A 57,671-nucleotide genomic window follows, 5' to 3' on the forward strand; every position below is an offset into this window, starting at 1 on the left:
AGGAGGGATGATGGATGTTAAGTGAACAAAATTTCACAGAAGATGAATTGTCTTTATTGGTCGACACAGTGATGAAACAAAATTATGCAATTGAACTCATTTCATCACAGATAACTGATATAGAAAATGGTTTAATGGCTGCAGGCGAGGATCAATACGAAAGATTAATACATTTATATCAAAAATTAAGGGATTTAGGGCTATGAAGACAAATATAGATGAACGTTTAGATAATAAATTATTTATCTAAACGTTTTTTTGTTTTTTTGAATAGTTATAGTTAAATGAGTAAATTTTTAAGAAAAGTTAAATTGGAAAGGGGTTACAAATCTGATAATATAGGGATGGGGACCTAGTCCTTAATCTAATAAAATAATGTATAGAATTTTTCTATACAGATGATGAGCAAAGTTGTATGTGTATTTATTTGATGTTTATTTATGAATTGATAATTTCTACCATTTTTAAATACTTTTGCTTTTCTATTGGGGGACGATGTTTTTGATTAGTATTGATGGTTCACAATTTTTTGAACATAAAGTAGAAGAATTCATTATTTCAAGTGAAAAAGTAGCTCATGTACAAATTGGCAATAGTTTGGAGCATGCCTTATTAGTACTTACAAAATCTGGATATTCTTCAATTCCAGTGTTAAATCCAAAGTTTCAGTTGCTAGGTTTGATTAGTACATCTATGATATTAGATGGAATACTTGGATTAGAAAGAATTGAATTTGAACGTTTAAGCAATATGAAAGTTGAAGAGGTAATGGGAACTGAAATACCATTATTAAAAACGACTGATACACTCGCTAAAGGGCTTGAATCTGTAGTTGATCATCCTTTTGTATGTGTGGTTGATGCTAATAATACGTTTGAAGGTATATTAACTCGTAGAGCGATTTTAAAACAATTGAATAAAAATGTTAGAAGATATAATAAGCATTAACGATAAAAAAGTAAGTCATCATCAAATTGACTTGCTTTTTTAGTGTTGAAGAGTCAATCAAAATAGGTTTAAGGCAAGGGGGGGCTTATGTGCAAATTGATGATATACGTTTAATAATTACTTTGTCTGAAGAGAAGAATATGAGGAAGGCAGCTGAGAGGTTGTTTGTTTCTCAACCAGCTTTAAGTCAAAGACTACAAAATTTAGAGAAGCAGATTGGTAGTGAATTGTTTATTCGCTCTCAAAAAGGTTTGATTATTACGGCCTCTGGTGAAATCATATTAAACTACGCGAAAAAGATGGAAGAAACGTATCAAACAATGTTAGAGCAGTTACAAATTTTAAAATCCGATATTTCAGGGACTTTAAAGATTGCCGTTTCATCTGTTGTTGCGCAATACTGGTTACCGCCAGTTTTAAAAAAATATGTGTCAAGCTATCTAGAAGTACAAGTTTCACTTTTTACCGGTTGGAGTAGTGAAATCACAAATCGCTTATATGAAAATGAAGTTCATCTAGCAATTGTTCGAGGAAACCAAAATTGGTTTGGAGAAAAGGAATTACTGTTTTCTGATGAATTATTATTAGTTGATACAAAAAAACATAGTCTTGAGGAATATAAAACGATACAAAGACCATTTATTCAGTTTAAAAGTAATTCAAATTATTATCAGTTGATCCAGTCATGGTGGTATGAGCATTTTAATTCATTACCAAAACATGAAATTGTAGTCGATCAAATTGAAACATGTAAGCAATTTGTATTGAATGGACTAGGCTTTGCGATCTTACCTTCCTCGGTATTACATGATATTATTGATGAAAATATTATAAAAACACCTTTAATTACAAAAGAACAATCAGGCTTATATCGCGATACATACTTACTTTATAATCGAGATGCGTTGAAATTAAAACAAGTAGAAGGATTTATAGAATCAATTCGAAAAAAAAATTAAGATTACTCGACAAAATGTTGCTAGTTACTTACTAGATTTGATAGAGTATTCTTATTGATAATAATAAAGGGGGCAATTCATTATGAAATTAATGGACGCAAATGAAATTATTGCATTTATTGCAAATAGCACGAAAAAGACACCTGTAAAGGTTTATGTAAAAGGTCAATTAGACAAGCTTACTATTTCTGAATCAGTTCAATCATTTATTTCTCAAAATTCTGGAGTTTTATTTGGTGAGTGGGATGATGTTAAAGTAATCCTTGAAGAGCAAAAAGAATACATAGAAGATTATGTAGTAGAATCAGATCGTCGTAATTCAGCGATTCCACTTTTAGATGCTAAAGGTATTAAAGCTCGCATCGAGCCAGGTGCGTTTATTCGTGATCAAGTTACAATTGGAGACAATGCAGTTATTATGATGGGTGCTGTAATTAACATCGGTGCTGTAATTGGAGAAGGAACAATGATCGATATGAACGCAGTACTTGGTGGACGTGCTACAACAGGTAAAAACTGTCACGTTGGTGCTGGAGCTGTTTTAGCTGGCGTAATTGAGCCACCATCAGCAAATCCAGTTATTCTTGAAGACAATGTATTAATTGGTGCTAATGCAGTAGTTTTAGAAGGTATTAAAGTAGGGGAAGGCGCAGTAGTAGCTGCAGGTGCAATTGTTACTGAAGACGTTGCTCCTTATACTGTAGTTGCAGGTGTTCCAGCTAGAAAAATCAAAGATATCGATGATAAAACAATTTCAAAAACTGAAATCATTCAGGCTTTAAGACAACTAAATCAATAATAACAAGAAGTAAGCGTAGAATTTATTTTTCTACGCTTACTTTATAGACATTATATTAAAATATAAGTTCAGAACTGATTACAACATTTGACTTACGAGGCGTGAAGTCTGATAAGGAGTGAAGTTACCTTAGACGGTAATGAGCATCGCTCAGCAGGCGAAGCAACGAGGAAAGCGAGTGTTTGGTGGGCAGTCTGAAGCGTAGAATTATATTTCTACGCTTTTTTTGGAGGAATTAAAATGGATTCATTTATTAAAATTAGAAGGGATTTACATTTGATCCCCGAACTTGGATTTCAAGAATTCAAAACACAAGCGTATTTACTAGATTATTTATCTAGTTTAGATCAAGAAAGAATGGTAATTGATACTTGGAGAACAGGTATTTTCGTTCGAGTAAAAGGGTTAAAACCTACTAGAACAATTGGTTACCGTACAGACATTGATGGATTACCAATGAAAGAAAACACAGGTTTAGAATTTTCATCGATTCATGTAGGTAATATGCATGCCTGTGGTCATGATGTACATATGAGTATTGCTCTTGGTGTTCTTACTAACCTTGTTAATGAGCCAATAAATGATGATGTCGTTTTTATTTTTCAACCTGCAGAGGAAGGTCCTGGTGGAGCGGAACCTTTACTTAAAAGTGAAGAATTTAAACCATTTAAACCAGATGTAATCTATGGTTTACATATCGCTCCAGAATATCCTGTTGGTACAATTGCGACGAAACCTGGTATGTTATTTGCTCATACATCAGAGCTTTTTATTGATTTTCATGGCTTAAGCGGTCATGCAGCTTTCCCTCATTTAACGAACGATATGATCGTTGCATCAAGTCATTTTATCACTCAAGTACAATCAGTTGTATCAAGAAATGTTAATCCATTAGACAGTGCTGTCATTACGATTGGGAAAATAACTGGTGGTACAGTTCAAAACGTTATTGCAGATCATGTTCGAATTGAAGGTACGATGCGAGCATTAAGTGAAGAAGCAATGCTAAAATTAAAAAATAGAATTGAAAGTCTTGTGAATGGATTTCAAGAGAGTTTTCAGTGTAAAATAGAAGTAGATTTTGGAAGTAATTACTATGGAGTAATCAACGATGAATCGTTGACGAATGAATTCTTTAATTTTGCGAAACAATATGACGGTATTGAGGCCGTCCGTAGCAATGTTGCAATGACAGGTGAAGATTTTGGTTATATGACAAAAGAAATTCCAGGCCTAATGTTTTGGATTGGCGTAAATTCAGAATTCGGACTCCATAACCAAAAATTAAATCCAGATGAAAATGTGATTCCTTTAATGATTCGATTTATTTCGGACTTTATGAAACAATAACAATGAAAATGATTTTCAGTTAATAATAATTATAAATTAATATTGACTTTAAATAAGTAGTTTACTATAATATCACTTGTATGATAAATAGTTACATAAATATTGGAGGTAATAACAATGGCAGAACGTTTAGTAGGAAAACAAGCACCACGCTTTGAAATGGAAGCAGTTTTAGCAAATAAAGAATTTGGTAAAGTAAGCTTAGAAGAAAACATGAAAAACGATAAATGGACAGTATTATACTTCTATCCAATGGACTTCACATTTGTATGTCCAACTGAAATCATAGCAATCTCTGATCGTTACGACGAATTTGAAGATCTTGATGCAGAAGTTGTAGGAGTTTCTACAGATACAATTCACACTCACTTAGCATGGATCAACACTGATCGTAAAGATAATGGCTTAGGTCAATTAAAATATGCATTAGGTGCAGATACAAACCACGCTATTTCTCGTGACTATGGCGTATTAATTGAAGAAGAAGGTATTGCATTACGTGGATTATTCATCATCAGCCCAGAGGGTGAATTAATGTACCAAGTAGTACACCACAACAACATCGGTCGTGAAGTTGATGAAGTTTTACGTGTACTTCAAGCTTTACAAACTGGTGGACTTTGCCCAGCTAACTGGAAACCAGGTCAAGCAACTCTATAATTCTAAACAATTAAGAATTAATGTCAAAGGTCTAACTTATAGTTAGGCCTTTTTAAACACAATAACGAAAAGTGGAAGGCGTTTGTTAAAGACCCGACAAGCATAAGGCAAGGACCTAGAGGGCCAAACGCCTATAACTAGACAAAAACTAAAAGTAGAACAAGCTTACTTAGAGCTAATGAAAACAAGTAGGAGGACTATAAAATGAGACTTCGCTCACCAATGCCTGAATTAGATGGTGCAACAACAGTATTAAATGGAGAAATTCAAAAAGAAAACTTAATCGGTGACAAACCAACATTAATTCATTTTTGGTCTGTTAGTTGCCATTTATGTAAAGTAGCAATGCCAAACATTAATGCTTTTAGAGATGAATATAAAGATCGATTAAATGTAGTAAGTGTTCATATGCCAAGATCTGAAGATGATTTAGATATTGATAAAATTAAAGAAGTTGCAAACGAACACGGCATTACACAAACAATACTAGTTGATAACCAACATAGTATTACAGATGCTTTTGAAAATAAATATGTACCATCATATTACGTATTTGATAAAACAGGTGTATTACGCCACTTCCAAGCTGGAGAAGGCGGAATGCCAATGTTAGAAAAGCGTGTTAATCGAGTGCTAGATGAAGCAGCAAAAGTAGAATAATATAGATTCAATCATCACTTAAGAGACTTTTTTTAAAGTCTCTTTTTGTATGTAGAGAAAATACAAAAAATTTGAGTTTCAGACGGATTGAAAGCGCTTGTCTTTCGAGGCGCGAAGCCAGGTGAGGAGCGGAGTTACCCTTGATGGGAATGAGCACCGCTCAAAAGGCGAAGCAAAGAAGAAAGCGAGCGTTTGTCAACAGTCTGAAGAGACTTTTTTTGAAGTCACTTTTTTGTATTATCCTAATCTTCGTCTTGAAACTAGTAGAAAGCGTATTTTATAGGTATAATTAAAGTAAACTAATCTTTAGTTTAAGGAATTATTCTGTAGGAGGAAAAAAGTTTGGAGATTCAAACAATCGCAATCTTTATCTTATGGTTGTTTTTATATGCCTACATGATTATTGCTTCAATTGATTTTGGTGCAGGATTTTATGCGTTTTATGCGATTTCAACTAAAGAAGAACCAAAATTAATTGGCTTAATAAATCGACATCTTTCATCTATTTGGGAACTTGCTACATTATTTTTCATTTTTTTCTTTGTAGGTGTAGTTGGTATATTCCCAAGGGTAGCATATTATTATGGTGTTCCTTTATTAGTTCCGGGTAGTGTAGCAATGATCTTTTTAGCAATTAGGGGATCGTTTTATACTTTTCAGCAATATGGAGAAAATAGGAGTAAGTTCTTTTTAATTTTGTATGGCGCGACAAGTCTATTAATACCTGTTACATTATCTACTGTTTTAACAATTTCTGAAGGTGGATTTATTATCGAGAATGGAACAGATATACGATTTTATCCATTTAAATTGATTACGAATTCTTATTCTCTATCCGTTATGCTATTGGCTGTATGTTCAGTATTATTTATTAGTGCAATGTTTTTAATTTATTCTGCAAAACTAATCAATGATTCGGAGTCGGAAACTAAATTAAGAAAGTATGTACTTGTCTGGTCATTGCCAACTATTGTTTCGAGTATCATCGTATTTTTATCAATGAAATTACATAATAAAGTTCATTTTGATCGAATGCATAATGTATGGGAATTCTTTCTGATCTCTTTGATTTGCTTTTGTATAGCAATTTATTTTGTTATAAAAAGAAAAAGATATGGTTTAGCGTTTATATTAGTATTATTACAATATTTCTTCGCATTTTTTGGGTATGGTATAAGTCATCTACCATTTATCTTATATCCATATTTAAGAATCGAAACAAGTTTTGCTAAGAGTAGTTTAGCAATCGTACTAATTATTCTGTTTGTTGTATTTTTTATCTTATTTACTGTGTATTTTATATTTTTAGTTCTTAATAAACCTTTTTTTATGAAAGTGTTTTTAAAAAGTAATGAAAAAAATGACTTTCAAGATTAATAAAAAAGGGCGATTTCAAAAGTATTTTTACTTTTGAAATCGCCCTTTTATCATGTACTAATGATTAAACTTCCATAATAATTGGGAGAATCATTGGTTTACGTTTTGTTTTTTCGTATAAGAAAGGTGATAAAGTATCAGTAATTTCATTTTTGATCTCAGACCATTGAGAAGTTTTACGTTCCATGATTTTGTTTAAATGAGTAGAAATCATTGCTTGTGCTTCATTTATTAAATCGCCACTTTCTCTCATATAAACGAAACCGCGTGAAATAATATCTGGTCCTGCCGAGATTTTAAATTCCTTCATATCGATGCTTACGACAACGATTACAAGACCTTCTTCAGATAAAATTCTACGGTCTCTTAAAACGATATTACCGATATCACCGATACCGCTTCCATCAATATAAACATTACCAGAAGGTACTTTACCTGCAACCATAGCCTCATCTGCACGAAGAGCTAAAACCTCACCATTATCCATGATAAAGCAGTTTTCTTCAGGTACTCCACAGTCCATAGCAAGCTTAGCATGCATGCGCTGCATTCTATATTCACCGTGAATCGGCATAAAATACTTAGGCTTCATTAGTCTAAGCATTAATTTTTGCTCTTCTTGACCGCCATGACCACTAGTATGAATATCATTTAATGAGCCGTGAATTACTTCAGCACCAGCACGGTATAGTAAGTTGATTGTACGATTTACACTCATAGTATTACCTGGAATTGGTGAAGAAGAAAATACTACAGTATCTCCAGGAATAATTTGAATTTGACGATGTGTACCATTTGCTATACGTGATAATGCAGCCATAGGTTCACCTTGACTACCAGTACATAAAATGACTAATTGATTAGCCGGTATACGATTAATTTGAGATGCATCAATAAATGTATCCTTAGGGCATTTAATATAACCTAAGTCATGACCGATCTCGATATTCGCTTCCATACTTCTACCAAAAACAGCAATTTTACGTCCAGTAGCAATAGCAGATTCAACTACTTGCTGAAGACGATGAATGTTTGAAGCGAATGTTGCAAAAATAATTCGACCGTCTACTTTGCGGAAGATCTCATTAATTGTGTCTCCAACTTTTCTCTCAGACATTGTAAAATGTGATACTTCACTATTTGTACTGTCAGAAAGTAGACATAAAACGCCTTCCTTACCAATCTCAGCCATTTTTGTTAAATTAGCTGTTTCTCCAACTGGTGTAAAATCGAACTTAAAATCACCTGTATGTACGACTTGTCCTTGAGGAGTTTTTACAACAATTCCGTAACAATCTGGAATACTGTGAGTAGTACGGTAAAAAGTTACGCTAGTTTTTCTAAATTTAATGATGTCGTCTTCTTTAATTTCAATTAATTTAGCTTTTCTTAAAAGACCGTGCTCTTCTAGTTTATTTTTAATTAAGCCAAGAGCAAGTTTTCCACCATAAATTGGAATGTTTAATTCTCTTAATAAATATGGAATACCACCAATGTGGTCTTCATGTCCGTGAGTGATAAATAACCCTTTAATTTTTTCCTCATTTCGAACTAAGTAGGAATAATCAGGTATAACATAATCTATCCCTAGTAGCTCATCTTCAGGGAACTTGATTCCGGCATCTATTAATATAATTTCATCTTGATATTGTACTGCGTATGTATTTTTACCAATTTCCCCTAAGCCACCTAGTGCGAATACGGCAGCTTGATCATTTTTAAGAAATTTCATAAATTACGCTAGCTCCAAAATTTTAAAGCTTTCACTTTGTTTTTCGAATTCAAGATGAGCACCGGTTAAAGCTTGAACAAGCTCAATATTATAATTGAAAGGTAATAATTTCGCACGAACTTCTCTTTCACTATCTGCTTCTACATAAACTGTTTTAGTTTTTTCTCTTACAGGTACCTCTAATGGTAATTCCTGATAGTATACTTTAAAAATCATTTAAATCTCTCCTTGTCAAATCACTATCTTCTCAATATTATAAGTGATTTTTTATATATTTTCATTCTTTTTATTGAAGATTACCTAAAATACGGTCATTTTAAAAAAAAATTTGAAATTATAGAGATATATTTCTTCTTTTTCAAAAAGTGTTTTAGCCGTTTTTTTAATTTTTTTCTAAGTTTACGTAACATTAGTTTTACCTCCTAGACATGAAATTAAACTTATATGTAGAGAACACGGACATAGTATATTTATGTGTAGTATTGAACGAAAAAACATTTTCATACAATATAATCCAAAAAACAGTTAAAATAGAGGGTATCTTAAAGTTAAGGGGAGAAGAATGTGAAGAAGTTATATGGAGCTTTGTTTTTATTAAGTATTATTTGGAGTACATCTTTTTTATTTATTAAGCTCCTTTTAAACGATATAGGGCCAGAAGCAATTGTTTTTTATCGCTGTTTCTTTGGTGCTATGACATTATTAATTATTATGTTAATAAAAAAGGTAAAGATTGATTATAAAAATTTACCGAAAATGAGTTTAATTATTGTCATCTCATTATTTAATCATGCTATACCTTGGCTTTTTCTTTCTTTTAGTGAGACCCATCTGCAAAGTAATGAAGCGGCAGTATTAAATGCTTTTACGCCAATTGCAACACTCATTATTGGCTATTTTTTCTTTTCTCAAAAAATTCATAAGAAACAATGGATTGGACTTATGATTGGGATCATTGGACTTATGATTATGATGAATCTTAATCCATCAACAATTTTCTCGGATAATATAATTTATTCAATATTAATGTTATTTGTTACTTTTTGTTATGGGCTTGGTTCACACTTAACTAAAAAGTATTTACAACAAATTGATGTAATGATTATTTCATTTTTAACCTTAGGTATTTCTGGTGTATTCGGCTTTTTTTATATGGTCGTTGTAGGGAAGGGCACTTTAAAACCATTTGTTAATTTTGAAGTTTTTAGTGGTGTGTTTGGACTAGGCGTTGTATGTTCGGGGTTGGCATATTTATTATTTTATTATATGGTTAAAGAGGGAAGTGCAGAATTTGCAACAATGGTTACTTATATAGTACCTGTATTTGCTTCTATTTGGGGATTTTTCTTTTTAAACGAGCCTTTATCTTTCAAAATGATTTTAGGATTGTTAATCGTACTTCTAGGTGTATTTATTACGAATAGTAAACAGAAGTCAAAAATGAAAAACTCAAAAGCAAATGCAGCGTCTTAGTGAGGAGAAAATAATATGAATAAACCAATCGTTTTTTTTGATATTGATGGAACGATTTTAAATCATGATAAAGTAATTCCGGAAAGTACTAAGAAAGCAATTTCGGAACTTCAAAATAAAGATATCCACGTAGCGATTGCAACTGGTCGTGCGCCATTCATGTTTAAAGAAATTCGTGAAGAGTTAAATATAAATAGTTTTGTAAGTTTAAATGGACAATATGCTGAATTTGAAGGTGAAGCTATTCACAAACATGCCCTGCATCCAGAACAACTTCACCAATTTACTCAAAAAGCAAAAGAACTAGGTATTCCGCTAATCTATTTAAATAACGAGACAATGAGGGCGTCAATTGATTCACATCCCCATATAAGAGAAGCAATGACATCGATTAGAATGCAACACCCTGAAGTTCAGCATGATTTTTATCATAATCGTGAAATTTACCAAGTCTTACTGTTCTGTGAAGAGCATCAAGAGCCATCTTTAACCGATGGGTTTAATGATTTTAATTTTATTCGTTGGCATGAGTATTCGTCAGATGTCTTACCAATAGGTGGATCTAAAGCGAATGGAATACTTCAAATGGTAAACCATCTTGGGTTTGATATGCAAAATGTAATCGCATTTGGTGACGGATTAAATGATTTAGAAATGATTGAAAAAGTTGGTACGGGGATTGCCATGGGTAATGCAGTGGATCCACTAAAAAAATTAGCTAATCATATCACAACGAATGTTGATGAAGATGGAATTTTAAACGGTTTAAAATGGGTCGGACTTCTTTAAGTATGTAGAGAAAGTACAAAAAATATTAGAAAAAAAGAGCGATTGGTTTTCCAATCGCTCTTTTTTATTTTCTCTCTAAAGGTGAAGCACCTTCTGGCGGAGAAAAAGGATTTGTTTTATTAATATGATCATAAAACATTACGCCATTTAGATGGTCAATTTCATGTTGGAAGCAAATTGCTGGTAAACCTTTTAAACGGATTTTTACATTTCCCAATTCTGTATCGAAGCCAGTGACTGTAATTCTTGCGTAACGAGGAACATATCCAGGAACATCACGATCAACAGATAAGCAACCTTCACCACCTGACAAATAAACTTGTTCAACAGAATGACTAACAATTTTAGGATTTAATAGTGCATAACTATATAAATTATCTTGTGAATCAGTTACATGAACACCTATTGCTCTTTTATTAATTCCGATTTGTGGTGCAGCTAATCCGATACCTGATCGTAGACCGTATTCGGCAGATATTTCCGGATTCTGACTATTTATAACATACTCTAATAATGAATTAGCTAAATTAATATCCTCTACCGATGGAGGTAAGTTTACTTCACTCGAGACTGCCCTTAATCTAGGATCGCCTTCTCGAATTATATCTTTCATTGTAATCAAATGAATTTCACTCCTGTCTAATATTTCATAAATATAAGTATGTACTATTCACTAGTATTATTAATTTAGTCTAACAAATCTTTTTTAAATTGTCAGTCTCAAGGCAATAGAATGGAAAAAGGAGCGATAAAATATCGCTCCTTAAAGTTTGTGGTTATACATTAATAATAGAGGCTTACTAGTGTGAATTATAAAACGAAAGCTGCACCAACGATAATTAATAAAATGAATAGAACAACGATTAATGCGAAACCGCCGTAACCGCAACCGCATCCGCCGCCGTAACCATAACCAGGGTATCCACCTTTTCCACCGTATCCGTAACCGTACATATAATAACCTCCCTTTAAACTGTTTCCGCATATAGCGGATACTACAAATTATGAAAAACTACATAAAGTGTGTGGGTATGTGACCATTTTATTTTTTAGGACGTATAAAAAGTGTGAAAAGATGCAACATGGAAATAATAATGAAAAAAAATTGGGTGAAATTATGTATAAAAAATTCAATTCCTTATTTCTTGTAATAGTCATACTCTTTATCCTTTGTTCGGGTTGTACTTCTCAAGCAAAACAAAAGAATTTAGTCATAAATCAACTAGCTGAAATTGCTAAAATGGAACAGAAATTTCAAAAAGCTGGAGAACGTATTCAAAAACTGGAAGTAAAAGAATTGGAGTATTATGAAAAAATTTATTTATATAAAATAAGCGAAGTAAACAAAAGACAAGATTCAGCAAAACAAGCAATTAATTTATTAAATGAACGAAAAGAACGAGTCAATGAGGAGTCAAAATTAATTCACGATATAGACATAAAAATTAAAGAACTTCAAACAATAAATATTGAAACGAAGGATGAACAGTTTCGAAATGAAGTTAATAACTTTATAAAAACATGGAGAGAAAGAACTGAGTTATACGATAAATTGAATTCAAAATATAAAGATGCAATGGAAACGGATCTTTCAATTTATAACTTATTATCCCAGAAAAAAGTTGATTTAAAAAATGTAAAGAGTGAGACAAAGGATACAAATCATATTTATAAAGATGTCATTAAATATAATGATCAATTAAATCTTTATACTCAAAAATTAAATAATTTACAAAAAGACATATATGAAAAATATGGTAAATAACAGATTGGGACTAGAATTACTAAATAAAAATCGTTGTAGTACAGTTTGGAATTTATGATAAAAAAAATCCGTTTTTAGCTATTTGAGTATAATTTAACGGAGTTTCTGTTATTGTATAACAGATTGCTGTTTCAAAGGTAGTACAGGGTTGAAATTTTATGGTAAATTTTCCGAAAAATCATGAATAAAATAATACAACAAAATATTTGACGAGTTTATGAACGTGTTATAAACTGTACTAGTGTTCAATGTTGTACTAGTGTAATACACGAATAGTATAAGTACAGATTTTAATTATAAGTTAAGGTTACTTGTAATTACTCTTAAGAAAATACACATGATGGATAAAGAAAATAAATCCTCCATAATTAAAGAAGGGTGTGGGTTTTAGTGGCAACTACTACGAAGAAAGTAGCTGGAAAGGAAACAACAGAAATGAAGAATACACAAACTGTTTCTGAATTAATGGATCAAATGCTTCAATTTGGTGATTCAGTTGGAACTCTTCAAATTTTAAATGAAGAGGGCGAAATCGTTAATGAATCAGCGATGCCTGATTTATCAGATGAGCAATTAAAAGAATTAATGAAACGTATGGTATGGACTCGTGTTCTTGATCAACGTTCAATTTCATTAAACAGACAAGGTCGTTTAGGTTTCTATGCTCCTACTGCAGGACAAGAAGCTTCTCAATTAGCAAGTCAATTTGCTCTTGAAAAAGAAGACTTTATCTTACCTGGTTACCGTGATGTACCTCAAATGATCTGGCACGGTCTACCATTATATAAAGCATTTTTATGGTCTCGTGGACATTTAGTAGGAAGCCAAATTCCTGAAGATGTAAATGCAATCTTCCCACAAATTATTATTGGTGCTCAAATTGTTCAAGCTGCAGGTGTTGCACTTGGTATGAAATTGAAAGGCCAAAAATCTGTTGCCATTACATATACAGGTGACGGTGGATCTTCTCAAGGTGATTTCTATGAAGGTATGAACTTTGCTGGTGCTTATAATGCTCCTGCGATTTTCGTTGTTCAAAATAACAGATACGCAATCTCAACTCCAGTTTCTAAGCAATCAAAAGCTAGAACAATTGCTCAAAAAGCAATTGCAGTAGGTATTGCTGGTATTCAAGTTGATGGAATGGATCCATTAGCAGTATATGCTGCTACATCAGAAGCTCGTAAACGTGCAGTAAACGGTGAAGGTCCTACATTAATTGAAACATTAACATTCCGTTATGGACCACATACAATGGCTGGTGATGACCCAACTCGTTACCGTACAAAAGATACTGAAAATGAGTGGGAAGCAAAAGATCCAATCGTTCGTTTCCGTAAGTTTTTAGAGAAAAAAGGTCTTTGGACTGAAGAAGAAGAAAATGCAATTATCGAAGAAGCAAAAGAAGCAATTAAAGATGCGATCAAACTTGCTGACCAAGAGCCAAAACAAAAAGTTACTCATTTAATGGAAAATATGTTCGAAACAATGACAAGTAATATAGAAGAGCAATATGCAATTTACAAAGAGAAGGAGTCGAAGTAAGTCATGGCGCAAATGACAATGATTCAAGCTATCACAGATGCATTACGCGTTGAAATGAAAAACGATCCAACTGTAGTAGTATTCGGGGAAGACGTTGGAGTAAACGGTGGTGTATTCCGTGCAACTGAAGGTTTACAAGCAGAATTCGGTGAAGCGCGTGTATTCGATACACCTCTTGCTGAATCAGGAATCGGTGGATTAGCAATCGGTCTTGGAATTGAAGGCTTCCGTCCAGTACCAGAAATCCAATTCTTCGGATTCTTATTCGAAATTTTTGACTCAATCGCTGGTCAAGCAGCACGTATGCGTTACCGTACAAGCGGTCGTTTTACTTCACCAATTACTTTCCGTTCACCATTTGGTGGTGGGGTTCATACACCAGAAATGCACGCGGATAGTTTAGAAGGATTAATGGCTCAAACTCCAGGTTTAAAAGTAGTTATTCCATCAACTCCTAAAGATGCTAAAGGTCTTTTAATTTCATCTATCCGTGATAATGACCCTGTTATCTATTTAGAGCACATGAAATTATACCGTTCATTCCGTGAAGATGTACCTGAAGGTGAGTACACAATCGAATTAGGTAAAGCGGATGTTAAACGTGAAGGTAAAGATGTATCAGTATTTGCTTACGGTGCAATGGTTCACGCTGCATTAAAAGCTGCTGAAGAGTTAGAAAAAGATGGCGTATCAGTAGAAGTTGTTGACTTACGTACTGTTCACCCATTAGATATCGAAGCAATCGTTGCGTCTGTTGAGAAAACTGGACGTGCAGTAGTTGTACAAGAAGCACAAAAACAAGCTGGTATTGCTGCAAATGTAGTTGCTGAAATAAATGATCGTTGTATCCTTTCATTAGAAGCACCAGTTGTTCGTATTACTGCAGCTGATACTGTTTACCCATTCTCTGAAGCGGAAACAGTTTGGTTACCGAACCATAAAGATGTAGTTGAAGGTATTCAAAAAGTTTTAAACTTCTAATCAGTTTATAACAAAAATAGAGAAAGGTATTTGATGAATTCATCAATACCTTTCTTACATTATTAGATAAAATATATTAAAAAATTAATTAACTTTGTTCGGAGGTAGAAATCTGTGTCAAACTCAGTGGCAAGTCTATTTGAATTTAGATTACCAGATATCGGTGAAGGTATTCACGAAGGTGAAATTGTAAAATGGTTTATTAAAGCAGGCGACGAAGTAAATGAAGATGATATCATTTGTGAAGTTCAAAACGATAAATCAGTAGTAGAAATTCCATCACCTGTAAAAGGGAAAGTATTAGAAGTATTAGTTGCAGAAGGTACAGTTGCAGTTGTTGGTGACGTATTAGTACGTTTAGATGCACCTGGTTATGAAAACATTAGCTTCAAAGGACAACATGCTGAAGAAGCTCCAACTACTACTCCAGTACCAGAAGCTGCTGAAGCAGTTCAAGCAAAAGTACAAGAATCTTATGAGCAAAGTGAACCAAAAACAGATGCTGCACCACTATCACCTGTTGCTGCGATTGAACCAAAAGCTCATGTAATTGCAATGCCATCTGTACGTAAATACGCTCGTGAGAAAAACGTAGATTTACGTATTGTACCAGGTTCAGCTAAAAATGGCCGTGTAACTAAAAAAGACGTAGATGCATTCTTATTAGGTGGAGTAGCACCAGCTGCTGCAGCTCAAACAGAAGTTGCAGTTGAAGTTGTAACAGAAGCGAAAGCGTCGACACAAGAAGCTCCAAAAGCAATGCCAATTCCAGAGGGTGCATATCCTGAAACTCGTGAAAAAATGAGTGGAATTCGTAAAGCAATCGCTAAAGCAATGGTTAACTCTAAACATACTGCTCCTCACGTAACATTAATGGATGAGATAGATGTAACGAAACTAGTTGCTAGCCGTAAAAAATATAAAGAAGTTGCAGCTGCACAAGGTATCAAATTAACATTCTTACCTTATGTTGTTAAAGCTTTAACTTCTGCATTACGTAAATTCCCAGCTTTAAATACATCAATCGATGATGCTACTAGCGAAATCGTACACAAACATTACTATAACATTGGTATTGCTGCAGATACTGATAAAGGTTTATTAGTACCAGTTGTTAAAGATGCTGATCGTAAAGCTATCTTCTCGATTTCTGCTGAAATTAATGAATTAGCTACTAAAGCTCGTGATGGAAAATTAGCTCCTGCAGAAATGAAAGGTGCTACATGCACAATCACAAATATCGGTTCAGCTGGTGGACAATGGTTTACTCCAGTAATTAACCACCCTGAAGTAGCGATCTTAGGTATTGGTCGTATTGCTGAAAAACCAGTAGTATTAAATGGAGAAATCGTTGTTGCTCCAGTATTAGCGTTATCATTAAGCTTTGACCACCGTATTATCGATGGTGCAACTGCTCAAAACGCATTAAACCATATTAAACGATTATTAAATGATCCAGAATTATTATTAATGGAGGCGTAAGATAAATGGTAGTAGGAGATTTTGCAATTGAACTAGATACGGTCGTTATCGGTGCCGGTCCTGGTGGTTATGTTGCAGCAATTCGTGCAGCACAACTTGGACAAAAAGTTGCTGTTATTGAAAAAGGTAATCTTGGTGGGGTATGTTTAAACGTAGGTTGTATTCCTTCTAAGGCATTAATTACTGCTGGTCACCGTTATGAAACAGCTAAGCATTCTGAAGACATCGGTATTACAGCAGAAAATGTAAAAGTTGATTTTACAAAAGTTCAAGCTTGGAAAAGCAGTGTCGTTAATAAATTAACTGGCGGTGTTGCTGGTTTATTAAAAGGAAACAAAGTTGAAGTTATTAAAGGTGAAGCTTACTTTAATGATGCTAACACTCTTCGTGTAATTACTGAAGAATCAGCTCAAACTTATACTTTTAACAATGCGATCATCGCAACAGGTTCAACTCCAATCGAAATCCCAGGTTTCAAATGGAGTAACCGTGTAATCGATTCAACAGGTGCATTAAACTTACCTGAAATTCCAAAAAAATTAGTTGTTATTGGTGGCGGCTATATTGGTATGGAATTAGGTACTGCTTATGCTAACTTTGGTACACACGTAACAATTCTTGAAGCTGGTGACGAAATCTTAAATGGTTTTGAAAAATCTATGAGTTCAATTGTTAAACGTGGATTAAAGAAAAAAGGTAATGTTGATATCGAAACAAAAGCTTTCGGTAAAGGCGTTGAAGAAACTGCAGATGGCGTTACAGTTAAATTCGAAACAAATGGCGAAATGAAAGAAATCGAAGCTGATTACGTATTAGTAACAGTTGGACGTTTCCCGAACTCTCGTGACATGGGCTTAGAAAATGTTGGTGTTGAAATTAACGAACGTGGTGTTATTACGACTGATCAACAAGCTCGTACAACAATTAATAATATTTACGCAATTGGTGATGTAATTGCTGGTCCTCCATTAGCACACAAAGCTTCTTATGAAGGTAAAGTTGCTGCTGAGGCAATCAGTGGTTTGTCAAGTCAAATCGAATACCTAGCAATCCCTGCAGTAGTATTTACTGATCCAGAATTAGCAACTGTTGGTTATACTAAAAAACAAGCAGATGAAGAAGGATTAGCTGTTAGTGTAGCGAAATTCCCATTCGGTGGAAATGGTCGCGCATTATCTCTAAATTCAACTGATGGATTCGTACAATTAGTTTCTCGTAAAGAAGATGGAGTACTAGTTGGTGCTCAAGTTGCAGGTGTAAATGCATCAGATATCATTTCTGAGCTTGGTCTTGCAATTGAAGCTTGCATGAGCGTAGAGGATATTGCACAAACAATTCACGCTCACCCAACATTAGGTGAAATCTCAATGGAAGCTGCAGAATTAGCGATGGGTCATCCAATCCATGTTTTAAAATAATTACTTAAAAACCTCCTATATTTTATAGGAGGTTTTTTACTGTTCAAATTCATTTAAAACGCTTTATTCAAAGCTTAAAGTAGTTTGTTAAACATAGATGCATTAAGGGCATTACGATGGCAAAATAACGAAAAAAACGATTGTCTGAAACCTCCTATTTGTTAGGAGGTTTTTTTGCATGATTAAGGCATGTCTCGCATAACGTTTAAAAAACAAACTTTCTAGTATTGATGATTGATTGGTGGGAATATTGATGCGAAAACAATTAATAGTATTAATGATACATCAACTATTTTGGGTAGGATTTTCATTTGTTTTATTCTTGTCGAAAAGGGATCAATTATATTCTAAAGTCATATTGTTTCTAGTATTCTTTTACCAGCTTTATTTAATTGCAAAATACGTTGGAAACACAAGAAAAGCAAGTATTATTATTACTTGCTTTTATGCATCGGTATTTTTCTTTTGTCAGGCGATTGTAAATTTATTTTAAATTATCGTTTGTAAAAATACATGATTCGATTGTTAAATAATTCAAGCTTTGCTTCAATTTTTTGAGCTAAATATCTACATAGCTCATTTGCTTTGCCTTTATCACCATAAGTTGAGTTTGGTAACAGAGTAATCACGATATTTTTATCATCTTGAATAGAAACAACAAAATGTTTATAACGTGAATCATTGCTCTGTAAATAAAATGCATCTTGGTCATCTAATTTTTTATTTGAAATAGAGTAAGGAAAGGAAACCCTTTCATAATTCCAGTCAACTTGTTGACCGATCTTAGTTGAAGATTGTATGTAATCATTTATTAAATTATTTATTAAATCTAAATTTGCTTCTTGGTATTTTGATTTATCTACTAATTGAATGGTAGCTTGTTGAACCATTTTTAAATTTTCCCCCTAAGATGTTTTTATGAAAAACATCACTATTAATCTGTTTTTATCATAACATTATTTCAAATTTTTAGACAAGTATTCGGTATGAATTTAATTTTTTCTTCATATGTATTAACTTACAATACTAAAACGGAGGAGTGGGTGAAACAATGTTTGAGAAATTATATGATGATCACGAAAATGTAAGAGTCCGATTTGTTGGCTTTGTTACGAACGATACAAGATACGATATTGGTATTGTATATACGAACATGTTCTTTGGAAAGCCACTCGTCATCTGCATGCAATCTAGACAATGCATTGTATTAGATCGACAGGATGTTTCATTTCCAAATCAGTTGAAATTTTTATGTAAACTAAAAAGTGAGGAAGAGGCAATGGAACTCGCAGAATATTTAGCCGACTGGCTACCGTCACCAAGTATAGAAGAGAGTTATGAATAAAAATAAATGTGTTATACTAATTAAATCGCATTCACCTTATAAAACCCCTTGAATAATCTAGTATTAGAAAATTTAAGTTATACTTATTTACCACTTGCGTAAATAAGTATAACACATTATAATGAAGTTAGTTAATTGATACAACATTATGAAAGGGGTTACAAAGATGGGAACATTCGTATGTAAATGTTGTGAAAAAACAGTAGGTCATTTCGAGGATGAAAAGGTAACAACTCTTTACGTTAAAAACTGTGAAGATTGTGAACCAACTGATCATGAAGTTTGCTAATTCTAATTAATTAAAACATAAAGTCTAATAGAGTAACTATAGACATCTATAAATGAGAAATTCCACAAGGGGATCGTTTTTCCTTGTGGTTTTTTATGTTTTTATTTAATTAAATCACAAAAAAGGGAGACTCAATTAGAATCACCCACTTTTCTTTTTATGCAATTTGAGTTTGATCTCCAATTCTTGCAGTTATAACATCGGATGAAGCTTCGCTTGTAGTAACTGGTATTAATTTTGAATTATCTTTTAAATATTGAGCCATTTCATTCGAGTCAATTCTAGTATTTAAATTTGTTAAGAAGGCAGAAATCATCGCAAAAGGATATCTATGCATATTTAAATGGTAAATAATCTCATGTAATGAACGTATTCCGATACCATGACCATAATAATAATTACTCCCCATCGTAACAGTGTTTTCTCCTTGCCATTCTGGAGTCATTGGGTCAACTTCAGGATTTTTTATATAAACAACGTCACCAGGGGCTGGACGATCAACTTCAGCCGTTAAAATAGCTAATTTAGGGTCGTAATTCCAAGTGTATAAGTATATGCCATTATCGAATAGTTGATCAAAAATTTCATAGCCGAAAATGTCTAGAAGGGCTTTATAAAATATCATAATGATTGCAGTTGCACATTCTGTTGCGTAAAATTGTCCGTTACGAAAAATATCATAAATTCCCATGGAAGTTCTTATGCCTGGCCTAAGTCTAAAACCACCCATAGGTGTACGAATCCAAAACATTGGATTACAATATGCTCGTCTAAAAGTCCTAAATTGCATGCCGCTTGTTAATAAATCTTTAGAAGCCTGAAGTACATAAGTTCTGATTGTCAAATCAAAAGATAATTCACGGTCCGATTTATAAATATGAGACTTTTTACTGTTTGTTAAACTAGACAATATTTCTTGATAAAGTTTATTATTTGAATCTTCGCTATTTTTTAATGAAGCATGAACAATTTTATTATTCACGACTATCAATTAGTCCACATCCTAACATAAAAACAATTTTTTTGTACGAAATCAATATAATTACCTTACCTATCATATGCCTATATAATTTAGATGTGATTTAGAATACAAAAAAACTAGGATTGATTTCCTAGTTTGAGACTGTTGACAAACGCTCGCTTTCTTCGTTGCTTCGCCTATCTACGGTGCTCATTACCGTTTAAGGTAACTCCACTCCTCACCAGGCTTCGCGCCTCGAAAGACAAGCGCTTGCAATCAGTCTGAAAGTCAAGTTTTTAATACTTTGTCTACACACTGAAACTAGGGTTCATTTCCTAGTTTTTCTTTTTTAAAGCTTTAGTTATTTTAATACTTTTAACGTTAATAATTCTTCGTCTTCTGGGCCTTGAACAGGTAATCCTGCTTCAATATTCTTTTTAATATAAACTAGATTTTCAAGTGTAATTTCTTCACCAGGTAAAAAGATTGGAATTCCAGGTGGATAAACCATTACAAATTCAGCAATAATTCTACCGACTGAATCCTCAAGTGGAACAGATTCTGTTGCGGAGTAAAATGCATCCCTAGGAGAGACTGCTAAATTTGGAATCGTTGGGATCTCAACGTTTAAATTTGTATTGCGCTCTGAGATGTCAAATTCAGTTACTAAAACTTCTAATGCATGAATTAACTGCTGAATGTCTTCTTCACTATCACCTGGTGTTAATATGCAAAGAACATTATATAAATCAGACATTTCAACTTCAATATTAAATCGCTCTCTTAACCAAACTTCAACATCATGGCCCGTTATACCCAGTTTTTTTACACTGACTAATATTTTAGTAGGATCAAAGTTGAATGTAGCCTCTTTACCAACTAAATCATAACCAGGGCAATATAAACCATTGATTGAATTAATTTTATTTCGTGCATTATTTGCTAGTCTAATAGTATTCGTAAGTAATTCTTCACCAACAGTTGCTAATCTCTTTCTTGCAACATCTAGTGAAGCAAGCAATAGATAAGATGTTGAAGTAGTTGTTAGCATACTTAGTACAGATTGTACTCTGTGGACATTCACAATGCCTTCTCTTACATTTAAAATGGAACTTTGAGTCATAGAGCCACCAAGCTTATGTACGCTCGTAGCAGCCATGTCAGCCCCTGCCTGCATCGCAGAGATTGGTAATTCGTTATGGAAATGAATATGTACACCATGCGCTTCGTCAACTAATACGGCTAAGCCATGTGAATGTGCTAATTCAACAATGCTTTTTAAATCTGCTACAAATCCAAAGTATGTAGGATTAATGACTAATACTGCTTTTGCATCAGGATTCGTTAAAATGGCCTCTTTCACTGCATTTGTCGTAATACCGTGTGAAATACCTAATTCACTATCAATTTCAGGATGAACAAAAATTGGTGTAGCGCCTGAGAAAATGATCGCAGATAAAACAGATTTATGAACATTTCTTGGAACGATAATTTTATCTCCAGGTCCACAAACACTCATTACCATTGTCATGATCGCCCCACTTGTACCTTGAACTGAAAAGAATGTGTGGTCAGCACCAAAAGCTTTAGCTGCAAGATCTTGTGCTTGTTTTATTTTACCTTTTGGATGATGTAGATCATCTAAAGGAGCAATGTTGATTAAATCGATCGATAATGCATTATCACCAATAAACTCTCTAAATGTTGGATCCATTCCATTTCCTTTTTTATGTCCTGGAATATGGAATTGAATAGGGTTCTTCTTTGCATGTTCTAATAAAGAAGAAAATAACGGCGTTTCAATTTGTTTCATTTAACATACACCCCATTTAATAAATAATAGTGTTTTTCGGAAGTGATATGTTTGTAAACAATTCAACTGTTTACTCTCATTAAGTTATAAACTGTCTTACCTTCATTTGAAAAACAAAAAGATTATATCATTCTATGAATTTTCTGTATAGAAAAAAATTATAAAGTTATGGAATTTTATTCATCTTAATGAAATTATATCAATTTTAAAAATAAGAATGGAATTTAAAAAATGTGTTAAAATGGAATTAATTAGAAAATTGTAGGAGTGAAGTAAATGGATTACCAATACCCAATTTCATATGATTGGACAACAGATGAGACAATTGAGGTAATACAGTTCTACACATCAGTAGAAAAAGCGTATGAAAAGGGAATAGATCGTGAAGTGTTAATGGCTACATACAAACAGTTTAAATCTATTGTACCTAGTATTGCAGAAGAAAAAAAATTATGTAATGAGTTAGAGGAGATATCTGGCTATTCTGCATATAGAGTCATGCAAAAAGCTAAAAATGGCGCTCCTGGTGATAAAATTAAAATGTAGTATGAAATAAGTTAATCGTTAACAATTGAATAGTAAATAAAATCTTAAGTAAAAAATAGAAGCCCATGAAAGGATCATTAGCTACCTTTAATGGGCTTTTCTTACCTATGTATTGTTTAAATAAATCTATTAAATATTTCGTCCTGTCGAAAAATGTGTAAAGAATGGGCATAGACTTTTGTTTTTGACATATGTATAATTAAACAACACTTATATTAATTCAGTTTATACTTATCTTGTATAAAGGAATTAAAGTATTATATGTTTCGATAATACGATGGATTAGTTCTTCCTTTGTAAGTGTAATTGCTTCATCTTTTGCAATTGTAATTCCACATAGGTATTCTGCTTTTTTTACATCATGAAATCTTTGAATACCTTTATTGAATTCATCTTTATTCATTTGACTTTTTTGTATCACATCAGGCTTCATATGATCGTAAGATACCACAAAATCTTTCGGAATCATTTTGTAAAGTTTATTTTTATTCTTTTCAAAATTTATGGCAATCGATTGCTTATTTGGACTTTCGTAAATAATTCCAAAGTAAACAAACAGGTGAGTACCCCACAGTCCAAATTGGAAATGAGGAAGCATCTTGTATCCACGATTATTTGTTGCAAAAGCAATCCAAGTATCTTTTGGAGCATTTACAGTACGCCTGGCATGCTTAGCAATATGGCCAAAAAAGTTTTGATCAGTTTGTACATTTAAAAAAGGTAATATTTCTTCTTCAATTACTTTAAATTTTGGTTGAATTTCATTTTGTATAGCACTCATTCTAGTTTCTAATGTTGAGTCAGTTGTAAATATTTCAAAATCACTTTCTTTAAAAAAAGTTTGAGTCATTTTTGAACCCCCTAATTACATTATCTAATTAGTATACCATGTTTGTCCAAAACAAATGGGTAATATGTTTCTTCATAAAATAGTTACATTATAAGCTTAAACAACATATATTAGTAGCAAGATAAAAATCAGAAAATTTTGTTAATTAACTTTTACAATTTGTTTTGCCAACTTATATTATATGGAGGGATAATGATGAGACAAGTGATTAATGCGTTAAAAAGAACTGATGCAGAAAAGAGAATTCCTGTACTTAGATTAGAATTAGATTACGAACTAGCTACACTATTCGATGCTATGACAGTCAATGATAATGAAGCAATGATTGAATCTAAAAAGAAATTAGAATTATTAAGATTAGAATTAATTCGTCTAGAAGCTTAGCGAGTTTATTTACCGAACCTTTAAATAGGTTCGTTTTTCTGTGCGCTAAATCTTCCGTCAAATGCCCAATGGTCTATCGTATGCCCACCCTCCAAAATAGTTCCTCTTCTTAAATAAAAATCATTTCATTAGGTTTTTTTAGGTTAAAATTGGTAAACTGATAAACAGGACCATTAAATATAAGTTTTAGCACGTAGAGTTTGGAGTGTTTAATTATGAATGTAGACTGGAAAGAAATTGAACAATTCGCGAGGAATTTGCTTCAAGAGGCAGCTGAAAATATTAAAAGCTCTTTATACGACTCCATAACAATCAATACGAAATCAAACGAAAATGACTTAGTAACAAATAAAGATGAAGAAATTGAAAAATTCTTTTACGAAAAAATAAAAAAGAAATTTCCGAATCATTACTTACTAGGTGAAGAAGGTAAAGGCGATGATTTGGATCAAGTAACTGGAGTTGTGTGGATTCTTGATCCAATCGATGGAACGATGAATTTTGTTCACCAAAAACGTAATTTTATGATTTCTTTAGGTATTTATGAAAATGGAATCGGTAAAATGGGTTTTATAATGGATGTAATACATAATGAACTATATTTTGCTAAAAAAGGTGAGGGAGCTTATTTAAATGATCTTGAATTATCACCTTTGAAAAATGTAGTACTTGAAGAGGCTATTGTAGCTGTAAATGCTATTTGGTTAACTAAAAATCGTTATATAAACCATGAAAAATTAAGTAATCTTGTTCGAAAAGTTAGAGGAAGTAGGTCATATGGTTCGGCAGCGATGGAAATGGTCTATGTGGCAATGGGAAGGGTTGATGCATATATCACTCCAAGATTATCACCTTGGGACTTTGCCGCGGGTAAAATTATTGTTGAAGAACTTGGCGGAATATGTACTACCCTCAAAAATGAAAGCCTTTCAATTCTTAAAAAAAGCTCAGTGCTAGTAAGTAACGCTTCGATTCATAACGAATTACTCACTGATTATATCGAATTTCTACAAAAATAATAAAAAGAAGGTAAGTTGGGTTACTAACTTGCCTTCTTTTATTAGTGTGTAGACAGTGTTCAAAAAAAAGAGAAGAAGATTATAACTTACCTTCTCTTTTTAATTTAGCACGTAATGAAAAACCATAACCAACTAATGATATTGAAATAATTAGTGAAATGATAGCGCCAATAGTACTTAGTTCCGCTAGCATAATACCAACTAGAATTAAGAAGATTACGGATAAAGTTGCAACGCAGAAAAGTCTAAATTTTATGCTAGACATGGTGAATCCTCCTGTTCATAATTCTTATTTTACTCTTTGTCGAATCGGATGTAAATTTGAAAAAAATAAATCTTTCCTAAATATTTATTAATAATTTATATTTTTGATTAAACATTTTCTTGATATATTTCCGTGTGCATGTGCTATAATGTTTTAGTTAATAATGAAAATAGATGTGTAGACATTTTAGGAGTGAATATATTTTGAAAAAAAGAGAAGATTTACGCAATATAGCAATTATTGCGCACGTTGACCATGGGAAAACAACGTTAGTTGATGAGTTATTAAAACAATCAGGTACATTCCGTTCAAACGAAAACGTTAATGAACGTGCAATGGACTCTAATGATATAGAACGTGAACGTGGAATTACAATTTTAGCTAAAAATACTGCAATCCAATACGAAGGTAAACGTATTAACATCATGGATACTCCTGGACACGCCGATTTTGGTGGAGAAGTAGAACGTATTATGAAAATGGTTGACGGTGTTCTTTTAGTTGTAGATGCATATGAAGGATGTATGCCACAAACTCGTTTCGTATTGAAAAAAGCTTTAGAACAACATTTAACACCAATCGTAGTAGTAAATAAAATCGACCGTGACTTCGCACGCCCTGATGAAGTAGTAGACGAAGTAATCGATTTATTTATTGAATTAGGTGCAGATGAAGATCAATTAGAATTTCCAGTTGTATTCGCATCAGCTATCAACGGAACTTCTAGCTTAGAATCTGATCCTGCTAAACAAGAACCAAATATGAATGCATTATTCGATACAATTATTGAGCACATTCCATCTCCAATCGATAATAGTGAAGAGCCTTTACAATTCCAAGTAACATTATTAGACTACAATGACTATGTTGGACGTATCGGTATCGGACGTATTTTCCGTGGAACAATGCAAGTTGGTCAATCAGTTGCTTTAATGAAACTTGATGGATCAGTTAAACAATTCCGTATTACAAAAATGTTTGGTTTCATCGGATTAAAACGTATTGAAATCCAAGAAGCAAAAGCTGGTGACTTAGTAGCAGTTTCTGGTATGGAAGATATCAATGTTGGTGAAACAGTATGTCCTGCTGAACACCAAGAAGCACTTCCAATCTTACGTATTGATGAGCCAACTCTTCAAATGACTTTCTTAGTAAATAACTCACCTTTTGCTGGTCGTGAAGGTAAATTTGTAACTTCTCGTAAAATTGAAGAGAGATTATTACAAGAACTTCAAACAGACGTAAGTTTACGTGTAGAAAATACTGATTCTCCTGATGTATGGATCGTTAGTGGACGTGGAGAGCTTCACTTATCAATCCTAATTGAAAACATGCGTCGTGAAGGATATGAGCTTCAAGTTTCAAAACCAGAAGTTATCATTCGTGTGATTGACGGTGTAAGATGTGAGCCAGTTGAGCATGTTCAAATTGACGTTCCTGAAGAATATACAGGTTCAATCATGGAATCAATGGGTGCTCGTAAAGGTGAAATGAGAGATATGGTGAATAATGGTAACGGCCAAGTTCGTTTAACATTTATGGTACCAGCTCGTGGATTAATTGGTTATACTACAGAGTTCTTAACTTTAACTCGTGGTTATGGAATCATTAACCATTCATTCGATAGCTACCAACCAGCTATTCAGGGTCAAGTTGGTGGACGTCGTCAAGGTGTATTAGTATCAATGGAAACTGGTAAAGCTTCAACATACGGAATTATGGGTCTAGAAGACCGTGGTGTAATTTTCCTTGAGCCAGGTACAGATGTATATGATGGTATGATTGTTGGTGAACACAACCGTGATAATGATTTATCAGTAAACGTTGTTAAAGTTAAACACGCTACAAACATCCGTTCAGCGAATAAAGACCAAACGACAACAATGAAAAAACCACGTATTATGACGCTTGAAGAATCTTTAGAATACTTAAACGATGATGAGTACTGTGAAGTAACGCCAACATCAATTCGTTTACGTAAAAAGCTTCTTGATAAAAATGAGCGTGAGCGTGCAGCGAAAAAGAAAAAATTCGCTGAACAAGAATAATTAAATTTTAAAATAATTATGATATAATAAAACCGACTAGAAATAGTCGGTTTCATTTTTGTAGACAAAGTACAAAAAATTAATATTAGTGGATCAAAAAACGAATAGAAGTATTTAGTTTTATTATTTAATAGGGGGATATGGATTTGGAAAAAGCTCCAAAGGGATTTGAATTTGTCATAACACAGTTAATAAATATAACTCATGATATTCATCTTTCAATGTGGATATTATATGGTTTAATTGTTGTATTATGTATTGTGGTATATCATTTAGGTTTCGCAAAAAAATTGAGCATCCTTAAAAGTTTAATCATTTATGTTTTGCTTATGATTGGATGTAGTTTCCTTACTTTCTTAGCTTTAAGGATACCAATTGTTGAAGCATTACTTGCAAGTGTGTTCGTGTTAGGGGTATATAAGATTCGTTTACATCAATCAAAAAAGAATAATGCTACTACATAATGTAAACTTTTTAGAAAGTTGGTATTTAGATGAAATCTGTTCAGGATGCTTTATATAATTGGTTAACGATAAAAGTTATCTATGAAGGTAGACCTTCGGATGAAGCTGCTAAAGAGACGTATGAGATGTTTGATTCGATTTTAAAAGACGATCATCAAGTATCTAACGTAAAAATAGAAAAAATGGAAGATTTCTATTTAATTACATTTACACAAGCAGAAAAAGAGCGTACTACGCGCTTTCCAATTGAAATGATTGATTGCTTTTTAGATCAAGTAAAAGTTAATCCAGAGAAGTATTAAAAACCTAGAAATTAATCTAGGTTTTTCTTTGTTTAAACTTTTAGTGCATTTATTCATGAAAATAATATATCTAAGACTTAATCGTCTTTCCAATAAAAGAAGCCCATTTGGCTTCTTTTTTCATAATTTACCACTCGTCATTGTCCTTTACCGGTTTTAAGAAACGGAAATTCCCTGTTGCAATTCTTTGTTCTGTTTTTATTTTAATTCGATCGTAACATTCAGAGCATGTATATGTATGGATAGGACGATTTCTTAATTTTTTTGCAATAGGTGATTCATCGCTAATAGATTCGCTTTTATCACAAATCATGCATTTAACTCTCATGTGAAATTTCTCTCCTTATATATGGAACTTAAGTTAACATAATTATAACAGGTTTTAGAATATATTTTTAGAAAACAGTGGTTTTAGCAGGAAGTTTTCAATAAACTTTGAATTATATTAGTATACTCTTTATTTGAAGGAGATGAAATAGTGATGGCAAACAGTATTGAGAAAACATTATCACCAAGCTTATTAGAAGATTGTAATAAAGAAAAGATTGTTTTTTTAAGTACTTTTAACTCCGAAAAGAATGCACCAGTTACGAATGCAATTTCTTGGCTTGTTGCTTTAGACGATAAGACGATTCGTTTTGCAGTTGATCAAAGATCAGCAATTATATCGAATATCGAAGAGGTTGAAGGGGTATCATTAAGCTTATTCTCAAATGAAACAGTTTATAGTATCTCGGGAAATGCAAAAATTTTAACAAAGCAAATGCCTGGGATTCCATTAAAATTAGCGTGTATAGAAGTAGAAGTTAATGAAGTAAAAAATATATTGTTTTATGGGTCAAAAATAACAGTCGAACCAGAGTATGCAAAAACTTATGATGAGAGGGCTGCAAAAAAATTAGATGTAGCAGTTTTAAGTGGTCTTAGATCCAAGGAGCTTTAAACATTAAAAAATATTCTAAAGTAGAGAGAATTTCATATAATATATTAACGGTTCGTCCATTCTTCGACTAGTAACCAATTGTAAGACCCATCAATTTAGAATTAAAACTAATTATTCTAATCTGAGTTATTTTTAGTCAGGAGGTTAAGGATTGAGTAAAATATATGTTCTCGACACCAATGTACTACTGCAAGACCCACTAGCAATCTTTTCATTTGAAGATAATGAAGTAGTTGTACCAGCTGTTGTATTAGAGGAAGTAGACTCAAAGAAGAGATATATGGATGAAGTTGGTCGTAATGCTAGGTATGTATCCAAACTAATTGATAGCTTTCGAGAACTAGGGAAATTACATGAAAGTATTCCTCTTGAAAACGGTGGTTCATTTAGAATTGAATTAAATCATCGCTCATTTCAACAATTGCAAGAGATCTTTGTTGAAAAAACGAACGATAATCGCATTTTAGCTGTTGCAAAAAACTTATCACTTGAAGAAGAAGCAAAAGAAAGCGGAAAAACAGTCATTTTAGTTAGTAAAGATACGTTAGTTCGTGTAAAAGCGGATGCACTAAATTTATTAGCTGAAGATTATTTAAGTGATCGAGTAGTGGAAGTTGATCATATTTATACCGGTTATCTAGAGTATTACATAAATACAGATTTATTAAACAAGTTTTATGAAAAAACTGAGCTTCCTGTTTCAGATATAGCGAACCATCCATTTTATCCTAATCAATTCATCGTATTAAAGGATGCTCTCGGTGGTAAGAGCTCAGCTCTTGGAGTTGTAGATAAAACGGGTACAAAAATTAAGAAATTTGTTTTCTCAAATGAACATATTTGGGGCATAAGACCAAGAAATGCACAACAGTCCATGGCCTTAGAATTACTACTTCGAGATGATATACCATTAGTTACATTGATTGGTAAGGCAGGTACAGGGAAAACTTTATTAGCTTTAGCAGCAGGTTTAATGCAAAGTGAGGATCTGCAAAGCTATAAAAAGTTATTAGTTGCGAGACCAATTGTTCCAGTTGGAAAGGATCTTGGTTATTTACCGGGTGAAAAGGATGAAAAACTTCGTCCATGGATGCAACCGATTTATGATAATCTAGAATACTTATTCAATACGAAAAAACCAGGTGAACTTGATGCGATATTAGCCGGAATGGGCTCAATTGAAGTAGAAGCTTTAACTTATATAAGAGGTAGAAGTATCCCAGAGCAATTTATTATTATAGATGAAGCACAAAATCTAACTAGGCATGAAGTGAAAACAATTTTAACTCGCGTTGGTGATAAGAGTAAAATTGTATTAATGGGGGATCCAGAACAAATTGATCATCCATATTTAGATGAATACAACAATGGATTAACTTATGTAGTTGAAAAATTTAAAGATCAAAAAATAAGTGGACATGTAAAACTAATAAAAGGCGAACGTTCATCAATTGCCCAACTTGCAGCGGATATATTGTAATAATTAAATGCTTACAAAAGCAACATCTTACCAAAATCTATCAGTAAGATGTTGCTTTTGTTTTAAACTATAAAATAATTTTCTTGATTGAAGTAATTGGTGTTTCTTTATTTGTAGCATCAGCAAAATATAAATGTACTGGACCATCTTCAAGGATTCTCTTGCCATTGTATGAAAATGCTAAATAACTTTCATATACAGTTTCAAAAGGTAATTTTATTAATTCACCTTCTGTTTCAATCGTAACTTCTAAATCACGATTTTTAGGATTACTATTATCTATAAAATAAGAAAATGGCATTGCATACGATTCCTTAAGCCATTCTTTCTTTTGAGTAGCGTATAAAGGGCTATTATCGACCTTCGCACCTTCAACAATTTCACGATCCCAATGCTTTGAAACACTTTTCGTATATTGCTCAAGCTCATCAACCTTTTTGAAATCACCAGCTAATAAACTATCTAACTTAACCTTTCTTTCATCAAATATCCAAACACTTGGATCAATTGTTAACGGAAACTCTACATTACCTGTTAATTGAAAAACATCACTCATATACTAAAACCCCTTCTATGTACTAAGTCTACCTATAGTGTACGACTATTTTAAGTAAAAAGACAAACAATTGAACAAATATAGCGCTTATTTACAATAAAGTTTTATTATGTTTTTAAGCTTTTTTATTGTGATTAATTGACCGATTTTTTTGTAAAAATTAGATTATAAGATAAATCTAAACTCTAACATAAGAAAATTCTAATAAATAAACTGTTGCAAAAAAATAATTTTCTAAAATACATATTTGCAAAACTTTTGATTTAAGTTGATTTTTCTTAAAAAGAACTATAATATTAAATAGATAGCTTGTACGGAAGCGGAGGGAGAAAATTGAGGTCTGATGCTGTAACAGATTACAAAGATAAAGCATTTGAATTATTAAAAAAAGATGCTGAAAAAATATTAAAATTAATAAATGTGCAACTTGATCATTTAACGATGCCACAATGCCCTCTATATGAAGAGGTTTTAGATACTCAAATGTTTGGTTTATCAAGGGAGATTGATTTTGCTTCTCGTCTAGGTTTAATTGAAGTAGAACAAGGTAGAGAACTTCTTTCTGAACTTGAGCGTCAACTTTCTGCTCTACATGAAGCGTTTACAGATCAAAAGAATAAATAATTATTAGCAACAAAAGCTCAAACAATAAATGTTTGAGCTTTTTTTTGTGAATTTTTTTAATTGTTATAAGTAATAAATCTATTAATCTATGTTACAATATTTTTATTTAAAAAGGGAATTTAGCAAAATAGTTGAATACATAAAGTATAATTAATCAAAGCAGGGATGATTAAGTAATGTTAAAAAAATATTTGAAAAATATTGATTATATGATTTTTGTTCCATTATTAGTGTTATGTTTATTTGGATTAATCATGGTGTATAGTGCAAGCTCACCATTACCATCCATTCGTTATCAAAGTGAACATTGGCCAAGTGACTATTTCTTTCATAAGCAATTAATTGCCTTTGAGGTAGGGATGTTTGCATTTGTTTTTTTAATGTTTTTACCTGCAACTTTCTTTAGAAAAAGAATTGCCATGATATTAAATATAGCTATAAGTATAGGATTACTTGTTGCAGTGCTACTCTTTGGTGAAGTTAGAAATAATGCAAAAAGCTGGGTATTCGGAATTCAACCAGCCGAGCTAATCAAATTCGGATCAATCGTACTTTTAGCAGGATGGTACTCCAAAAGACAAAAGCGAATTACAAAGAACTGGAAAATGCTATTTGCTCCATGGACCATAGTAGCTATTTATATCATCCTATTGAGATTACAACCAGATACAGGTACTGCATTATTAATAATCGGTACTTGTGCTGTAGTTTCATTTTGTAGTGGTTTTATTGTAAAGAGATTAATACTCCTATTCGTTGGTGGGATTGGTTTACTATATCCATTAATTAGTATTTGTATCAGTTTAGGGATCGGGTTAACAGATGTACAAGTTAATCGATTTTTAGCTTTCCGAAATCCTTTTGACTATGCACAAGGAATCGGATTTCAAATCGTAAATTCACTTATCGCATTTGCCAATGGTGGGCTTACTGGAGTTGGATTAGGAAAAAGTATTCAAAAACTAGGGTACTTACCTGAGCCTCATACCGACTTTATTCTAGCTATAATCGGTGAGGAAACAGGGTTAATAGGTGTAATTGTAGTTATTTTATGTATATTCATAATAGTTTGGCGTGGATTGTTAATAGCTCATCAATCAAAGGATTCTTTTGATTCATTATTAGCTACAGGGATTAGTGCAATCATCGTCATTCAATCATTTGTAAATATTGGAGGAGTTACTTCTTTAATTCCACTTACGGGTGTTCCGTTACCTTTTGTTAGTTATGGAGGAACTTCGTTAATCGTTATGCTTTCTATGGTTGGTATTTTAATGAATATTTCAATACGAAATAAGATTCATAAAGAAACTTTATAAAATCTTCAAAAATGCATTTTGAAAAAAGTTTATTCTTAATTTATTGATAATTATCTTTCATAAATACAGGAGGCTTACAAATGACTTACACGAAACAGATTAAAAAAGTTCTTGTTGCTAACCGAGGTGAAATTGCAATTCGAGTTTTTCGAGCTTGCACTGAGTTAGGAATTAGAACAGTTGGTATTTATTCTAAAGAAGATGAAGGGTCATATCACCGTTATAAAGCTGACGAAGCATACATAGTTGGAAAAGGTAAAAAACCAATTGATGCTTATCTAGATATTGAAGGTATTATTGAAATTGCAAAGAAAAACAATGTAGATGCAATCCATCCTGGATATGGATTTTTATCAGAAAATATTAAATTTGCTCAGAGATGTGAAGAAGAGGGCATTATTTTTATCGGGCCATATTCAAGACACTTAGATATTTTTGGAGATAAAATTAAAGCAAAGCAGCAAGCTCTTCAAGCTAATTTGCCAATCATTCCAGGGAGCAATGGTCCAGTAAACTCATTGGATGATGTAAGGGAATTTGGTGAAACTTATGGATTCCCGATTATTATTAAAGCTGCTCTAGGTGGTGGCGGTCGTGGAATGAGGATTGTCCGTACGAATGCAGGATTAAAAGATGCATACGAGCGTGCTAAGTCAGAAGCAAAAGCTGCTTTTGGTAATGATGAGGTTTATGTTGAGAAATTTATTGAAAATCCAAAGCATATTGAAGTTCAAATATTAGGGGATAACCAAGGGAATATTATTCATTTGTTTGAACGCGATTGTTCAATTCAAAGAAGACATCAAAAATTAGTTGAAGTTGCACCATGTACTTCGATTAGTGAAGAGTTAAGAAATCGAATTTGTGATGCAGCTGTTCAATTGATGAAAGAAGTAGAATATGTAAACGCTGGAACAGTTGAATTTTTAGTTTCTGGTACTGATTTTTATTTTATTGAGGTTAACCCTCGCGTACAAGTTGAACATACAATTACTGAAATGATTACAGGAATTGATATTGTTCAAACACAGATCTTAATTGCACAAGGTAATAGTTTACATAGTGCTAAAGTAGGGATTCCATTACAAGATGAGATTCCAAGAATTGGATATGCGATTCAAGCACGTGTTACAACAGAGGACCCACTAAATAATTTTATGCCTGATACAGGAAAAATTATGGCATATCGTTCAGGTGGAGGTTTTGGTGTAAGGTTAGACACGGGTAACAGCTTCCAAGGTGCTGTTATTACACCTTACTATGATTCGTTATTAGTAAAAGTAACGACACATGCATTAACATTCGAAGGTGCAATTGCGAAGTTAAATCGTAATTTAAAAGAATTCCGTATCCGTGGGATTAAAACAAATATTCCATTTTTAGAAAATGTTACGACACACCCAGATTTCTTATCTGGTGAATATAATACTTCATTTGTAGATTCATCTCCGGAATTATTTGTTTTTGCAAAAAGAAGAGACCGTGGAACAAAATTGTTAAATTATATCGGCAATGTAACAGTGAATGGATTTCCAGGTATATCGGAAAAAGAAAAACCAGCTTATGATGAGATTATCATTCCAAATGTAAATCATATTAAAAGTGCTGAAAGTGGAACTAAACAATTACTAGATCAATTAGGTGCTGATGAATTTTCGAAGTGGTTAAAAAATCAACCGAATGTTTTATTTACAGATACAACGTTTAGGGATGCTCACCAATCACTGCTTGCAACAAGAATCCGTTCAAAAGACCTAATTACAGTAGCAGAACAAACGTCAAAATTATTACCTAACTTATTCTCTATGGAAATGTGGGGCGGAGCGACTTTCGATGTAGCGTACCGTTTCTTAAATGAAGACCCATGGGAAAGATTATTAAATTTAAGAGAAAAAGTTCCAAATGTATTATTCCAAATGCTTTTACGTGGATCAAATGCAGTTGGATATAAAAATTACCCTGATAATCTTGTTAAAAAGTTTATTGAAGCATCGGCTCAAGCAGGTATCGATGTATTTAGAATATTTGATAGTCTAAATTGGATTAAAGGGATGGAAGTCGCAATTGATACTGTAAGAGACAGTGGAAAGCTTGCTGAGGCATCGATTTGTTACACAGGTGATATATTAGACCCAACTCGAACAAAATATAATCTAGCGTATTATAAAGAGCTTGCAAAGGATTTAGAATCAGCTGGTGCACATATTTTAGCTATTAAAGATATGGCTGGTTTATTAAAGCCTCAGGCTGCTTATACGTTAATTAGTGAGTTGAAGGATACTGTAGATCTACCAATCCACTTACATACTCATGATACGAGTGGAAATGGTTTATACACATATGTAAAAGCAATCGAAGCTGGCGTAGATGTTGTAGACATCGCAATTGGAAGTATGTCTGGATTAACTTCTCAGCCAAGTGCAAATAGTTTATATTATGCTCTAAAAGGTTCAAAGGACGAGACAAACTTAAATATTAACGGCTTAGAACAGTTATCAACCTACTGGGAAGGCGTTCGTAAGTATTATAGTAGTTTTGAAAGTGGTATGGTTTCACCACATACAGAGGTTTATCAGCATGAAATGCCAGGTGGTCAGTATTCTAACTTAAAACAACAAGCTAAAGGTGTTGGTTTAGGAGAAAGATTTGAAGAAGTTAAGGATATGTATGGTAGGGTAAATCAACTATTTGGAGATGTCGTAAAAGTGACACCATCTTCTAAAGTAGTTGGAGATATGGCATTGTTTATGGTTCAAAATAATTTAGACGAAGATTCTGTATATGAAAAAGGAGAAAATATCGATTTTCCTGATTCAGTAATAGAATTTTTTGAAGGGAAATTGGGACAACCTCATGGAGGATTTCCAAAGAGCTTACAACGCATCATCTTAAAAGGCAGACAGCCATTAACCGAAAGAGCTGGTGAGTCATTAAAACCAATCGATTTTAAAGATGTTGAGGAGTATTTATTCAAGACATTAAATCGCCAGGTTACAAATTTTGATATATTAGCTTATTGCCTATACCCTAAAGTATTTATGGACTATCAAAAAAATGTAGAAAGCTATGGAGACTTATCTGTACTTGATACACCTTCTTTCTTCCATGGAATGAAACTAGACGAAGAGATTAAAGTAGATATTGAACGTGGTAAAACACTGATTGTTAAACTAGTTTCGATTGGTCAAGCTCAGCCTGATGGAACAAGAGTTATCTACTTTGAATTAAATGGTCAGCCCAGGGAAATAGTTGTTAAGGATTACTCAGTTAAATCTACTGTCGTTCAAAAAAGAAAAGGGGACACTAGTAATCCAAACCATATTAACGCAACAATGCCAGGTACTGTTTTAAATGTACTTGTTAAAAAGGGCGATGTAGTTGAAAAAGGTCAAACTTTAGCAATTACAGAAGCGATGAAAATGGAAACAACTGTCCAATCTCCATTTACAGGTGTAATAAGAGACATTCTGATTACATCAGGAGAAAGTATTTCTACAGGTGATCTTCTAATAGAACTGGATCAAAGATAAAAAGTAAAATGAAGAGCGAAGTTAGAGAAGCTGCTGTAAAAGGGCAACTCTTCTTCGCTTTCATTTTTAATGTGAAAAAAAGGTATTTCTTCTACAATTAAGTGGAAGAAATACCTTTTTTAAGAGATATTTTTATTTTGAAGTAACTCAGAATTTGAGCTTTTACTTCTTGTGCAAACTAAACTTTGGAAACTAAAGATCGCAAACAAGCATGAGATTAATATAGCATGTGTTAATGCAACATAAATATTTAGGTTTGTAATAACTATAACCGCTCCACAAATTACTTGAAGAGTAACAAGAATTAAAGATACAAACCATCCAAAATAAATGCCACGTTCATTACGATAGTATTTAAAAGCATGTACAAATGCAATAATTACCCAGACGAATAAAAGAAAAGCAGCAAATCGATGTCCCATTTGAATCCATTCATGAACTTGTGTAGGAAATCCATTGTTTGCTTTACTGCATAGTGGCCAGCTAGGACAAGCTAAGCTAGCATTTTCGTGGCGAACAAGAGCGCCAGTATAAACTACTAAGTATGAATAAATCCATAAACCATAAGTATGAAATTTCATTCTTTTTCCGACATAAAAAGAATTTTTTTGATAATTGCGATCACGCTCAAAAATTAATAATGTTAACATGACTACAGCTGCAAAACAAATTAGAGAAATACCAAAATGAATTGCTTTTACAGCTGGGACTTGACCCCAAACAACTGCGGCTGCCCCGATTAATGCTTGAGCAATTAGAAAAATACAAGAAATGATTGCTAAAAACTTTGTTTCTCTTTTATGAGGAATGACAATCCAAGCAAGCACTGCTAATAATAAAACAAATATCCCAGCAAGGCCTGATGCTGCACGATGAGATAATTCAATGACAGTTTGAATAGTTAGATGATCAGGAATGATTTGACCTTTACAAAGAGGCCATGATCTTCCACAACCGAGTCCAGAATTAGTCTTTGTTACGAGTGCACCACCCAATAAAACAATTAAAAGAATGAATGAGGTAATTAACGATACCCCTTTTAAAACACGTAGCAAGTATACCCACCCACTTTTATAAAATAATAATAATTTTAAAATTTAATTATTAAAAAAATTATTCTGTAAATAATACTTCTATATCATATAAGATTACGACACAAAATTCAAAGGTAACCTTCATATTTAGACATAATATTTGTTTTTTCTTAACTTTGAATGTATTCATTTTTAAAATATAGAAATAATTAATTTTATAATTAAATAGTATTTAGTATTGAAAAGATAGACTGTTTACGTTAAAATTTTTTTGAAACGTACACAATTTGTTCATATATTTATCACAAAAATTTCATTAAATTTAGTTTAATAGAAGTATGTCTAAATTAAAAACTCATTATGAACCATTAAAAAATGGGTATGAAAAATGAAGTTTTGCAAAAAAAAGAGGAGGATTGACTTGGAACAATTAGCTAATAATGTTTCTAAAAACGAAGAAACTAATCATCCTTCTAGTTCACTGAAGAAAGATTTACTTTCTTTAATGAAAATAGGGATCGTAAACTCTAATATACTGACAACTTTTACAGGTATCTGGTTAGCAATCCAAATAAATGGATTAGATATATTAGATTATTTACCAAAAGCAATTATTACTGTAATTGGTTCATCACTTATTATTGCGGGATCATGTGTAATCAATAACTATATTGATCGTGATATTGATCCATATATGGAGAGAACTAAAAACAGACCAACTGTAACCGGTAATATTAAACCAAGCGTTACAATTTCGATTGGTATTCTTTTATTAATTGTGGGCTTTACATTTATGGCTTTCACAACCTTAATGGCTGTTGTATATGCATTTATTGGTGCATTTACATATATCGTACTATACACTCTTTGGACGAAACGTAATTACACGTTAAACACAGTAGTAGGTAGTATATCTGGTGCAGCACCCCCATTAATTGGATGGGCAGCAATCGATGCGAATTTGCATCCAATTGCTTGGATGCTGTTTTTAATCATGTTTATATGGCAACCACCTCATTTCTTAGCACTTGCGATGAGACGTTCTGAAGAATACAAAAGAGCGGGAATTCCAATGCTACCAGTGGTTTACGGATTTGAAATGACGAAACGTCAAGTCATGATCTGGGTATTATGTTTATTACCACTGCCATTTTACATGCAAGCTCTAGGTTTACCATTTATTATTTTTGCAACAATATTGAATATTGGATGGGTTATTTTAGGATTATATTGTTATAAACAAAAGGATGATCAAAAGTTCTCTAAACTGATGTTTATATACTCCATTAACTATTTAACTCTTCTATTTATGTCAATGATTGTGTTTACAATTTCGTTTTAATTAGGGGTATTACGGGGGATTTTTTTATTGTTTGTTTAATCTTATTTTTAAATAAGAATGAAACACTTTAAATTGAAAGAGGGGGAAGTATACTTATGAAACATTGGCGATTAGTCTCGCTAATTTCCTTGATAGCAGTTATTTTGAGTGCATGTGGACATGCAAATCAATCTACACTGAATCCTCAAGGTGAAGTAGCAAAAATGCAATACGATCTTATGAAGCTAAGTACGTTGATCATGGTATTCGTTGTTGCTGTAGTAACAGTTCTTTTCCTTTACGTAATCGTGAAATATCGTCACCGTAAAGGTCAAGAGAATATTATTCCAAAGCAAGTAGAAGGTAATCATTTTTTAGAGCTTCTTTGGACGATTATTCCTGTTATTTTACTTATTGTTTTAGCAGTACCAACAGTATCACAAACGTTTAAGCTTTCAGATGAGAAGCAAATAGCAAAAGATGAGAAGAAAAAAGATGCAATTGTTATTAATGTAAATGCTCATCTTTTCTGGTGGGAATTTGAGTATCCAAAACAAAAATTCATTACTTCTCAAGACATGTATATCCCAGTAGGTAAAAAAGTTATCTTAAACCTAAAAGGTCAAGATATCAAACACTCATTCTGGGTACCATCATTAGCAGGTAAACTTGATACAAACGTTGAAGGCGAAAACAAAATGTGGCTTTCAGCGGATAAAGAAGGTACATATAATGGATTCTGTGCAGAGTTTTGTGGTCCTTCACATTCATTAATGCAATTTAAAGTTAAAGTTGTAAGTCAAGCCGACTACGATAAGTGGTTAGCTGATATGAAGAATCAAAAGGGTCAAGCTGTAACAGCAGATGCACAAGAAGGTGAAAAAATCTTCAAACAAAGCTGTATTGGTTGTCATGCTGCAGATGCAAATGATACAAGACCACCTGCTGCACGACTGGCTCCAAACTTAGCTAACTTCGGTGATCGTGATATGGTTGCTGGTATTGCTAAAAATAATGAAGCAAACATCAAGAAATGGTTAACAAATCCGGAAGCTATGAAGCCAGGAAACCTAATGTCAGGTAAATATGGTGACTTATCAGCTGATCAGATTGATGCATTAACTGCATACTTAACTAGCTTAAAAATTGCAAAATAAATTAATGGATATGAAGCAAAGGGGGTAATACTGTGAGTTCTGTAGCGAAAAAGAAACCACTATTGTGGGACTACTTAACGACAGTCGACCATAAGAAAATTGCCATCCTGTATTTAATTGCAGGCGGATTCTTTTTCTTAGTTGGTGGGATGGAAGCGTTATTTATTCGTATACAATTAATTAAGCCAGACAACACTTTTTTAGTTGGTGATGCTTATAACCAAGTATTAACAATGCATGGTACAACAATGATTTTCTTAGCGGCGATGCCGATGATCTTTGCATTTTTTAACGCGGTAGTACCATTACAAATTGGTGCTCGTGACGTAGCTTTCCCGTTTTTAAATTCTTTAGGTTTCTGGTTATTCTTCGTTGGTGGAGTTTTCTTAAACCTAAGTTGGTTCCTAGGTGGAGCGCCTGACGCAGGTTGGACTTCATATGCGACACTAGCTCTACACAGTAAATCACATGGTGTAGACTTCTACTTATTAGGTCTACAAATTTCAGGTATTGGTACATTAGCAGGTGGTATTAACTTCCTAGCAACGATTATTAACATGCGTGCTCCGGGGTTAACATACATGCGTATGCCACTATTTACTTGGACAGTATTTGTAACATCAGCACTTATTTTATTTGCATTCCCGGCATTAACAATCGGGTTAGCGTTATTAATGTTTGACCGCCTATTTGGAACTGCATTCTTTGATGCATCTTTAGGTGGAAACTCAATGATCTTTGAACATTTATTCTGGATTTTCGGACATCCAGAGGTATACATTCTTATATTACCGGCATTTGGTATCTTCTCAGATATCATTCCAGCTTTCTCTAAGAAACGTTTATTTGGATACTCTTCAATGGTATTCGCAACAGTTTTAATTGGGTTCCTAGGATTCATGGTATGGGCTCACCACATGTTTACAGACGGTCTTGGTGCAGTAGCAAATGCAATTTTCGCTGTTGCAACAATGGCAATTGCAGTCCCTACAGGGGTTAAAATCTTTAACTGGCTATTAACAATGTGGGGCGGACAAATTCGTTTTACAACACCAATGCTTTGGTCAGTTGCGTTTATTCCATCATTCGTACTAGGTGGGGTAACTGGTATTATGAACGCTGCAGCTCCTGCTGACTATCAATTCCATGATAGTTATTTCGTAGTAGCTCACTTCCATTACGTAATCGTAGGTGGGGTAGTATTTGGTCTATTTGCCGGTGCACATTACTGGTGGCCAAAAATGTTTGGTAAAATCTTAAATGAAACATTAGGTAAAATTACATTCGTATTATTCTTTATTGGTTTCCATTTAACATTCTTTATCCAACATTTCTTAGGTTTAATGGGTATGCCTCGTCGTTACTTTACATATTTACCTGGACAAGGCTTAGATACTGGAAACATGATCAGTTCAATCGGAGCAATGTTCATGGGTCTAGCTACAATCGTTATGTTAATTAATGTAGTTTATACAGCAATTAAAGGTAAGAAAGCTGCTGGAGATGCATGGGGTGTAGGTCGTACACTTGAGTGGTCAATTCCTTCTCCTGCACCAGAATATAACTTTGCTCAAATTCCATATGTACGTGGATTAGACGCTCTATGGGTAGAAAAAATGGAAGGAGACGGCAAAATGACACCTGCTGAACCACTAGGTGATATTCATATGCCAAACTCATCTATTTTACCATTTGTTATGTCAGTGGGCTTATTTATTGCAGCATTTGGGGCATTGTATAATGACCAACTTAAAAATCACACGGCAGTTGGTGTATTAATTCTTGGCTTAGTTATTACATTCGGTTCAATGTTCTTACGTTCTTGGATTGATGATCATGGATTCCATATCCATAAAGAAGACATAGCTGATGAGGGGGTTGAGGCATAATGGAAATGAATCAAAAATTTACAGCTGAAACGTTTCCTCACAACCCTGAAAAAGCTACAGAAGAAGGTAAAAATAAGTTCTTAGCATTCTGGCTATTTCTTGGTGGAGAAACTGTATTATTCGCATCATTATTTGGTACTTTCTTAGCATTAAGAAACTCTACTGCTGGTGGAGCAAGTGCTGCAGAAATGTTCGAACCAAAATTAGTATTCATTGCTACAATGTTACTTTTAACATCATCTCTTACAAGTGTTTATGCAATGTACCACATGAAAAACTTTGAACACAAAAAGATGATGCTTTGGTTAGGAATTACAGTTTTATTAGGTCTAGGATTTTTATTATTAGAAATTTACGAATTTAGACACTATATGCACGAATATCATTTTACAATTAAAAGTAGTGCATTTGGTTCTTCATTCTATACATTAGTAGGTACTCATGGTGCCCACGTATTTGTTGGTTTACTATGGATCACTACTTTAATGCTTCGAAATGGTGGAAGAGGTTTAAATTTATACAACGCACCGAAGTTTTATGTTGCAAGTTTATACTGGCACTTCATCGATGTAGTATGGATTTTCATCTTTACAGTAGTATACTTAATGGGAATGGTGGGATAAGAAAATGGGTACAAATACAAACTCTCATCAAAGAAATCAAGTTGAAATAAAGTATCACAGACGTAAACATGCAGAAGAAATGAAACAACAATTAATTTCATTTGCATTAATGATCATTTTAACACTTGCATCATTTGCAGCAGTATTATACAGAGATAAAATGGATCCATACTTTACAGTACCATTTATTTTATTACTTGCTGTAGTACAACTAGTGTTCCAACTTTATTACTTCATGCACATGAAAAATAAAGGTCACAGCACACAAGCGTTCTTCCTATATTCAGGACTTACAGTTGCGGTAATTACACTATTAACATTCCTAACATTAATCTGGTTATGATGTAAAAAGGAAGTGAAATTAATTCACTTCCTTTTTTTATATTCGTTTTATGTAGATTTGTGGGACTGAACTGAAGCTTTAGAGTGGCTTAAAAAAAATAATAATCCATCAGCATTTGCGACTAATAGATTCGGTGAAACAATTAATGCTATTAATTTTGTTGAGCAACTTTATGAACTAGGTGCAGGAAAAGTGAGTGTTGTTGGTATTATAGATGAATAAGAATTGAGGAAGAAGGAGGACCTTATGCTGAATCCTTGTTAGTTGAATTACTCGAGGATGACGTAAAACGTAATGATCTTATTAAGTTCTATGAAAAAGAGATGGAAGAACAAGGGATTGGCGAAGGAGAAGGAATTTTAGAGTCGAATGAAAGTAATATAGCTAATGGCATACTTGGTTTTGGGTGGTATTGATACAATGCCACCTTTAGATATCAAATGCAACTAATGCATTGAGTTAGATAGAATAGAAAAAAAAGGCTAATTACGAAAGAGCCTTTTTTGAATTCGAAATCTTATGTAATACCTTGGAAATGTTAGTAAATGTATAATTTTTTTAGTTTTTTTTGTAAATTGCCCTTAGTAACCACAATTGTAGATTCTTAATAGTTTAGAGAACTTATTTAGATTGAGAAAGTACATAATGAAAGTACTTTTGTGGTGTACCATAACGCTTGAGTTCTTGAATTAATTCTTCATCAGCTTGAGTAATAGTTCCTTTTTCTACTCCGTTACAATCTTGGATTGATACAGGTAACAAACTTCCATCTTGGTAATCAAAATTTATAATTTTTCCTATACCTTCTCCTGTAATGCTTAACGTAACTCCTTCATTTACCATAGCATAACCAACTATGTCATACATTTTCTTAAACAATTCCTCTATCTCAGCTAATGTAACTAATTCTTCTTCACCATCATTAAATACGGTATCCTTATCAAATTTTACCCAAATACCAACAGCTTCTTTTTCTGGAGCTCTATTTAGGTCTTCATAATCAATTTTCGTTATCGTCCCGGAATGATAAATAGGCTCTTCCTCATTAATACAATAAATGTCACTTTTTTTAATAATTTCTACACGATCGCCTTCACTTACTGTTAAGTCTCTTTTTGTACCAAACCTATTGTAGTAAATCAATAAAATTTCCTCCTTGTAAATTCTTTAGACTTATAAATTATCCCCTAAATTACTAAAGAAATACTTAATGAGAATACTATATTTTCATTGATCTTCTCTTTGGGATCAAATCAAGGTCCAATTTAACTATGAACATTTTTATTGGTATAAGAATGTTCAGTGGAAGAAAACTATAAAGCCGACATAATTTTAGAATGAGTACTTAATCGGTTATGGTTAATAAGTAAAATGGAAGGGATGATTCAACAATGGATATAGAAATTCCTAAAGATGAAGATATTGAAATGGAAGAAAAAGCCGAGCTTACTGGTAGTATTGATAAAGTAACAGAGCATATAATTTGGGGTGCACAAGGTTTCATGGATATTCCAGATCAAGGCAAGACATACAGGAAAAGATATTTAGGAAACCGATATCAATAAGTCGAGAAATCACAGACCGTGAAAAATTATGTGAAGCTTTCAAAGTTAGACATGGAAAATATAGCCTTTATTTTAAGGTTATTTTTTATTAGGTAAAATTGATTACTCTAGTTATCCCCAGTATTATTTCCGAATCAACTAAGATATTCGAGTATAAATTTTAATACATAAAAAGCGCATGCAATATTAAAGAGGTAATAGTCTTCGGTGAAGATCATGATTAATCTTTAATAAACGCAATGCCTTTAAGCAACAATAATTTAGGAGCTGATTAGTCAGCTCCTATTTCACATTTTACCTCGATTCAACTAACCCTAAGGGGTTCTTTTTTATTAGGAGGGCGGCTAGTTTTTGAGGAAGACTCTCTATTCAAAGCCAATAATAATATCATTCCAATGATACAAGCTGTACCAAGCCATTGGAAAACACCAAAAGGTTCTTTTAACCAAAAGATTGTAGTTAAGACGGCAGCTAGTGGTTCAATACTTCCTAACAGACTTGATTCTTTAGGTGGAAGACTTTGTAAACTTTCTATATAGAACCAAAATGCAATCATTGTACCGAATATGATAATGAACACTAAATATAACATGGCTTCAAGCGTTAAGTTTTTAAAGTCCATTTGCCAAGGGGGATGGATAAAACTTAATACAAAGCCACCGATTATCATAGCCCATCCGACAATGACAAGTGAGTCGTATTGCTTCAGTAATGGTACGGCAAATAAAGTATAAAATGCTAAAGCTACCCCAGATAATACACCCCAAACGATTGCAATTGCTGGCACAGATAATTGCGAGATTGAGCCGTTAGTTAATAAGAAAAAACTACCAATTAATGCTAGAGAAACAGTTAACAAATCTTTTCGTGTTAGAGCGGTTTGTTTACGGATAATTAAATAGAGGATAATCATTACAGGGGCTAAATACTGCAATAGTGTTGCAACAGCAGCGTTTCCATGTTCAATTGAGGCCATATATGTGTATTGAACCGCTAGCATCCCCAATACCCCGAAGATCATTAGTTGAATTGCGATCCTTCCATTTTTCCAAACCCCAAGGATCTGAGAACGATCTTTTTTAATATATTGAATGGCTAAGAGTAATAATCCGGCTAGAAGCAAACGGATCGTAACAAGCCAATCTACATCAATTTGATATTGTTGAAACAGTTTTTTGGCAACAGTACCACCAATCCCCCAAAATACTGCCCCTGTGATAACAAGAAATATTCCCTTTCGTCTATTCATGATTTTAGTCTCCACCTTCAAATATAAAAATAGTGTTATAATAAGTTAAATGATAAGTGAGAAAAGTCTAAATTAATACTCAAATCGAATGGAAAAATGTAAGGATATTGAGGTGGTTATGGGGATATGCAAATTAAAAATTTTATGGTTGACGAAAGTTTAAAAGAATTAACTAAACATCAAACTGTTGTTTTGCCAATTGCATGTTACGAAACAACGATTAAGAAAAACATAAATAGTTATATACCACTTCATTGGCATGAGGAATTTCAGTTTGTTCACGTTGTTAAAGGTGAAGCAATTTTTCAAATAAATGAAGAAAATATTTTTGTTCAAGAAGGGGAAGGGCTTTTTATAAATAGTGGCTGCTTGCATATGGCAAAAGATCGGAACGATTCTGAATGTGCCTATATTTGTTTAAATGTTTCTCCAAGTTTCGTTTTGTCTCAAGAGCTTTATACAACCTTTGTAAAGCCTTATTATCAGGCGACTAATATACCCTTTTTATTCTTAGATCCAAAGGAGCTATGGGCCAATAGCATTTTAAGCTCAATTTTGAAAATCAATGAGATGATCAAACAAAATTCACCATTCTATGAAATCGACGTCAGTTTACATCTCACATTAATTTGGAAGAATTTAATTATGAATGGAATTGAATTAGAGTATGAACAGTCGGTAGTGGTTAAGAGTAACCGAATGAAGCAAATGTTAAATTGGATCCACCTACATTATTCTGAGAAAATACTATTAGAAGACATTGCAAGAGCGGGTCAATTAAGTCGATCTGAATGTTGTCGATATTTTAATCGTATTTTAAAAACAACTCCATTAAACTATGTAACCGATTATCGAATACAAAAAAGTTTAATATTACTACAACAATCTGAGTTGAATGTCACTGATGTTGCCTATCAAGTTGGATTTAATAGCACTAGCTACTTTATTGATAAATTCCGAAAGTTGATGAACTTGACACCATTAGCTTACAAAAAACAAAAAATTCCAGAAATCATATGAAGTAAAACATAAAAGCATCTTTTAGTTGAAAAATATAAGTTGTTTAGCTTTAGTTTTTTTACTAATGTAATTAGCAGGATTGTGTAATATGGAGTGTTAGAATTCACAAGATCATAATCATGAGATGAACTCGACGTAATGATTAAGTAATAAGAAAAAGATACAAATAGGTGGTGGTATTATGATGAAACATCTTCTTCCTAGAATAGAAGATTTGTTGCAAACAAATTTTTCTATACACTCTGATCTGGATATCAATAATGAAGCAGCGTATATATTTAAACAGCATCATAGTGAAGTCTGGGTGTTATCGATAAATGAGTATCTTCATTTTAAGAACAGGAATATAAAAGAGTTTTATTGGAAAAAAGCGGGCGTTTTCAATGAAAAAGCTGTAATTCAAGACGTGATTCAAGCATTACAAGCATCAGATGTTGTAGTCATCACAGATAAAGAAGGAAAAATTAAGGGCTATATCAATTCTGCTGTTTTAGTTTCTAAAGTGTTTGAATCATATCAATATTTAGAGGCCTATTTTCGAACGATGATTGATACAATGGATGGTTCGGTCTCGATTGTAGATGAAGCTGGAAAAACAGTTGTTTGGACTCAAGGTGCTGAAAGGATATTTTCAATTCCTAAAGAAGAAATTATTGGGAATAAAATGGAGGAGTTTTTTCCAAAAGATATGTTATTAAATAAAGTAACAATGGAGACAGGTCAATCCTTTCGTCATAAGCATCATAAACCACGAGAGGATCTCTTTGTCATGATTAATAGCAGTCCAATCTTTATCAATGATCGGATTGTGGGTGCAGTTGCGGCTGAAACCGATATTACGAGTCAAGTGATAATGAATCAAGAACTTATGAATGCTTCCTCCAAAATTCTTCAATTGCAGAAAGAGGTTTCTAGACTGCAATTGTCGCACGATTCTTTTCAACAAATTAAAGGTTCGAGTCAATTGATGAAAGAAACAGTTTCGTTATCGAGGAAAATGTCTGAAACGAGTGCGAATATTTTATTACTTGGTGAAACAGGAGTTGGGAAAGAAGTCTTTGCAAAAGCAATCCATTTTTATCGTGGTTCATCTTCTCCATTTATCGCTGTAAACTGTGGTGCGATTACACCATCATTGTTTGAGAGTGAATTTTTTGGCTATGAAAAAGGAGCATTTTCTGGTGCAGATGTAAAGGGTAAAAAGGGAAAACTAGAGTTGGCGAACGGTGGAACTCTTTTTCTGGATGAAATTGGTGACTTAGCATTGGATATGCAAGTGAAGTTACTTAGAGTTTTGCAAGACAAAACCTATTACCGCGTTGGTGGTACAAAACAGCTAACAGCGGAGTGCCGAATCATTGCTGCTACAAATAAGGATTTAGAAGCAATGGTTGAAGCAAATACTTTTCGAGAAGACCTTTATTATCGTCTTAACATTTTATCTATTACGATTCCCCCATTGAGAGAACGAAAAGAAGACGTAATGGAGCTCCTTCATCAATTTATCTATGAGTTTTCATTACTATATAATCGAACAATTAAAATCGTTGACCCTCAGGTAACTTCCGCCTTATTACAATACGATTGGCCTGGAAATGTGAGAGAGATGAGAAATGTTATTGAGCGATTAGTATTACTGTCTGTAGAAGGAACTATCTCTATAGAAGCTTTACCGCCAAAGTTGCTACAATCTACATTGTTATCGACAGGGTATGATGACTCCTTGCAAGATGATCTAAATGATTTTGAAAAAAATAAAATAATTGAAGCCATTCGAACAGAGAATGGGAACAAGCAAGCAGCCGCAAAAAAACTAGGAATATCTCGAGCTACTTTATACAATAAAATGAAAAAATTAATGATTGAGCTTTAAAAGTAAAAAGCCTTTTCGACTAAATTAGTCCAGACGAGCGTAAGAAACTCCTGGGCTGATTTAGAACCTTGAAATCAAATATCCCCCATTATTTCTCCTCAACCAGTAAGTAGTAACTTTTAAATAAAAACTCTACCTATGGCATTTTCTACGGTTTTGTCAAACCGCTACCGTCTAAACATTTAGACATTATAGGCTAAACAGTGTCTAAAGATATTTACACTATTTCCGAAATTATCCTCTAAATAAAAGATTTTAAAATGGCACAGAACTTGCATTAATACTTCATGTCTAATTTAAACCATCTATTAAAGGGGAAATGATCATGAATTATCGAATGCAAGAATTACAAACATTTTTACAAAAACAAGGTATCCCAGGTGGCTTGGTCACATCACGCCAAAATATTTTTTATTTATCAAATTTTGATTACAATCCGCATGAACGATTTGTAGGTATTTTTGTCTTTCCAAATGACGAACCCATTTTTATTACACCAGCAATGGAAGTTCAAATGATAAAGGAAGCAGGCTGGAAACATCCAATCCTAAGTTACACAGATTCCGATCATCCGTGGGAACTTGTTCGTCAAGTAATTGAAAGCAGAAACAAAATGCAACAATTTGCGATTGAGAAGCATGATATCTCCTATTTTTATATTGAAAGTCTGCAACAGATTTTTGGTGAAGTAGAGTTTGAATCTCTAGATTCGATCCTTACTGAAATGCGACTAGTAAAAGATTCTGATGAAATTGAAATATTACGTGAAGCCGCTGCTTTTGCTGATTATGGGGTCAAGTGGGTATTGAAGCATTAAAAGAAGGAATCACAGAACTTGAAGTATTAGGAAAAATTGAATTTGAATTAAAGAAAAAAGGGATTAAAGAAATGTCATTCTCTCCCATTGTTTTGTTTGGCCAAAATGCAAGTAACCCACATGGAGCTTCAGGTGACAATAAGTTAAAAAAAGGAGATAGTGCGTTATTTGATTTAGGTGTGAAATATAAGGGATATTGCTCTGATATCACAAGAACAGTCATGTATGGTAATCCTAGTAGCGAACTCATTAATATCTACAATACAGTTTTACAGGCTAATCTTGCAGGTGTAGAAGCATCTCAACCTGGAACAAAAATTGGTGATGTTGATCTCTCAGGAAGACGCGTCATTCAAGCAGCTGGCTACGGTGAGTTTTTTCCTCATCGAATTGGTCATGGTCTTGGGATTGAAATTCATGAGGCACCTTCTATAAATGAAATTAATGACGATTTATTGAAATCAGGAATGGTCATTACTATTGAACCTGGCATTTATCTAAATAGCCTCGGTGGTGTCCGTATTGAAGACGATGTTGTCATTACTGATCATGGGTATGAAGTATTAACGAAGTTTCCAAAAGAATTAATGATTGTAGGAGCTGAACGAAATTGAACCGAATCGAAAAAATACAGAAACAGCTTTTAGAGAACAATGTCGACGCAATATTGATTACAAAGAGTGAAAATCGTAGATATACGACAGGTTTTACAGGTTCAGCTGGTATGGTGCTAATTTCAAAAAATGCTGCTACCTTTATCACTGACTTCCGCTACGGGGAACAGGCTCAAAATGAAGTGAAAAACGCTAAGATTATCGTCCATAACGGTAATATTGAAAAAGAAGTTGCAAATGAAATCGACTGTCAAGGTCTTAAAAAGGTCGCTGTTGAGGCAAATGCCATGACATTAAATACATTCTCAAAACTACAAGAGTATGGAAATGTAAAATGGATTCAATTGGAAAATATCGTTGAAAAGGTTAGAGAAATCAAAGAGCCAATAGAATTAGAAATAATGAGAACGGCAGCTAAAATCGCAGATAAGGCGTTTGATTATATTTTGAATATCATTAAACCAGGGATTACGGAATTAGAAATCCGTAATGAACTGGAATTCTATATGCGAAATATTGGTGCAACCTCAACATCTTTTAATACTATAATTGCTTCTGGAAAGAGGGCTGCCCTACCGCATGGAGTGGCTTCCGAAAAAGTGATCGATTATGGTGACATGGTAACCCTTGATTTTGGTGCATTGTACAATGGTTATTGCTCTGATATTACAAGAACAATCGCCGTTGGGAGCTGTTCGGATGAGTTTCGCAACATTTATCACATCGTATTAGAAGCTCTAAAACGTGGAACAGAAGGAATTAAATCAGGTGAAAAAGCGAAAACGATTGACGATTTAACGAGAGACTATATTTCAGAAAAAGGATTCGGAATTCGTTTTGGACATTCAACAGGTCATGGGTTAGGTATGGAGGTTCACGAACCAATCCGGCTTTCTGACAAAAGTGTAGAAATTCTTCAAACTGGAATGGTTGTTACCGTTGAACCAGGAATTTATATCCCAGGATGGGGTGGCTGCCGGATTGAAGATGATATTATAGTGAAAGAGAATGGTTATGAAATCATTACCCATTCTGATAAGCACTTAATTATCTTATAAAAAATATTGAACAGGTCATCTAATGCATTTTAAAAAGATGACCTTTCTTTTGAATGGGAGGAGTATTCGATATGAATGAAATCATCTTATATATCATGACGTGTTTTATGGTTCTAGGGGCAATCGATTATCTGCTTGGTAATCGGTATGGACTCGGACAAAAATTTAAGGAAGCCTTCCAATCCATGGGACCACTTGCTCTTTCAATGGTTGGCATGATCTCGCTATCACCTGTATTAGCAAAATGGTTAACACCGATTGTATCTCCTGTCTACCAGTTTCTTGGAGCAGATCCATCGATGTTTTCATCCACGTTTTTAGCTCTTGACATGGGTGGATACTCGTTAGCAAACGAAATGGCTCAATCGAGTGATGCTGCTTTATTTTCTTGGGTGTTTTTAGGAACAATGATGGGGCCAACAATTGTTTTTACCATTCCGGTTGCTTTAAGCATCGTTCATAAAAATGATCATCCCTTTTTTGCTAAAGGAATTTTAATTGGGCTAATGACTATTCCATTTGGATGTTTAGCGGGAGGATTCGTTGCAGGATTTGGCTTTATATGGATGTTGAAAAATTTAGTTCCTTCTATTCTGATTTCTGGCTTGATTGGTATTGGAATGCTATCGGCTCAATCAGTGATGATTCGTGGTTTTAAATGGTTTGGAAAAGGAATTGAAATTGTTATTATCATTGGTCTTGTTTCGATTATCATTAAAACATTAACAGGTATCTCTATTATTCCAGGTTTGATGCCGCTTTCGGAAGGCTTTGTAACAGTTGGAAAAATAACGATCATACTTGCTGGTGCGTTTCCGTTTGTTTTTGTGCTAGTAAAAGTATTACAAAAGCCTTTTGCATTACTCGGAAATAAGCTAGGTATGAATCAACAAGCATTAGGTGGATTCATCGCTTCCTTCGCCCATCACATTCCAATGTTTGCGACAATGCATGAGATGGATGACCGTGGGAAAGTCATAAATACCGCATTTGCAGTTAGCGGTGCATTTGTTTTTGGCAGTCACTTAGGTTTTGTAGCAGGTGTTGAGAAGAATTTTGTCATTCCACTAATTGTCGGTAAACTGACCGCTGGGTTTTTGGCTGCTGCATTGGCTTTGATAGTGACAAAACGTTGATCAATATGAATTATGAATAATAGAGACGTAGATTGGTATGTTAAAGGCTTGCCACATTTGGAAAAGTATGAACAGAGTGTTGAAATAAAATATGGTCTTAGAGAAAAAGGACATTAAATGAACATTTATAAGTGATGTAATTATCGTATATTTGGATGATTTTTTCATGGTTTTAAATGTGAATATGTTTGAGCAATTTCATGATTCCAATGGTTTTTTCAGAAGTTAAAAAATTATGAGCTAATTTTATTAAGAACAAATTCAATTGATTAGTTTAGTTTTTTTAATGTTCGATATTAATTAACCTACAACAGCGTGAGGATGCTCTAACCTCACAGAAAGTGTGCACCTTAGTTTTTCATTCACTATAAATACCCATCATTTAAAAATGAATAACGTTTTCAAATCGTATTTTAATTTGAATAAACCGTTATTACTGTTATATAATTTAGTAGTATAATAGTTTGGATAATTTCATTAAATATTATATGATAGAAGTAATGTTTAAATTTTTTTTGTCTTTGTGAAGTTTTTGTTTATAAGTTTTAAATCTACACTATATTTACATAGTCCAATATTAATTTAAACATTAGGTAAAAATAATAAGTGTGAATAGAATAATTAAAGGGTGTGCATTCATGATTAGCTTAGGGATGTTCGGGTTTAAAGCACTTTGGAGTCCATATTTATTTGTGTTTTTAGTTTTAGTCATTTTAGGTTATTTTTACATAATTAATAAATTTAAAGATAAAAACAATGTTACTGAGACTAAACAAAAGGTGTATTTCGTAATTGGTATTTTGTTAGTTTACACCGCACAAGGTAGTCCAATCGATTTAATTGGTCATATAATTTTTAGTGCACATATGACTGAAATGGCAGTACTATACTTAGTTGCACCGATCTTTCTTATTAATGGTATTCCAGATTGGTTATGGAGAAACATACTTAAACCAAAATTCGTTAATTCGTTTTTTACTTTTGCTACAAAACCATTGATTGCTTTACTAATTTTTAATGTAGTATTTTCGATTTACCATTATCCATTAGTATTTGATACGGTAAAAACGAATAATGTCTATCATTTCTTATTTACAAATATATTATTTTTCATGGCAGTATTTATGTGGTTTCCTGTTATTAATAACTTACCTGAGAGACAAACACTTTCTGATATCCAAAAGATTGGTTATATGTTTGGAAATGGTATTTTATTAACTCCAGCATGTGCACTTATTATTTTTGCAGGACATCCATTTTACGCGACTTATAATGATCCAGTGTTATGGAGTAAAGCGATGGAACTTTGCGTATCACCAGATTTATTAAAATCACTAAATATTTCAGGTCCAGAAGTATTTAACTTTATGTCAGCAAGGGAAGATCAGCAGGTTGGCGGAGTTATCATGAAAATTATCCAGGAAATAGTTTATGGATCTGTTATTGGTTATAATTTTTTCAAATGGGCTAAAAGAGAACAAAATGGAAATAAAATTGATCCAATCAGTAGTAATCCGTTATTGCTTAAAAAATCTTAGGGGTGGAAATTTTGAATTCGTTACCAATTTTACCAACAATAAGTACAAGTTTTATTGTAATTAGTGCCGTATTAGTTGCAATCGGCTGGTATCTTATTGCAAAAAGAAATATAGAGGGACATAAGAAAGTTATGTTCTTTGCTGGAGTCTTTGCACTCTCGTTTTTCATTGTATACGCAACGAGAACAATCTTTATCGGAAATACTTCTTTTGGGGGACCAAAAAGTTTAAAGCTGTATTATCATATATTTTTATTTTTCCATATATTCTTAGCTACAACTGGCGGAGTATTTGGTCTAGTATCAATTATCTCAGGATATAAAAACAAATTAAAACTACACAAAAAAATTGGACCGATTACTAGCATTATTTGGTTTTTTACTGCAATTACAGGTGTATTCGTTTATTGCTTATTATACGTTTTCTACAAAGGTGGAGACACTACTTCAGTTATTAAAGCTGTTTTAGGATTTTAAGTAAAAAATAAAAGAGTGAGTAAAAGAAGTTGTACTTCTTTTTACTCACTCTTTTTAATAATTATAGAATAATGAACTTGCTTACTAGAGAAATTTGCTCTTCAGCTTTTTTAAGTAATTCTTTACTTTTATCAACGATACTTTCAGGGAAGTTTTCGCCTTCTCCGTACTCTACACCGTGAGGATAATAGTATTTACCTAAAAGTGGAGTAAGTAATTGGATCTTCCCTTTACTTGACTCTACATGTCCTTCTACTGCGAAACCTTGAACGCGTAAGTAGTAGATTTCATTACGTTGTTCAAATTTATAATCGTAAGTTACTCTTTCGTAATCCCATTGACCAGCAAGGACAAAGCCTAATTCTTCCATGATTTCAGTTAATAAATTTACATTTAATACATGGTTTTCTAAATTTGTATTCTCAAATTTCATGTTATTACCCCCTAAATTACTTAGAAAAAATCCCTATTAATATAATATTATCTATGACAATAATTAGCAATGAAAAGCTGATAAATGTATTTTAACTAATTTATATATTTTTTTGAATAATTTGGCTACAATGGATATATAAACATAGAGTTAATAATTGGGAAGGGAAGATCTAAATGGAAAAGCTTATAAAACTTTTCTTTTTTACAATAAGTTTTATAACAGTTTTTATGTTCAGTCCACTTATTAAAGATTGGATTACCAATATTTCATCATTTAAACAATATCAAAAAGTAGAAGAAGTGAATATGCCGATGATCGAAAATGCAAGTACTGAAAAAGTAACATACTCCGTTTCTCAATATATTGGTCAAAGTGAACAAGAAATTTTAAAAACCTTTGGTAAACCGTCAAGAAAAGTTCCTTCTCAATATGACTACGATTGGCTTGTTTATGATAAGGATGCTACAAAGTATACTCAATTTGGTGTACTAAATGGCAAAGTTGTAACGATTTATGTTGCAGGTAATAAAGTTGATATAACCCCATTTGTGATGGGGAGCCACTATGAAGAAACAATGGATAATGTAGCATTACATGATAAAGTCTCTTTTTCGATATTAAGTAATCAATACACATTTAAATTATCGACAACCGATTTACACGAACGTCCACTTGTTTCATTAAATAATTGTTTTGCTCAACTTTATTTTGACCGTTTTACTGGAAGTTTATTAGGTGTTCGCTATTTATCTCCAGAAACTTTAGTTAAGCAAAAACCGTACGAGCTAATTTATAGTGGAAATTTAATAAATGCAAAAAAATTAAATACATTGCAAGAAGCAATTGTTGATCGTGAAGAAGAGAGACAGATATTTAACTTAACGAATGTTTATCGTAAAAGAATGAATTTAAGTACTTTAAATTGGAATGCTAATGCTGCAAAAGTAGCTTTAGGACATAGTAAAGATATGGTTCAAAATAAATATTTTGATCACTATTCTAACTTATTTGGTAGTCTAGCTGATCGTTTAAATGATGCAAATGTTCCGTACAGAATTGCTGGCGAAAATATTTCTGCTAATTATGTAGATGGTATAGCATCTGTATATGGATGGATTAATAGTAAAGGCCATCGTGTAAATATGTATAAAAAAGAATACACCACCCTTGGAGTTGGAGCCTTTAATAAATATTACACCCAAAATTTTATAAAATAATAGCGAAATCAAGCAAAAGCGAAAGTTTGTGCTTGATTTTTTTATTTCCATACAAGCACAAAATTATTCGAAAGACATAATTTTGTAGTAAATGCTTTTAATTGGAGTGATATGAATGGGAAATGAAAATAATCGTCCATCTATCGAACAATTTAGGCAATTCGTTATGGAACACCCAAAACTTCGTGAGGAAGTAAAAACGGGTAAAAAAACATGGCAACAATATTTTGAAGATTGGTATTACAAAGGTCAAGACCATGAAATGTGGGATGAATATAGAAATGACAATAATACAAAGTCTCAAAAGAAAACTGCCAAAACGGAACAATCAGAAGAAGGATATGTTGGAAAAGTCATTTCTTTTGTTAAAAATTTAGATCCAGATCAAATTCAAGGCCATTTAACAAATGTAAACTCTACTTTAACGAATATTCAACAGCTTATATCACAATTTAAATCTCCAGCTGCTTCAACTAATCAAAGAGAAGAAAAGCCAGCATCACAACAATTTAATTTTAGACAGGATTGAGGAGATCTAAATTGAGAAAAGATGTATTAGAATTTCTTCAGAGTGAGGAAGATTATTTGAAGTTTTTAAGACAACAACCAAAATGGTATCGTAAACTTTCTAGAAATCCTGAGCTTACTGATGAGTTTAGACTGGCTTCCCTTGAGTTTTTTGGTAAAACTATTCCACAACGAGTTGATAAATTGTCAAATCAAGTTCAAATGGCATCGTTTATGATTGACATGTTCCATGTATTAAAGGATCAACAAAGTACTAGTAGTGAATCCTCTGATACTGAATCAAAAGAAGACTAAAAAAGGATAATAATTCAATCTGTCATAGCTTTTTGCTACAATGAAGAAAGTAAGTTTTAAAAAAGGAGTAGTAGTTATGACAGAAATTTGTTTAGTAAGACATGGACAAACTGATTGGAATTTTAACAATATAATTCAAGGAAGAGAAGATATTCCTTTAAATATGGTAGGTAAACAACAGGCGAATGATAGTGCGTTGTTTTTAAGTGATCAAAAATGGGATCGGGTTATTACAAGTCCTTTGGTTAGGGCCAAACAAACTGCACAGGCAATTGCAGAGTTTTCTAAAATTGATGAGATTATAGAGGATGAACGATTTCTAGAAAGAGAATTTGGTGAAGCTAGTGGAAAACCTATTTCCGATGTTCATGAAAACATTTATAATAATAATGTAGAAGGAATGGAAACAAATGAAGAATTAATCGATCGAGCTTTTAGTGCATTAAAAGAAATTGCCCAAAATTATGAAGGTAAACGAATTGTAATTGTTGCACATTCTCATACGATTAAGGCAATTCTACATGCGATTGATCCTGAGAAAGTAAATTTTAGGACGAAATTAAAAAATGCTTGTGCAAATTTTATTGAATTTAAAGATGGTAAATGGAAGATAAATGAATTTAATATTTCTGATCACATAAAAGCTTAGGACAAGTTCTTTTATTTACGGAATTAAATGTGATATAGTTTATTCTTGGAGGTGTAAGGAAATGTATGCAACAATGGAAACCTTGCAACTTATAACAGTCTCAGAAGAACTTGCTTCAATGATCGTGCAATCGGATGTTGCAGATCAGTATCGAACTT

At 33.0% G+C, this 57,671-nt stretch carries 62 protein-coding genes and 1 pseudogene (1 of these 63 running past the window's edge); 48 read left to right on the forward strand and 15 right to left on the reverse strand.

The window, feature by feature from the left end; all coding sequences use genetic code 11:
- The first annotated feature begins 14 nt into the window (after positions 1-14).
- The 8 genes from abbA to V5E38_RS04450 all read left to right on the forward strand — a co-directional run bounded on the left by abbA (position 15) and on the right by V5E38_RS04450 (position 6,753).
- The gene (abbA, locus tag V5E38_RS04415) at positions 15-206 is read left to right on the forward strand and encodes an antirepressor AbbA (RefSeq protein ID WP_097975719.1); all 192 of its coding nucleotides are present in this window, start codon (positions 15-17) and stop codon (positions 204-206) included.
- Positions 207-501: 295 nt separating this feature from the next.
- Positions 502-948, forward strand: a complete 447-nt coding sequence (gene cbpB, locus V5E38_RS04420; protein WP_097975717.1) for a cyclic-di-AMP-binding protein CbpB — start codon at positions 502-504, stop codon at positions 946-948.
- A gap of 62 nt (positions 949-1,010) precedes the next feature.
- Positions 1,011-1,907, forward strand: coding sequence for a LysR family transcriptional regulator (locus V5E38_RS04425; protein WP_499213510.1), 897 nt, complete (start codon positions 1,011-1,013; stop codon positions 1,905-1,907).
- An 82-nt stretch (positions 1,908-1,989) separates the two neighbouring features.
- Positions 1,990-2,706: a 2,3,4,5-tetrahydropyridine-2,6-dicarboxylate N-acetyltransferase gene (gene dapD, locus V5E38_RS04430; protein ID WP_069035532.1), complete on the forward strand. Its 717-nt coding sequence runs from the start codon at positions 1,990-1,992 to the stop codon at positions 2,704-2,706.
- 240 nt (positions 2,707-2,946) lie between these two features.
- On the forward strand, positions 2,947-4,056 hold the full coding sequence (locus V5E38_RS04435; protein ID WP_499212361.1) for an N-acetyldiaminopimelate deacetylase: 1,110 nt from the start codon (positions 2,947-2,949) through the stop codon (positions 4,054-4,056).
- 117 nt (positions 4,057-4,173) lie between these two features.
- Positions 4,174-4,716: a peroxiredoxin gene (locus tag V5E38_RS04440; RefSeq protein ID WP_098231953.1), complete on the forward strand. Its 543-nt coding sequence runs from the start codon at positions 4,174-4,176 to the stop codon at positions 4,714-4,716.
- A 204-nt stretch (positions 4,717-4,920) separates the two neighbouring features.
- A complete protein-coding gene (locus tag V5E38_RS04445; RefSeq protein ID WP_499212362.1) occupies positions 4,921-5,376 on the forward strand; it encodes a TlpA family protein disulfide reductase in 456 nt (151 codons plus the stop codon).
- A gap of 342 nt (positions 5,377-5,718) precedes the next feature.
- Positions 5,719-6,753 carry a cytochrome d ubiquinol oxidase subunit II gene (locus V5E38_RS04450; protein ID WP_499212363.1) on the forward strand — a complete coding sequence of 345 codons (1,035 nt, stop codon included), beginning with the start codon at positions 5,719-5,721 and terminating at the stop codon, positions 6,751-6,753.
- 64 nt (positions 6,754-6,817) lie between these two features.
- On the opposite strand, the gene rnjA is transcribed toward V5E38_RS04450, so the two are convergent.
- On the reverse strand, positions 6,818-8,485 hold the full coding sequence (rnjA, locus tag V5E38_RS04455) for a ribonuclease J1 (protein WP_069035536.1): 1,668 nt from the start codon (positions 8,483-8,485) through the stop codon (positions 6,818-6,820).
- Positions 8,486-8,488: 3 nt separating this feature from the next.
- Complete coding sequence (locus tag V5E38_RS04460) at positions 8,489-8,701, reverse strand: DNA-dependent RNA polymerase subunit epsilon (RefSeq protein ID WP_056468578.1); 213 nt, start codon at positions 8,699-8,701, stop codon at positions 8,489-8,491.
- 348 nt (positions 8,702-9,049) lie between these two features.
- On the opposite strand from V5E38_RS04460, the gene V5E38_RS04465 reads away from it, so the two are divergent.
- Together V5E38_RS04465 and V5E38_RS04470 are read left to right on the forward strand one after the other, a co-directional pair.
- Entirely contained in the window at positions 9,050-9,958 is a 909-nt protein-coding gene (locus V5E38_RS04465) for a DMT family transporter (protein WP_499212364.1), read from the forward strand.
- 15 nt (positions 9,959-9,973) lie between these two features.
- Entirely contained in the window at positions 9,974-10,747 is a 774-nt protein-coding gene (locus V5E38_RS04470; RefSeq protein WP_499212365.1) for a Cof-type HAD-IIB family hydrolase, read from the forward strand.
- Between the two features lie 64 nt (positions 10,748-10,811).
- Here the strand turns inward: V5E38_RS04470 and def are convergent, their stop codons facing one another.
- Both def and V5E38_RS04480 read right to left on the reverse strand, forming a co-directional pair.
- On the reverse strand, positions 10,812-11,369 hold the full coding sequence (gene def / locus V5E38_RS04475; protein ID WP_499212366.1) for a peptide deformylase: 558 nt from the start codon (positions 11,367-11,369) through the stop codon (positions 10,812-10,814).
- 188 nt (positions 11,370-11,557) lie between these two features.
- Positions 11,558-11,701, reverse strand: coding sequence for a YjcZ family sporulation protein (locus V5E38_RS04480; RefSeq protein WP_069035541.1), 144 nt, complete (start codon positions 11,699-11,701; stop codon positions 11,558-11,560).
- Between the two features lie 121 nt (positions 11,702-11,822).
- Between V5E38_RS04480 and V5E38_RS04485 the strand changes: the two genes are divergently transcribed.
- The 6 genes from V5E38_RS04485 to V5E38_RS04510 all read left to right on the forward strand — a co-directional run bounded on the left by V5E38_RS04485 (position 11,823) and on the right by V5E38_RS04510 (position 18,431).
- Complete coding sequence (locus tag V5E38_RS04485) at positions 11,823-12,512, forward strand: YkyA family protein (protein ID WP_097975701.1); 690 nt, start codon at positions 11,823-11,825, stop codon at positions 12,510-12,512.
- Positions 12,513-12,977: 465 nt separating this feature from the next.
- Entirely contained in the window at positions 12,978-14,057 is a 1,080-nt protein-coding gene (gene pdhA / locus V5E38_RS04490; RefSeq protein WP_286145513.1) for a pyruvate dehydrogenase (acetyl-transferring) E1 component subunit alpha, read from the forward strand.
- A 3-nt stretch (positions 14,058-14,060) separates the two neighbouring features.
- Positions 14,061-15,038 carry an alpha-ketoacid dehydrogenase subunit beta gene (locus tag V5E38_RS04495; RefSeq protein WP_097975699.1) on the forward strand — a complete coding sequence of 326 codons (978 nt, stop codon included), beginning with the start codon at positions 14,061-14,063 and terminating at the stop codon, positions 15,036-15,038.
- Between the two features lie 126 nt (positions 15,039-15,164).
- On the forward strand, positions 15,165-16,520 hold the full coding sequence (locus V5E38_RS04500; protein ID WP_499213511.1) for a dihydrolipoamide acetyltransferase family protein: 1,356 nt from the start codon (positions 15,165-15,167) through the stop codon (positions 16,518-16,520).
- A 5-nt stretch (positions 16,521-16,525) separates the two neighbouring features.
- The gene (lpdA, locus tag V5E38_RS04505) at positions 16,526-17,938 is read left to right on the forward strand and encodes a dihydrolipoyl dehydrogenase (protein WP_499212367.1); all 1,413 of its coding nucleotides are present in this window, start codon (positions 16,526-16,528) and stop codon (positions 17,936-17,938) included.
- A 253-nt stretch (positions 17,939-18,191) separates the two neighbouring features.
- Positions 18,192-18,431: a hypothetical protein gene (locus V5E38_RS04510; protein WP_387324239.1), complete on the forward strand. Its 240-nt coding sequence runs from the start codon at positions 18,192-18,194 to the stop codon at positions 18,429-18,431.
- Between the two features lies 1 nt (position 18,432).
- On the opposite strand, the gene V5E38_RS04515 is transcribed toward V5E38_RS04510, so the two are convergent.
- Complete coding sequence (locus V5E38_RS04515; RefSeq protein WP_499212368.1) at positions 18,433-18,828, reverse strand: DUF1885 family protein; 396 nt, start codon at positions 18,826-18,828, stop codon at positions 18,433-18,435.
- Positions 18,829-18,989: 161 nt separating this feature from the next.
- On the opposite strand from V5E38_RS04515, the gene V5E38_RS04520 reads away from it, so the two are divergent.
- Complete coding sequence (locus V5E38_RS04520; protein ID WP_097975693.1) at positions 18,990-19,283, forward strand: DUF3055 domain-containing protein; 294 nt, start codon at positions 18,990-18,992, stop codon at positions 19,281-19,283.
- A gap of 166 nt (positions 19,284-19,449) precedes the next feature.
- Positions 19,450-19,572, forward strand: a complete 123-nt coding sequence (locus tag V5E38_RS04525) for a GapA-binding peptide SR1P (protein ID WP_097975691.1) — start codon at positions 19,450-19,452, stop codon at positions 19,570-19,572.
- Between the two features lie 157 nt (positions 19,573-19,729).
- On the opposite strand, the gene V5E38_RS04530 is transcribed toward V5E38_RS04525, so the two are convergent.
- Positions 19,730-20,554: a protein-glutamine gamma-glutamyltransferase gene (locus tag V5E38_RS04530; protein WP_286133553.1), complete on the reverse strand. Its 825-nt coding sequence runs from the start codon at positions 20,552-20,554 to the stop codon at positions 19,730-19,732.
- Between the two features lie 340 nt (positions 20,555-20,894).
- Positions 20,895-22,346 (reverse strand): aminotransferase class I/II-fold pyridoxal phosphate-dependent enzyme, encoded by a 1,452-nt coding sequence (locus V5E38_RS04535; protein WP_499212369.1) that lies wholly within the window; start codon positions 22,344-22,346, stop codon positions 20,895-20,897.
- Positions 22,347-22,622: 276 nt separating this feature from the next.
- Between V5E38_RS04535 and V5E38_RS04540 the strand changes: the two genes are divergently transcribed.
- On the forward strand, positions 22,623-22,892 hold the full coding sequence (locus tag V5E38_RS04540; protein WP_056468540.1) for a UPF0223 family protein: 270 nt from the start codon (positions 22,623-22,625) through the stop codon (positions 22,890-22,892).
- Between the two features lie 220 nt (positions 22,893-23,112).
- On the opposite strand, the gene V5E38_RS04545 is transcribed toward V5E38_RS04540, so the two are convergent.
- Positions 23,113-23,742, reverse strand: a complete 630-nt coding sequence (locus V5E38_RS04545) for a YktB family protein (RefSeq protein ID WP_097975683.1) — start codon at positions 23,740-23,742, stop codon at positions 23,113-23,115.
- A gap of 195 nt (positions 23,743-23,937) precedes the next feature.
- On the opposite strand from V5E38_RS04545, the gene V5E38_RS04550 reads away from it, so the two are divergent.
- Positions 23,938-24,126 (forward strand): YkzI domain-containing protein, encoded by a 189-nt coding sequence (locus V5E38_RS04550; protein WP_056468536.1) that lies wholly within the window; start codon positions 23,938-23,940, stop codon positions 24,124-24,126.
- A 215-nt stretch (positions 24,127-24,341) separates the two neighbouring features.
- The gene (locus tag V5E38_RS04555; protein WP_499212370.1) at positions 24,342-25,145 is read left to right on the forward strand and encodes an inositol monophosphatase family protein; all 804 of its coding nucleotides are present in this window, start codon (positions 24,342-24,344) and stop codon (positions 25,143-25,145) included.
- A gap of 79 nt (positions 25,146-25,224) precedes the next feature.
- Here the strand turns inward: V5E38_RS04555 and V5E38_RS04560 are convergent, their stop codons facing one another.
- On the reverse strand, positions 25,225-25,410 hold the full coding sequence (locus tag V5E38_RS04560) for a DUF5325 family protein (RefSeq protein WP_088013083.1): 186 nt from the start codon (positions 25,408-25,410) through the stop codon (positions 25,225-25,227).
- A gap of 200 nt (positions 25,411-25,610) precedes the next feature.
- Here V5E38_RS04560 and typA point away from each other — a divergent pair, with 200 nt between their 5' ends.
- The 3 genes from typA (at position 25,611) to V5E38_RS04575 (ending at position 28,224) form a co-directional block, all read left to right on the forward strand.
- Entirely contained in the window at positions 25,611-27,458 is a 1,848-nt protein-coding gene (typA, locus tag V5E38_RS04565; protein ID WP_097976169.1) for a translational GTPase TypA, read from the forward strand.
- A 146-nt stretch (positions 27,459-27,604) separates the two neighbouring features.
- Entirely contained in the window at positions 27,605-27,922 is a 318-nt protein-coding gene (locus V5E38_RS04570; RefSeq protein ID WP_235821791.1) for a YlaH-like family protein, read from the forward strand.
- Between the two features lie 29 nt (positions 27,923-27,951).
- A complete protein-coding gene (locus tag V5E38_RS04575; protein ID WP_098846990.1) occupies positions 27,952-28,224 on the forward strand; it encodes a hypothetical protein in 273 nt (90 codons plus the stop codon).
- Positions 28,225-28,351: 127 nt separating this feature from the next.
- Here V5E38_RS04575 and V5E38_RS04580 read toward each other — a convergent pair whose 3' ends face one another.
- The gene (locus V5E38_RS04580; RefSeq protein ID WP_056468526.1) at positions 28,352-28,552 is read right to left on the reverse strand and encodes a YlaI family protein; all 201 of its coding nucleotides are present in this window, start codon (positions 28,550-28,552) and stop codon (positions 28,352-28,354) included.
- A 153-nt stretch (positions 28,553-28,705) separates the two neighbouring features.
- On the opposite strand from V5E38_RS04580, the gene V5E38_RS04585 reads away from it, so the two are divergent.
- Both V5E38_RS04585 and V5E38_RS04590 read left to right on the forward strand, forming a co-directional pair.
- Positions 28,706-29,167, forward strand: a complete 462-nt coding sequence (locus V5E38_RS04585; protein WP_499212371.1) for a PNPOx family protein — start codon at positions 28,706-28,708, stop codon at positions 29,165-29,167.
- A gap of 151 nt (positions 29,168-29,318) precedes the next feature.
- On the forward strand, positions 29,319-30,647 hold the full coding sequence (locus tag V5E38_RS04590) for a PhoH family protein (protein ID WP_056468520.1): 1,329 nt from the start codon (positions 29,319-29,321) through the stop codon (positions 30,645-30,647).
- A 67-nt stretch (positions 30,648-30,714) separates the two neighbouring features.
- Here V5E38_RS04590 and V5E38_RS04595 read toward each other — a convergent pair whose 3' ends face one another.
- On the reverse strand, positions 30,715-31,203 hold the full coding sequence (locus V5E38_RS04595; RefSeq protein ID WP_097975676.1) for a hypothetical protein: 489 nt from the start codon (positions 31,201-31,203) through the stop codon (positions 30,715-30,717).
- A 333-nt stretch (positions 31,204-31,536) separates the two neighbouring features.
- Between V5E38_RS04595 and V5E38_RS04600 the strand changes: the two genes are divergently transcribed.
- From V5E38_RS04600 to pyc, 3 genes are all read left to right on the forward strand, one after another.
- The gene (locus V5E38_RS04600) at positions 31,537-31,827 is read left to right on the forward strand and encodes an Fpa/YlaN family protein (RefSeq protein ID WP_097975674.1); all 291 of its coding nucleotides are present in this window, start codon (positions 31,537-31,539) and stop codon (positions 31,825-31,827) included.
- A gap of 176 nt (positions 31,828-32,003) precedes the next feature.
- Entirely contained in the window at positions 32,004-33,146 is a 1,143-nt protein-coding gene (locus V5E38_RS04605; RefSeq protein ID WP_499212372.1) for an FtsW/RodA/SpoVE family cell cycle protein, read from the forward strand.
- Positions 33,147-33,226: 80 nt separating this feature from the next.
- Complete coding sequence (pyc, locus tag V5E38_RS04610) at positions 33,227-36,676, forward strand: pyruvate carboxylase (protein ID WP_499212373.1); 3,450 nt, start codon at positions 33,227-33,229, stop codon at positions 36,674-36,676.
- 119 nt (positions 36,677-36,795) lie between these two features.
- On the opposite strand, the gene V5E38_RS04615 is transcribed toward pyc, so the two are convergent.
- Entirely contained in the window at positions 36,796-37,731 is a 936-nt protein-coding gene (locus tag V5E38_RS04615) for a COX15/CtaA family protein (RefSeq protein ID WP_499212374.1), read from the reverse strand.
- A 400-nt stretch (positions 37,732-38,131) separates the two neighbouring features.
- Here V5E38_RS04615 and cyoE point away from each other — a divergent pair, with 400 nt between their 5' ends.
- The 6 genes from cyoE (at position 38,132) to V5E38_RS04645 (ending at position 43,459) form a co-directional block, all read left to right on the forward strand.
- Positions 38,132-39,052, forward strand: coding sequence for a heme o synthase (cyoE, locus tag V5E38_RS04620; protein WP_286133938.1), 921 nt, complete (start codon positions 38,132-38,134; stop codon positions 39,050-39,052).
- A gap of 95 nt (positions 39,053-39,147) precedes the next feature.
- Complete coding sequence (coxB, locus tag V5E38_RS04625) at positions 39,148-40,188, forward strand: cytochrome c oxidase subunit II (RefSeq protein ID WP_056468498.1); 1,041 nt, start codon at positions 39,148-39,150, stop codon at positions 40,186-40,188.
- A 32-nt stretch (positions 40,189-40,220) separates the two neighbouring features.
- Positions 40,221-42,077, forward strand: coding sequence for a cytochrome c oxidase subunit I (gene ctaD / locus V5E38_RS04630; RefSeq protein ID WP_387361372.1), 1,857 nt, complete (start codon positions 40,221-40,223; stop codon positions 42,075-42,077).
- Positions 42,077-42,700 (forward strand): cytochrome (ubi)quinol oxidase subunit III, encoded by a 624-nt coding sequence (locus V5E38_RS04635; RefSeq protein ID WP_088013072.1) that lies wholly within the window; start codon positions 42,077-42,079, stop codon positions 42,698-42,700. The genes ctaD and V5E38_RS04635 overlap by 1 nt, the downstream gene beginning before the upstream one ends.
- Positions 42,701-42,704: 4 nt before the next feature.
- Positions 42,705-43,043 carry a cytochrome c oxidase subunit IVB gene (ctaF, locus tag V5E38_RS04640; protein ID WP_088013071.1) on the forward strand — a complete coding sequence of 113 codons (339 nt, stop codon included), beginning with the start codon at positions 42,705-42,707 and terminating at the stop codon, positions 43,041-43,043.
- Between the two features lie 257 nt (positions 43,044-43,300).
- Positions 43,301-43,459 carry a hypothetical protein gene (locus V5E38_RS04645; RefSeq protein ID WP_499212375.1) on the forward strand — a complete coding sequence of 53 codons (159 nt, stop codon included), beginning with the start codon at positions 43,301-43,303 and terminating at the stop codon, positions 43,457-43,459.
- Between the two features lie 205 nt (positions 43,460-43,664).
- Here the strand turns inward: V5E38_RS04645 and V5E38_RS04650 are convergent, their stop codons facing one another.
- The gene (locus V5E38_RS04650; RefSeq protein WP_499212376.1) at positions 43,665-44,186 is read right to left on the reverse strand and encodes a hypothetical protein; all 522 of its coding nucleotides are present in this window, start codon (positions 44,184-44,186) and stop codon (positions 43,665-43,667) included.
- Positions 44,187-44,434: 248 nt separating this feature from the next.
- On the opposite strand from V5E38_RS04650, the gene V5E38_RS04655 reads away from it, so the two are divergent.
- Positions 44,435-44,608, forward strand: coding sequence for a hypothetical protein (locus V5E38_RS04655; RefSeq protein ID WP_499212377.1), 174 nt, complete (start codon positions 44,435-44,437; stop codon positions 44,606-44,608).
- A gap of 304 nt (positions 44,609-44,912) precedes the next feature.
- Here V5E38_RS04655 and V5E38_RS04660 read toward each other — a convergent pair whose 3' ends face one another.
- Positions 44,913-45,857 (reverse strand): EamA family transporter, encoded by a 945-nt coding sequence (locus V5E38_RS04660; protein ID WP_499212378.1) that lies wholly within the window; start codon positions 45,855-45,857, stop codon positions 44,913-44,915.
- A gap of 126 nt (positions 45,858-45,983) precedes the next feature.
- Between V5E38_RS04660 and V5E38_RS04665 the strand changes: the two genes are divergently transcribed.
- The 7 genes and pseudogenes from V5E38_RS04665 to V5E38_RS04695 all read left to right on the forward strand — a co-directional run bounded on the left by V5E38_RS04665 (position 45,984) and on the right by V5E38_RS04695 (position 54,389).
- Entirely contained in the window at positions 45,984-46,877 is an 894-nt protein-coding gene (locus V5E38_RS04665; protein WP_499212379.1) for an AraC family transcriptional regulator, read from the forward strand.
- Between the two features lie 181 nt (positions 46,878-47,058).
- Positions 47,059-48,750 (forward strand): sigma-54 interaction domain-containing protein, encoded by a 1,692-nt coding sequence (locus V5E38_RS04670; protein WP_499212380.1) that lies wholly within the window; start codon positions 47,059-47,061, stop codon positions 48,748-48,750.
- Positions 48,751-49,075: 325 nt separating this feature from the next.
- A pseudogene (locus V5E38_RS04675) lies at positions 49,076-50,181 on the forward strand (M24 family metallopeptidase).
- Complete coding sequence (locus V5E38_RS04680) at positions 50,178-51,239, forward strand: M24 family metallopeptidase (protein ID WP_499212381.1); 1,062 nt, start codon at positions 50,178-50,180, stop codon at positions 51,237-51,239. Before V5E38_RS04675 ends, V5E38_RS04680 begins: the two are co-directional and overlap by 4 nt.
- Positions 51,240-51,310: 71 nt before the next feature.
- The gene (gene eutH, locus V5E38_RS04685) at positions 51,311-52,375 is read left to right on the forward strand and encodes an ethanolamine utilization protein EutH (protein WP_499212382.1); all 1,065 of its coding nucleotides are present in this window, start codon (positions 51,311-51,313) and stop codon (positions 52,373-52,375) included.
- A 638-nt stretch (positions 52,376-53,013) separates the two neighbouring features.
- Positions 53,014-53,913, forward strand: a complete 900-nt coding sequence (gene ctaG / locus V5E38_RS04690; RefSeq protein WP_499212383.1) for a cytochrome c oxidase assembly protein — start codon at positions 53,014-53,016, stop codon at positions 53,911-53,913.
- Positions 53,914-53,924: 11 nt separating this feature from the next.
- Positions 53,925-54,389 (forward strand): DUF420 domain-containing protein, encoded by a 465-nt coding sequence (locus V5E38_RS04695; protein ID WP_097975651.1) that lies wholly within the window; start codon positions 53,925-53,927, stop codon positions 54,387-54,389.
- Positions 54,390-54,450: 61 nt separating this feature from the next.
- On the opposite strand, the gene V5E38_RS04700 is transcribed toward V5E38_RS04695, so the two are convergent.
- The gene (locus V5E38_RS04700; protein WP_069035575.1) at positions 54,451-54,822 is read right to left on the reverse strand and encodes a YugN family protein; all 372 of its coding nucleotides are present in this window, start codon (positions 54,820-54,822) and stop codon (positions 54,451-54,453) included.
- 176 nt (positions 54,823-54,998) lie between these two features.
- On the opposite strand from V5E38_RS04700, the gene V5E38_RS04705 reads away from it, so the two are divergent.
- From V5E38_RS04705 to V5E38_RS04725, 5 genes are all read left to right on the forward strand, one after another.
- Positions 54,999-56,042, forward strand: coding sequence for a CAP domain-containing protein (locus tag V5E38_RS04705; protein WP_499212384.1), 1,044 nt, complete (start codon positions 54,999-55,001; stop codon positions 56,040-56,042).
- A 115-nt stretch (positions 56,043-56,157) separates the two neighbouring features.
- Entirely contained in the window at positions 56,158-56,571 is a 414-nt protein-coding gene (ylbD, locus tag V5E38_RS04710; RefSeq protein ID WP_499212385.1) for a spore coat protein YlbD, read from the forward strand.
- Positions 56,572-56,582: 11 nt separating this feature from the next.
- Positions 56,583-56,864 (forward strand): YlbE-like family protein, encoded by a 282-nt coding sequence (locus tag V5E38_RS04715; RefSeq protein WP_097975645.1) that lies wholly within the window; start codon positions 56,583-56,585, stop codon positions 56,862-56,864.
- Between the two features lie 76 nt (positions 56,865-56,940).
- Positions 56,941-57,513: a histidine phosphatase family protein gene (locus V5E38_RS04720; protein ID WP_499212386.1), complete on the forward strand. Its 573-nt coding sequence runs from the start codon at positions 56,941-56,943 to the stop codon at positions 57,511-57,513.
- Positions 57,514-57,574: 61 nt separating this feature from the next.
- Positions 57,575-57,671, forward strand: the 5' end (the start) of a protein-coding gene (locus V5E38_RS04725) for a YlbF/YmcA family competence regulator (protein WP_056468453.1). 359 nt of this gene lie beyond the right edge of the window; the window shows 97 of its 456 coding nt (coding positions 1-97); it begins with the start codon at positions 57,575-57,577; its stop codon lies off the right edge, out of view.

The sequence above is a fragment of the Rossellomorea sp. GAMAL-10_SWC genome (assembly GCF_049568075.1).
Taxonomy (GTDB): domain Bacteria; phylum Bacillota; class Bacilli; order Bacillales; family Bacillaceae_G; genus Gottfriedia.

What these genes read in the sequence shown, in the direction of transcription:
- abbA (WP_097975719.1), top strand. Translation starts at nt 15, where the DNA reads ATGTTAAGTGAACAAAATTTCACAGAAGATGAATTGTCTTTATTGGTC.
- dapD (WP_069035532.1), top strand. Translation starts at nt 1,990, where the DNA reads ATGAAATTAATGGACGCAAATGAAATTATTGCATTTATTGCAAATAGC.
- V5E38_RS04435 (WP_499212361.1), top strand. Translation starts at nt 2,947, where the DNA reads ATGGATTCATTTATTAAAATTAGAAGGGATTTACATTTGATCCCCGAA.
- V5E38_RS04440 (WP_098231953.1), top strand. Translation starts at nt 4,174, where the DNA reads ATGGCAGAACGTTTAGTAGGAAAACAAGCACCACGCTTTGAAATGGAA.
- V5E38_RS04445 (WP_499212362.1), top strand. Translation starts at nt 4,921, where the DNA reads ATGAGACTTCGCTCACCAATGCCTGAATTAGATGGTGCAACAACAGTA.
- rnjA (WP_069035536.1), bottom strand. Translation starts at nt 8,485, where the DNA reads ATGAAATTTCTTAAAAATGATCAAGCTGCCGTATTCGCACTAGGTGGC.
- V5E38_RS04460 (WP_056468578.1), bottom strand. Translation starts at nt 8,701, where the DNA reads ATGATTTTTAAAGTATACTATCAGGAATTACCATTAGAGGTACCTGTA.
- V5E38_RS04470 (WP_499212365.1), top strand. Translation starts at nt 9,974, where the DNA reads ATGAATAAACCAATCGTTTTTTTTGATATTGATGGAACGATTTTAAAT.
- V5E38_RS04480 (WP_069035541.1), bottom strand. Translation starts at nt 11,701, where the DNA reads ATGTACGGTTACGGATACGGTGGAAAAGGTGGATACCCTGGTTATGGT.
- V5E38_RS04485 (WP_097975701.1), top strand. Translation starts at nt 11,823, where the DNA reads ATGCAACATGGAAATAATAATGAAAAAAAATTGGGTGAAATTATGTAT.
- pdhA (WP_286145513.1), top strand. Translation starts at nt 12,978, where the DNA reads ATGGATCAAATGCTTCAATTTGGTGATTCAGTTGGAACTCTTCAAATT.
- V5E38_RS04495 (WP_097975699.1), top strand. Translation starts at nt 14,061, where the DNA reads ATGGCGCAAATGACAATGATTCAAGCTATCACAGATGCATTACGCGTT.
- lpdA (WP_499212367.1), top strand. Translation starts at nt 16,526, where the DNA reads ATGGTAGTAGGAGATTTTGCAATTGAACTAGATACGGTCGTTATCGGT.
- V5E38_RS04510 (WP_387324239.1), top strand. Translation starts at nt 18,192, where the DNA reads ATGCGAAAACAATTAATAGTATTAATGATACATCAACTATTTTGGGTA.
- V5E38_RS04515 (WP_499212368.1), bottom strand. Translation starts at nt 18,828, where the DNA reads ATGGTTCAACAAGCTACCATTCAATTAGTAGATAAATCAAAATACCAA.
- V5E38_RS04520 (WP_097975693.1), top strand. Translation starts at nt 18,990, where the DNA reads ATGTTTGAGAAATTATATGATGATCACGAAAATGTAAGAGTCCGATTT.
- V5E38_RS04525 (WP_097975691.1), top strand. Translation starts at nt 19,450, where the DNA reads ATGGGAACATTCGTATGTAAATGTTGTGAAAAAACAGTAGGTCATTTC.
- V5E38_RS04535 (WP_499212369.1), bottom strand. Translation starts at nt 22,346, where the DNA reads ATGAAACAAATTGAAACGCCGTTATTTTCTTCTTTATTAGAACATGCA.
- V5E38_RS04540 (WP_056468540.1), top strand. Translation starts at nt 22,623, where the DNA reads ATGGATTACCAATACCCAATTTCATATGATTGGACAACAGATGAGACA.
- V5E38_RS04545 (WP_097975683.1), bottom strand. Translation starts at nt 23,742, where the DNA reads ATGACTCAAACTTTTTTTAAAGAAAGTGATTTTGAAATATTTACAACT.
- V5E38_RS04550 (WP_056468536.1), top strand. Translation starts at nt 23,938, where the DNA reads ATGAGACAAGTGATTAATGCGTTAAAAAGAACTGATGCAGAAAAGAGA.
- V5E38_RS04555 (WP_499212370.1), top strand. Translation starts at nt 24,342, where the DNA reads ATGAATGTAGACTGGAAAGAAATTGAACAATTCGCGAGGAATTTGCTT.
- V5E38_RS04560 (WP_088013083.1), bottom strand. Translation starts at nt 25,410, where the DNA reads ATGTCTAGCATAAAATTTAGACTTTTCTGCGTTGCAACTTTATCCGTA.
- V5E38_RS04575 (WP_098846990.1), top strand. Translation starts at nt 27,952, where the DNA reads ATGAAATCTGTTCAGGATGCTTTATATAATTGGTTAACGATAAAAGTT.
- V5E38_RS04580 (WP_056468526.1), bottom strand. Translation starts at nt 28,552, where the DNA reads ATGAGAGTTAAATGCATGATTTGTGATAAAAGCGAATCTATTAGCGAT.
- V5E38_RS04585 (WP_499212371.1), top strand. Translation starts at nt 28,706, where the DNA reads ATGGCAAACAGTATTGAGAAAACATTATCACCAAGCTTATTAGAAGAT.
- V5E38_RS04595 (WP_097975676.1), bottom strand. Translation starts at nt 31,203, where the DNA reads ATGAGTGATGTTTTTCAATTAACAGGTAATGTAGAGTTTCCGTTAACA.
- V5E38_RS04605 (WP_499212372.1), top strand. Translation starts at nt 32,004, where the DNA reads ATGTTAAAAAAATATTTGAAAAATATTGATTATATGATTTTTGTTCCA.
- pyc (WP_499212373.1), top strand. Translation starts at nt 33,227, where the DNA reads ATGACTTACACGAAACAGATTAAAAAAGTTCTTGTTGCTAACCGAGGT.
- coxB (WP_056468498.1), top strand. Translation starts at nt 39,148, where the DNA reads ATGAAACATTGGCGATTAGTCTCGCTAATTTCCTTGATAGCAGTTATT.
- V5E38_RS04635 (WP_088013072.1), top strand. Translation starts at nt 42,077, where the DNA reads ATGGAAATGAATCAAAAATTTACAGCTGAAACGTTTCCTCACAACCCT.
- ctaF (WP_088013071.1), top strand. Translation starts at nt 42,705, where the DNA reads ATGGGTACAAATACAAACTCTCATCAAAGAAATCAAGTTGAAATAAAG.
- V5E38_RS04655 (WP_499212377.1), top strand. Translation starts at nt 44,435, where the DNA reads ATGGATATAGAAATTCCTAAAGATGAAGATATTGAAATGGAAGAAAAA.
- V5E38_RS04660 (WP_499212378.1), bottom strand. Translation starts at nt 45,857, where the DNA reads ATGAATAGACGAAAGGGAATATTTCTTGTTATCACAGGGGCAGTATTT.
- V5E38_RS04665 (WP_499212379.1), top strand. Translation starts at nt 45,984, where the DNA reads ATGCAAATTAAAAATTTTATGGTTGACGAAAGTTTAAAAGAATTAACT.
- V5E38_RS04670 (WP_499212380.1), top strand. Translation starts at nt 47,059, where the DNA reads ATGATGAAACATCTTCTTCCTAGAATAGAAGATTTGTTGCAAACAAAT.
- eutH (WP_499212382.1), top strand. Translation starts at nt 51,311, where the DNA reads ATGAATGAAATCATCTTATATATCATGACGTGTTTTATGGTTCTAGGG.
- ctaG (WP_499212383.1), top strand. Translation starts at nt 53,014, where the DNA reads ATGATTAGCTTAGGGATGTTCGGGTTTAAAGCACTTTGGAGTCCATAT.
- V5E38_RS04700 (WP_069035575.1), bottom strand. Translation starts at nt 54,822, where the DNA reads ATGAAATTTGAGAATACAAATTTAGAAAACCATGTATTAAATGTAAAT.
- V5E38_RS04705 (WP_499212384.1), top strand. Translation starts at nt 54,999, where the DNA reads ATGGAAAAGCTTATAAAACTTTTCTTTTTTACAATAAGTTTTATAACA.
- ylbD (WP_499212385.1), top strand. Translation starts at nt 56,158, where the DNA reads ATGGGAAATGAAAATAATCGTCCATCTATCGAACAATTTAGGCAATTC.
- V5E38_RS04720 (WP_499212386.1), top strand. Translation starts at nt 56,941, where the DNA reads ATGACAGAAATTTGTTTAGTAAGACATGGACAAACTGATTGGAATTTT.